This is a genomic window from Kitasatospora sp. NPDC057904 (genome assembly GCF_042887925.1).
GTDB lineage: Bacteria > Actinomycetota > Actinomycetes > Streptomycetales > Streptomycetaceae > Kitasatospora.
This window is the reverse complement of sequence record NZ_JBHVOL010000005.1, coordinates 279,338-335,924: the sequence shown is the minus strand read 5'-3', so window position 1 is coordinate 335,924 and position 56,587 is coordinate 279,338. Positions and strand designations below refer to the sequence as shown.

Genomic DNA, 56,587 nt, shown 5'->3' with positions numbered 1-56,587 from the left:
CTGACGTCCCGGCGGACGGCACCGCAACCGAAGCCCCGGCCCCTCCCTCCCTCTGATATGAAGGCAGCGACAGCAACGTGACGGGACGGGGAGCAAGTCGATGCAGGTCAGGGGGCCGATCCGGCGCTGGAAGGGCTACGGCAAGCCGCAGCGCGCCGAGCTGTACTTCCGCTGGTCGCTGTACCTGATGGCGTGGATGATGCTGCCGATCAACCTCGTGGTCAGCGCCTCCCCCGCGAACCTCCCGCACTACGGCACCGCCGTCCGGGTCGCCCTGGTCGTCTCGCTCGCCTCCACGCTGGTCACGCTCCGGGCGTACCGCACCGCGCTCGACCACTACCTGAAGCGGCCGGTCGAGTACCGGCGCTGGCTGGTCGTCAACGCCGTCCTGACGGTGGTCGGCTCCTGGACCGTCATCCTGCTCGGCCCGTCCACCGGCGGGCCGGTGAGCCCCCACGCGCCGCCGTTCACCGCGGTCGTCGCCACCGCCCTGATGGGCTCGGCGATCGGCCCGACGGCCGTCGCGGTCTCCCTGCCCCGGACCTTCCTGATCGCCATCGGCCAGGTCCTGGCGATCGCTCCCGCGATGGTGCTGGCCGGGTTCGACCCGGGCATCACGATCGGGCTGCTGGTCGGGGCGGTGATCGGCCTGTCCTTCCTGATCGGCAGCTGCCGCAGCTTCGCCTGGGTGACCGCGATCGTCTGGGAGCTGGACGCCGCCCGCGAGGCGCAGTCCCGGCTCGCCGTCGCCGAGGAGCGGCTGCGCTTCTCCCGCGACCTGCACGACGTCATGGGCCGCAACCTCACGACGATCGCGCTCAAGAGCGAGCTCGCCGTCCAACTCGCCCGCCGGGGGCGCGCGGAGGCCGCCGAACAGATGGCCGAGGTGCAGCGGATCGCCCAGGACTCGCAGCGCGAGGTCCGCGACGTCATCCGCGGCTACCGCACCGCCGACCTGCACGCCGAGGCGATCGGCGCCCGGGCGGTGCTGCGCTCCGCCGACGTCGCCTGCGAGATCGACCTCGGCGAGGACGCGGACCGGCTGCCGGCCCCGGTGCAGTCGGTGCTCGGCTGGGTGATCCGCGAGGCCACCACCAACGTGCTGCGGCACAGCGAGGCCGCGCACTGCCTGATCCGCCTGCACCGGGAGGACGGCCGGGCGGTGCTGGAACTGGAGAACGACGGCGTGCCGGAGGTCCCGCTGCCCTCCCAGGGCGGCGGCACCGGACTGCGCGGGCTCCGCGAGCGGCTGGCCGCCCACGACGGCGAGCTGACCGTCCCGACGGCCGCACCGGGCACGTTCCGGATGCTCGCGGCCGTACCGATCTGACCGACGTCACCCCGTCCGCCGGCGCCGAGGAGGCCCACCGATGACCGAGACCCCGCCCGTCCGCGTCCTGCTCGCCGACGACGAGCACCTGATCCGGGGCGCGCTGGCCGCGCTGCTGTCGCTGGAGGACGACATCGAGGTCGTCGCCCAGGCCGGCTCCGGCCCGGAGGCGCTCGCGATGGCCCAGGCGCACCGGCCCGACATCGCCGTCCTGGACCTGCAGATGCCCGGACGCGACGGCATCGAGGTCGCCACCGAACTGCGCCGGCTGCTGCCGGACTGCCGCTGCATGATCGTCACCGGCCACGGCCGGCCCGGCTACCTGAAGCGGGCGCTGGAGGTCGGGGTGCGCGGCTTCCTGCCCAAGACCGTGTCGGCGGCCGACCTCGCGGGGATCATCCGGACCGTCCGGGCCGGCGGCCGGTACGTCGACCCCGAGCTCGCCGCGGACGCGATCAGCGCCGGCGAGACGCCGCTGACGCCGCGCGAGACCGACGTCCTGGAGCTGGCCGCGGACGGCACCCCGATCGCCGAGATCGCCGCGCGGGCGGCGCTGTCCCAGGGCACCGTCCGCAACTACCTCTCCTCGGCGGCCACCAAGCTGGGCGCGGAGAACCGGCATGCGGCGGTGCGGATCGCCCGCGAGCACGGCTGGATCTGACGGCCGTACCCGCGGGCGGTCGGGGGATCAGACCCAGCTGGTGCCGGTCAGGCGCTCGTACACCTCGACGTACTTGGCCCGGGTCCGCTCGACCACCTCGGCCGGCAGCGCCGGCGGCGGCTCCTCGCTGTAGCGGTCCCAGCCGGAGGCCGGGGAGACCAGCCAGTCGCGGATGAGCTGCTTGTCGAAGGACGCCTGCGAGCGGCCGGGCTCGTAGTCGTCGGCCGGCCAGTAGCGGGAGGAGTCCGGGGTGAGCACCTCGTCGCCGATCACCAGCTCGCCGTCCAGCAGGCCGAACTCGAACTTGGTGTCGGCCAGGATGATGCCGCGGTCGCGGGCGATGTCCCGGGCGCGGGCGTAGACGTCCAGGGTGGTGCGGCGCACCTGGTTGGCCAGCTCGGCGCCGATCCGGCGGGCGGTCTCCTCGTAGGGGACGTTCTCGTCGTGCTCGCCGACCTCGGCCTTGAGCGCCGGGGTGTAGATCGGGGCGGGCAGCTCGGAGCTGTTGACCAGGCCCTCGGGCAGCGCGATGCCGCAGACCGTGCGGCTCTCCTCGTACTCGCTCAGGCCGGAGCCGGCCAGGTAGCCGCGGGCGACCGCCTCGACCGGGATCATGTCCAGGCTCTTGCAGATCAGCGTGCGGCCCTTCCAGTCGGCGGGCGCGCCGGCCGGGACCTCGGTGGAGATCACGTGGTTGGGCACGATGTCGGCGATCCGCTCGAACCACCACAGGGAGAGCTGGGTGAGGACGCGGCCCTTGTCGGGGATCTCGTTCGGCAGCACCCAGTCGTGGGCCGACATCCGGTCGCTGGCCACCATGACCAGCTCGCCCGACTCGGTGCGGTAGAGGTCGCGCACCTTGCCGGTGTGCAGGTGGACCAGGCCGGGCACCTGGACCGGCTCGGGCTTGGTGACAAATCCGCTCAAGGTGTTCAGTCCTCAGGGGTCGTTCACGGGCGTGGGCCATCAGTCCAGCGGCCGGGCCGTGCGAAAGGGGAGGTCACTGCCCCCGCAGTCTTTCACGAACGCTCCCGGCGGCCTTCCGGGCCTTCCGGGCCCTGCGCCGACGGGCTCAGGGCCCGTTCTTGCAGAGCCGGTCGAGCAGATTGGCGGTGGCGCGCTGGACGCGCTCGTCGGTGAGGCCGGGGCGGCCCAGCGCGGGCGACCAGGCGAAGGTGCCGGCCGCGAAGACGTACGCGCCGCTGGGCGCGCGGTAGAGCGAGGTCTCCTGGTAGCGGGTGCGGCCGGCGAGGTCCCGGTACGGGGAGTGGGCCAGCAGGACGCGCTCGGTGTGCTCGGGCAGCGCCACCTTCGGGTAGTAGCGGTCGGCCTCGCCGGCCACCAGGCCGGGCAGCTCGTCGCCCTCCTGGAGCCCGGTGCCGTCCCACAGCCAGTGCGCGGTGTGCCGGGCGAGCAGCGGGGCGGGCGCGGCGACCCGGCCCGAGTACTGCACGCCGAGCAGGTGCTGCTCGGGTTCGCCGGCGTCCCGCCACAGGGCGCTCGCGGCGCCCGGCGCCCCGGCCGCCGGGCTGCCCGGCCGGACCTTCTGGCGCTTGCGGCAGTTGAGCAGCCGGTTCGGCTCGCCGGAGGCGGCGGCGGTCAGCTCGACCCGCCAGTACATGGTGTTGGCGGACAGGAAGACCAGCGAGGTGCCGCCGTCGCGGGCCCGCTCGGCGGCGCGGCGCATCGGCTCGGACCAGTACTCGTCGTGGCCGGGGAAGACCAGCGCCCGGTGCCGCGCCGGATCGACCAGGCCGGCGTGCAGGTCGGTGGCGGTCGCGTAGGCGAGGTCGTAGCCGTAGCGCTCGGCCCAGCGGATGAAGTCGTAGGCGTGGCCGACGTGCAGCGGCAGCCCAGCGGTGGCGTGCGGGCGGTCGAAGGAGACGGTGACGGCCGCCTCCGACTCGCCGACCAGCCCGCCCCGGCCGTCCCACGCGTGGTAGAGGCTCGCGCCGCTGCGGCCGTCCTCGGGGAACAGGTTGTAGGCCTGCCAGGTCACGTCGGGGAGCACCAGGAGCAGTTCGGCGGCGTGCGCCCGGTCCTCGAAGTCCCGTACGGTGAACGGGATGTGGCTGCGGTGCAGCATGTCCGCGGTGGTCAGCACGGCGACGTACGCGCCGGGCCGCCAGTGGGCGGGGATCTGCAGCCGCCAGGAGTGCCACCAGTGGTGGCAGGACACCGTCCGGCCGACCACCAGCGGGGCGGGCTGGGCGAGGCCGGCGATGAGCGGGCTGGACGTCATGTGGTGCGCCCCGTCACCGCCGTAGTGGCCGATCCGGTAGACGTCCACGGTGAACTCGCGCGGCGGGTTGACGGTGACCCGGAAGTCCACCGAGCCGCCGGGGCGGACCACCCCGGCCGAGGCGAAGCCCTTGATCTGCTGGACGACGTCGTCGGCGCTGCGCGGGGTGCCGACCGGCGGCCGGGGCCGGGCAGCGGCGGCCAGCGGGCGCTGGCCGGGGGCGTCCACGGACACGTACCAGGGCACGGTGCCCTTGGCGTCGGCCAGGTACTCGTCGGGGCTGCGCAGCCAGGGCAGCGGGCCTTGGCCGAAGGGGTCGGAGGCGCTGTAGGCAAGCGTTCCGGACTCCCAGCGGCGGTTGAGTTCGGTACCCACGCGCCCCTCCCAGGTGCACTCCCCTCCGGCTGGCACGTGCCCCCCGGATGTGCGTGCGGTCTAATACACCACACAGTGCTGGCGCAGCGTCACCCTGCGGTAGCAATTGGTGGTGGCAATCTCGGGCCGGTCGGCGGCGGGCCCTCCGGCCTGCGCGGACGGCCGCCCGCGGGCCCGGCCGGGGGCGCGTGGGCGGCGTTCGAGCGCCGCTGTCGATCAGAGGCGGACGGGCTTCTCCAGGCGGACGTCGGCGGCGTCGAGCCAGGCGCGCAGGGGGCCGTCCTGGCCCTGTTCGACGGCTTGGGCGACGGGGGCGGCGAGGTCGGTGCGGCGCACGCCGCGGATCAGCAGGACCGGGCCGTCCAGCCAGTCCAGGCCGGGGGTGGCGCCCGCGGTGTCGACGGCGGCGCAGCAGACCATCGCGGTGACGTGGTCGACCAGCAGGTCGCGGCCGCTGCGGACGGGTTCGAGCAGCGGGGCCGGGGCGGTGGTGCGGGCCAGCTCGGCGGCGAGGGCGGCGGCCAGTTGTTCGCCGTCGCCCTCGGCGAGGCGGACCAGCAGCCGGGTGAGCGTCGGGGCGCCGGGGCGGGCCTGGGGCGCGAGGCGGTCCAGGGCGCTCTGCAGGGCCGCGGCGCGGGCCCGCCAGCCGGCGTCGACGGCCTCGGCCGGGTAGTCGGTCCACTCCAGCTCGTGCCAGGCGCCGGCGGCCGGCTCGCCGAAGAACAGCTCGGCGGCGAGCCGGGAGACCGCCCGGTCGACGGTGCCGGGCTCCTCCAGCAGGTCGCAGGCGGGGCGGTCGCCGAGCCGGGTGCCGTAGCCGTCGGCCAGCCGGTCGCGCCGGGACAGCTCGGTGAGGGCGGCGACCACGCCGGCGTTGAGGTGGGCCGGGTGGCGGCCGAGCCGCCAGGCGGGCAGTGCGACCCGGGTGAGCAGGCGGTCCCAGCCGGCGTAGGCGAGGCCGACCTGCTCCTGGGCGGCGATCCGCAGGCCGTAGTCGACCGTCCTGGCCTGCTCGGAGGCCCAGCTCGCGACGGACCGCTCCAGCTCGGCCGCGTGGCCGCGGCAGGCGCCGAGGAGGCGGCGGGTGATCCGGTCGGTCAGCAGGGCCGGGCCGCGGCGCGGCGCCCGGGGCGGGCCGGCCAGCACGGCGCCGCCGAGCCCGGCCGGGGACGGGCCGGTGTCCAGGCTGGCGTCGAGGCTGCGCAGGAAGCGGCGGGCGGCGGCGATGTCCGGGTCCGCGGAGGCGGCGGTGCCGGCCACCACGGGCGCGAGCAGGGCGCGCAGCTCGTCGGCCCGCATCCACCACAGGAACGGCGAGCCGATCACCAGGACGGGCGCGGGCGGCTCGGACCGGGGGTGGTGCGGGTGCGCGGGCTGGACGTCCTCCAGCCAGCTGTCGCAGTCCGGGGTGAGCGCGATGGCGGAGGGCGCGGGGACGTCCAGCCGGTCGGCGAGTTCGGCGATCAGCCGGTACAGCTCGGGCGCCTCCGCCCGCTCCAGCGGGACGGCCGGGGTGCGCGGTGGGACGGCCCTGCGGTAGGCGCGGGCGGCCAGGCCGGCCACCAGGAGGGCGAGCACGGCGACCGCGCCGACCGCCCAGCGGGCGGCGTCCCAGCCGGCCGCGTCGGAGGCGCCGGGCGCCCCGATGCGGCCGGTGAACCGTCCGGCCAGCAGGACCACCGCGACGGCGGCGGGCACGGCGGCGGTGGCCAGGGCGAGCCCGCGGATCCGCAGGACCGCCTGGGCGTGTGCGCGCGCGGTGTCGGCAGCGGCCATACGGTGCGGCACCCCCTTCGGAGCCCTCGGGCGCCCGCTGACGGGCCCCTGAGCCGACTCGAAACGATCAGTTCCGACCGGGAAGCGGTGGTGTCCGATCCCGGTAGTGCGTGCTGTGTGGCGCTTCTGCCATGTTCGACGCCCCGGTCCGCGTGGGTGTTCCGGAACGACCCGGTTTCCACTCGTCCCGGTGACGCCGTCCGAATATCCGGACGACGTACCGGACGCCCCGCGACCGGTCCGGTGCGAAGCACCCGGGCGACCGCCCGGCCGGACGCCGTCCAGCATCCCCCCGCGGGACCGCCGCTACCCGGCGGCGACCCCAGCGCGCGGCCACGGCGCGGTGCGATCCAGCGCACCATAAGGCCGGGCAGCCGGTTACGTCAGCCGGATGCGGGTGCTGTCACTCGATGGGCTGGAATCCGGCCGCCGAACGGTGCGCCGCCCACCACGGCCGCCCCCGCCCGGGAACGCCGCAGGGCGCTGCGTCCATGGGGGTGTTTCCCACGACGCGGCGCCCTGCGGGGTGCGGACGGCCCGGACGGCTAGGCGGTGGCCGCCGCCTTGAGGGCGATGTCGGTGCGGTGCTGGCCGCCCTTGAGCGAGATGCGGTCGACGGCGGCGTACGCCCGGCCGCGCGCCTCGGCGAGGTCGGCGCCGGTCGCGGTGACGGACAGGACCCGGCCGCCGGCGCTCAGCACCCGGCCGTCCCCGGCCGCCGCGGTGCCGGCGTGCAGGACGAACGCGGTGCCGTCCGCCTCGGCCTCGGCGAGGCCCACGATCGGGTCCCCGGTGCGCGGCGCGGCCGGGTAGCCCTCGGAGGCGACGACGACGGTCACGGCCGCGTCCTCGCTCCAGCGCAGCGGCTCCAGCTGGTCGAGCGTGCCGGTGGCGGAGGCCAGCAGGACGCCGGCCAGCGGGGTGCGCAGCCGGGCCAGCACGACCTGGGTCTCGGGGTCGCCGAAGCGGGCGTTGAACTCGATCACCCGGGTGCCGCGCGAGGTGAGCGCGAGGCCGGCGTAGAGCAGGCCGGAGAACTCGGTGCCGCGGCGGCGCAGCTCGTCCACGGTCGGCTGCAGGACGGTGTCCAGGACCTCCTGGACCAGCCCGTCGGGCGCCCACGGCAGCGGCGAGTAGGCGCCCATGCCGCCGGTGTTGGGGCCCTCGTCGCCGTCCAGCGCGCGCTTGAAGTCCTGGGCGGGCTGCAGGGGTAGGACGGTGGTGCCGTCGGTGATCGCGAACAGCGAGACCTCCGGGCCGTCCAGGTACTCCTCGATGACCACGCGCTCGCAGGCGGCGGCGTGGGCCAGCGCGGCGGCGCGGTCCGAGGTGACGACGACGCCCTTGCCCGCCGCCAGGCCGTCGTCCTTGACGACGTAGGGCGCGCCGAAGGCGTCGAGGGCCTCGGCGGCCTCCTCGGCGGTGGTGCACACGTAGGAGCGGGCGGTCGGGACGCCGGCGCCGGCCATCACGTCCTTGGCGAAGGCCTTCGAGCCTTCCAGCTGGGCGGCCGCGCCGGACGGGCCGAAGACGGGGATCCCGGCCGCGCGCACGGCGTCGGCGACGCCCGCGACCAGCGGGGCCTCCGGGCCGACGACGACGAGGTCGGCACCGAGCCGCCCGGCGAGGCCGGCGACCTGGGCGCCGTCCAGCTGGTCGACCGGGTGGACCGTCGCCACCTGCGCGATGCCGGCGTTGCCCGGGGCGCAGTGCAGCTCGGTGACGGCGGGATCTTGGGACAAGGAGCGGCACAGGGCGTGTTCGCGGGCGCCGCCGCCGATGACGAGGACCTTCACGGTTGGCAAGGGTAGTCGGTGGCCTGTTCCGGCCGCTCTCCGGTCCCGTCGGAACCTCCAAGCGGAGAGCTCCGTACGCTCACGATGTCGGAGGATCCTCCAAGGCCGGGCCCCGTCTTTCGGCGGCGGGTGGCCGGGTCAGGACGGCGGGTCACCGGGGCCTCGCTCGGACGGGTGAAATCTCGCCGACCCCCGCATCCCTCCGACCTCGTGTTCCGGTGGCCGAATCCGATAACGATCAAGGAGGAAGCGCCCCGCGGTCAGCCATTTGGCGGTAAGAAGTGCTGTTGGACAACCTCTGGCAGACGATCCGTCAGCCGGACGCGTCGCCAGACCCAGCCGCCCGCCCCGCCACAGGGAGCCCCACAGGTGAGCCAGCCGGAAATGCAGCCCGAGGAGAGTGCCTGGGGCAAGGAGATCGGCGAGGAGGACCAGCCCGTCGCGGCGGTCGCCCGCCGGGCGTCCACCCGCCGCCGGACCGATCTGAGCGCCCGCCAGTTCCCGCTCGGGGACTGGGGTGAGCCGGCCGAGCGGCTGGAGGAGCTCTACCGCTGGTCCGAGGAGCGGGCGGTCGAGGCGATCGAGTGGTACCGCAAGGACCGGGTCTGGAAGCGCCGCTGGGCCCGCCTGCTGCGGTTCGGCACGGTCGGCTTCGCGATCGGCGGGGTGTCCGCCCCGCTGGTGGACCTGACCGGCACCGTCGCGCACGGCACCAGCTGGGGCTACGTCGGCCTGGCCCTCGCGGCGGCCTGCCACGGCACCGACCGGGCGTTCGGCCTCACCTCCGGCTGGATGCGGGACGTGAGCACCGCGCAGGCGCTGCAACGCCGCCTGGAGGCCTTCCAGTTCGACTGGGCGTCGGAGTGCGTGCGGGAGGTGCTCGGCCCGACCGAGGGCACCGCGGGCGAGGCGGCCGAGCGCTGCCTGGGCGTGCTGCGCCGGTTCTGCGAGGACGTGTCGGACATGGTCCGCACCGAGACCTCGGAGTGGATGCTGGAGTTCCGCGCGTCGATGACGCAGCTGCCCACCCAGGCCCCCGGGACGTGGGGCGGGCGCACCGAGACCGGCGTGGGCGCCCAGGTGCGGGTGCTGCCCCCGCCGGGCACCCGGCCCACCATGCCGCGCCAGCGGCCGCCGGAGGGCCCGCTGCGGTAGGCGGGCGGCCGTACGGGGGCGGACGTGCGGGGGCCGAGGACCGGACAGCCGAGGCTGCCGCCCGGCTCAGGCGAAGACGATCATCGAGCCCTGGGAGACGCTCCGGGTCGCCGCCGCGTACAGGCCCGCCCAGGCGTGCCGCTCGCGGGCGAAGGGGTGCAGGTCGTCCAGCGGCGGGCCGAACGGCTGCTCCAGGCCGGTCGGCCCGAGCGGCTTGGTCGGGGCCGGCGGGTTGTACGGGTCCAGGCCCAGGGACGGTGCCACGGCCTGGAGTTCGCGCAGCAGCCCGTGGCTGGAGCCGAGCGGGCCGCCGACCGCGAGCAGCGCGTCGTCCACCAGCGGCACCGCGAACTCGATCGGCACGTAGGCGCCCGCGTGGTCGAAGTGCCAGACCAGGTGGGACTGTTCGGCGCTGTTCTCGAACATCTCCAGGAGCTGCTCGTAGTCGCCGCCGAGCGAGTCGACCGGCGTGATGTCGAGGCCGGTGAGGCCCAACAGGTAGGCGCGGCGCAGGAAGTGCAGGGAGTCGTAGTCGAAGGCGGCTATCGGCTCGACCGCCCCGCTGATCCCCGGGACGTACTGGTAGACCGGCACTTCGGGCAGTCCGCGCGAGGTCAGCACGGCGTTGTACAGCGCGAGGTCGTCCCGGAAGGGGTTGTCGGGGCTGTGGCTCAGCACGTCCACGAGCGGGACGAGCCAGAGGTCGCAGGCCATGGCCGGCTCTTCCTCTCCGGGCGGGGAGTCGTCCGCGCGGACGGGGACGACTACGGGCGGCGGTGTCCGCACCGGGACGGGTCCCGACGGGGACGTCCGGTACGACGACCGCCCACCCTACCGGCCCGGCGCGCGATGCGGATCGGGCCGTCCCTGCGGGTGCTCGGGGGGCTCGGGCAGCCGCCGGCCGAACCGGCCGTGCGGGATCGATCGCGGCTGCGGCACCAGGCCGAGCCCCAGTCCGAGCTCCCGGCCCAGCTCGCGGCCGACGTCCTCGCCGCGCCGCGCGCGGGCCGTCCCCGGCACCGCGGGGCCCGGCTCGTCCGGCGGCGGCCCGGCCGGCCCGGGGGCCGGGGCGGGCTCCTCGTCCACGGACTCGGTGAGCAGCCCCAGCACGGCCACCGACTCCAGCGGCTGCCCGGCCAGCTCGGCCAGCAGCCGGACGGTGAACAGGTTGTACTCGCAGATGATCCGGTGCGCCCCGGCGAGGTCCCGGGCCTCGATCGCGTCCACCAGGTCGACGTGCCGGTCCCAGCACACCCCGCCCAGCGCGGACAGCTCCCGCAGGTAGGACGCCGCGAACATCCAGGACTGCACGCGCAGCCAGTCCAGGTAGGCGCCGATCCGGCGGTTGCCGAGCAGCCCGGCGACCTCCTGCCAGAACCGGCGGTCGCAGCCCACCATGACGTCCAGGTTCCCGGCCCTGGCCGCCCGCACGGCCGCGTCCGCCCGGCGGCGCAGCGAGGGCAGCCGGGTGAGGTCGGGCAGGGCGCGGCGGGAGCGGTACTGGCGGTAGTAGCTGTCGGTGAGCAGCACCCGGGACTCGAAGATCTCCACGAAGTCGTCCCAGCCCAGCTCGGGCACGGTGAAGCCGCGGTGGTGCTCGGCCCGCAGCAGGCCCTGGGCACCGAGGTCGACCAGCGCCTCGCGGGCCGGGGTCGCGGAGACGCCGTACAGCTCGGCGATCTCCTTGACGGTGAAATTGCGGCCCGCCTCAAGGCGGCCGGCCATCATCTCCTCGCGCAGCGCGCCCGCGATCTGCTCGCGGAGGCTGTTGCGGCGGATGACGGGACGGGTGTCGCCTGCGCCGTTGCCGGCCATGCGCGCGACCTCCTCGGGCGGGCCGACCGGCCGCCCCTCGGCGGACCGGCCGAAGAACGACTGGGAACACGACGAGTGCTCATCTTCTCAAACCCGTCCGGAGCAGGTACAAACCAACCCCGGGAACGGCCGGATCCCGCCCGTTCCGTCCCCTCCGGCGTCAGCGCTGGACCGGCGCCGGGATCCCCAGCAGGCGGTCCCGCAGCACCGGGAACTCCGCCCGCGCCTTGGCCACCTCGGCCGGGTCGAACTCGACGGTCAGCACCTGCTCCCCCGCCCCGGCCTCGGCCAGCACCCGGCCCCACGGGTCCACCACGATGCTGTGCCCGGCCTGCTCGACCCCGCCGTGCGTCCCGGCGGTGTTGCACGCGAGGACGTACGCCTGCTCCTCCACCGCGCGCGCCCGGGCCAGCAGCGTCCAGTGCTCGCGGCGCCGCGCCGGCCAGGCCGCCGGGACGACCAGCAGCTGCGCGCCCGCGTCGAGCAGGGCCCGGAACAGCTCGGGGAAGCGCAGGTCGTAGCAGGTGGCCAGGCCGAGCGTGCCGAAGTCGGTCGCGGCCGTGACGATCTCCTGCCCGGCGCCCATCACCACCGCCTCGCCGCTGTCGAAGCCGAAGCGGTGGATCTTGCGGTAGGTGTGCACGAGCTCGCCGTCGGGGGCGAACAGCAGCGAGGTGTTGTAGATCGGCCCGTCCGGGTCGCGTTCGACGATCGAACCGGCGTGCAACCAGACCCCGGCGGCCCGGGCGGCGGCCGCCATGGCGTCCGAGGTGGGCCCGTCGAGCGTCTCCGCGCCCTCCGACCAGAGGTCGTAGGCGAAGCCCCCGAGCGGCCACAGCTCGGGCAGGACCACCAGGTCACAGCCGTGCTGGGCCCGTACCAGGGAGGCCGCCCTGGCCCGTCGCTCGGCCGGCGGCTCGGCGTCGGAGACCGCGAGTTGGATCAATGAAGCGCGCACAGTACCACCGTCCACGGCAAGAGTCCTACGATCGTCACCCGAAAGCGCTGCCCGGCTGTCACCCGGCAGCGTAACGTGCGGTTAGCGTGTGCGCCCGAAGGCCGGACCGACCCGGCCGGCCGACGGGGCAGGGTGCGCGCGGCAAGGCAGCTGACGGAGGGCCGGAGATTCCCGTGACGGACAACCAGACCGTGCAGGCGCACACCGAGGCGTGGACGCAGAGCATCGAGTCCATATCCGAACTGGTGACCCCCCTGCCGGAGGGCGCCTGGAACCGCGCCACCGAGTGCCCCGGCTGGTCCGTGCGGGACGTCGTCTCGCACATCATCGCCGTCGAGTCCGAGCTGCTCGGCGACCCCCGCCCGATCCACGCGCTGCCGCGCGACCTGCGCCACGTCACGAGCGAGTTCGCCCGCTACGTCGAGCTGCCGGTGGACAAGCGCCGCTGCCACACCGCGCTGGAGATGACCGGCGAGCTGGAGTACACGATCATCCGCCGCTCGCGGGCCCTGCGCAACGCGCGGCAGACGCCCGAGGAGCCGGTGCGCTGGCCGGCCGGCCCGTTCGCCCGGGACGTGCCGTACCACGAGCTGCTGCGGCTGCGGGCCTTCGACGTCTGGGTGCACGAGCAGGACCTGCGCCGGGCCCTGGCCGCACCCGGCAACCTGGCCTCCCCGGCCGCCCTGGTCGCCCGGGACGTCCTGCTGGAGAGGCTGCCCAAGGCCGTCGCCCACACCGCGGGCGCCCCGGCCGGGACGACCCTCGTGCTGGACGTCACCGGCCCGGTCGAGTTCCTGCGCACCGTGCGGGTCGACGCGGCCGGCCGCGGCACCGTGGACGAGTCGGTCAGCCTGGCCCCCGACGTCCAGCTGACCATGGACTGGGAGACGTACGTCCGCCTCGCCTGCGGCCGCGGCCGCCCGGGCCCGGTGGGCGTCGAGGGCGACAAGGAGCTGGCCGAGCGGGTGCTGGCCACGTTCTCGGTCACCATCTGAGAGGGCAGTCGCGCACCACCCGGCGTACACGCACAACCGTGCGCCGGGGCGGTACGCCTCGTGCATCCGTGCGTCAACGTGGGACCAGTACGCCACTCGTTCGACCTCGTTGTTCCGAGCAGTCCTGCCATCACTCGGAAGAAGGAGGGGCGTCCCCATGGACGACGAACAGGAACAGCAGGAACAGATGGTGCTGGTGCGGTCGAGCTTCCCGGTCACGGGCCAGCCGATCAGGGTGGTGATGATCGACGGGCAGCCGTGGTTCGTCACGGCGGACGTGTGCCGAGTGCTCGGCCGCAGCAATCCGAGCGAGGCACACAAGATCGTGAAGCCGATGAACGCACGGATGGTCGACCTGCGCCTGGTAACCATCAGAAATTCTGATGGTTACCAGGTTCCCGCAGGTCAGAAACCATACAGGCGTGGAAATCCCATGCTTGGGGTCATCAGCGAGACGGGTCTGTACACCCTGATCATGAGGTCGACCAAGCCGAACGCGCAGCCCTTCCAGGAATGGGTCACCCGCGACCTCCTCCCGTCCATCCGCCGCGGGGACACCGACATCCCCACCCAGCAGCGGCGGATGGCGGAGACCCTCACCGAGGCGATCGGCCAGCAGGTGCAGATCATCGCCGAGATCGACCACGAGGACTGGCCGGGAGTCGTCATCCACTCGGACGGGACGGTGCACTGTCGGCACGGGGAGATGGTCTTCCACATGCCGACGCGGGAGGAGGACAGCGGGCCGCCCTTCGGCGCCTACTACGCCTGCCCATCCGTGGAGCGGGTCGGGATCCGGGGCAGCAGGGTCGTCCCCGGCTGCCCGAAGCTGAAGCTGGTGGACCTGGTCCGCCTGCGGCGTGAAGCGCAGCACGAGTCGGCTCCACCTGACCACGGGCTCATGCACGCAGAGCTCCATGGCGCCCGGATCTACGGGACGCCACCGCAGATGGCCGCGATGATGCGGGAGTACGGTCGCTGACGTATGCCCCCGGTATGAGTGAGTTCAACTCACTCATACCGGGGGCATTAACCTTCCCCAAAGGATGGCTAATCGCGTTTTCGCAGGTCAGAAACCCTACGCACCCACTGCCACTAGCCTCCGCCGCAGCCGCAGGATCATCGCCGTCCCCACCGCCAGCGGCACGTACTGCCAGCAGAACGCCCACCGGAAGGCGTCCGCCGAGTACGTCTCCGCGCCGGCCGGGGCCAGGGCGTCGAGCAGGACGCCGATGCCGAACAGGGTGATCATCGTGCCGATGAAGCCGCCCATGTTGACGATGCCGGAGGCCGTCCCGAGCCGCTCCACCGGGTTGCGGGCGCGGGCGTAGTCCAGGCCGACCAGCGAGGCCGGGCCGTTGCTGCCCATCACCAGGATGATCCCGACGAGCAGCCACACCGGCGGGTGCGCGCCGGGCCAGGCCAGCACCAGCGCCCAGCCCAGCGCGGTGGCCCCGATCACCGTGAACACGATCGGCATCCGGGCGCGCGGCGAGAAGGACAGCACCCGGCCGAACACGAAGCCGCAGGTCATGTTGGAGAGCACCAGGAGGGTCAGCAGCCCGCCGGCCCCGGCGCGCGTCATGCCCTGCGCCTCGACCAGGTAGGGCAGGCCCCAGAGCAGGCCGAAGGCGTTGCCGGGGAACTGCGTCGTGAAGTGCACCCAGAGTCCGAGCCTCGTGCCGGGCTCCTGCCAGCACTCCCGGACCTGCCGCCCGATCCCGGTCCGCGGCCGGTGCTGATCGACCGGCTCGGCCACGGCGGGCGCGTCCTTCAGGAACAGCGCGACCAGCGCGAACACCGCCACGCCCAGCAGCGCGATCGCCGCGAAGGTCGGCGTCCAGCCCTCGCTGTGCAGCACCTGCGCGAGCACCACCGTCGTGAACAGGTTGCCGCCCATCCCGACGAGGCCGGTCAGCTGCGCCACGAACGGGTTCTTCGCCGCCGGGAACCAGCGCGCGGCGATCCGCAGCACGCTGATGAAGGTCATCGCGTCCCCGCAGCCCAGCACCGCGCGGGAGGCCAGCGCGGGGGCGAACGAGGAGCTGAACGCGAAGGCCAGCTGCCCGGTGCTCAGCAGCAGGACGCCGAGCAGCAGCACCCGCCGCGGCCCGAACCGGTCCACCAGCAGCCCGACGGGCACCTGCATGGCCGCGTAGACCAGCACCTGGAGGATCGAGAAGGTGGAGAGCGCCGAGGCGCCGATCCCGAAGCGCTCGGCGGCGTCCAGCCCGGCCACGCCGAGGCTGGTGCGGTGGATCACCGCGAGGACGTAGACGCTGACGCCGACCGACCACGCGAGCCACGCGGCGCGCCCGCCGGGCGGGGACGCGAAGGCGGCCGGGGACTCGTCGGAGGAGCGGGGAGCGGGGGCGGACAGGGGACGGACTGAACGGTCTGGCTCCACGGGCATAGTGCGTCCAGGGTAGTCATCCCATGATTGGACGCCCAGAGTGGGGTACGACCGATCTCCCCGGGACCTGCGCTCAGCCGGTGACCGTCCAGGACACCGAGCGGGTCATGTACTTGTCCCGGAAGCCCTCGTCGCGCACCCAGTCCGTGGTGTCCCGGACGGTCGCCGTGACGGTGGCGGCGCGGCCGGCCGGGATGTTCAGCTGCGCCGAGTCCAGCCGCCCGCCGTTCACCGTCCGCGGATCCGCCGGGACGCCGTCCACCGTCCAGTCCACCCGCAGCTGGCGCGGCCCGGACAGCGGCAGCGGCCGGGCGTCCAGCTGCGGGCGGCCGTCGACCTCGCCGGGCGGCGGCACCGGGGGGTCGGTCGGGCGGATCCGGCGGTACAGCTCCTCGATGATCGCCTCGCGCGAGGGCAGGTTGTAGGCACTGCCCAGGGTGCGCATCACCGAGTCCTGCGTCGGCCGGTAGAGGCCGTTGGCGCTGCGGTACGCCCCGACCGTCCCGGCGCCGTCCGGGGACGCGGCGCCCAGCCAGCGCCACCACTTGGTCTGCTTCTTGCGCATGTCGTCGGCGTTGAGGGTCGAGAGGTTCGGGTAGTCGGCGTCGTCCGGCGCGGAGTCGTACTCGTCCCCGAGGTCCCCCACGGTGTGGCCGATCTCGTGCTGGATGATCCGCCCCGCGTCCGGGCTGCCGCCCGCCAGGGTGGTCACCCCGGTGCCCCCGGCGCCGCCGTACTCGGTCGAGTTCGCCAGCGCTATCAGGTACTGCGGCCCGGCGCTGTCCCCCGCCAGCCGGGCGGTGGCCGCCTCGTCAGCGCAGAGCAGCCGGGCGGTGCCCTCGCACCAGAAGTGCATGCCGAGCGGGGTCGAGGGGTTGCGGCCGCGGCTCTCGGTCTCGGCTATCCCGGAGACCGGCGAGAGCACCTCGACCCGCCGTATGTTGAAGAACGCCTGGTAGCTGCGGAACGGCTCGATGTCCATCAGCGAGTGCCAGGCCCGGTCCGCCTGCTGCTGGAAGAGGTCCTGCTCGGCCGCCGTGTAGCCGTCGCCGAGCAGCACCAGGGTGATCCGGTTGGCCGGGTCGCCGGTGCGGCGTATGTCGACGGTCGGGGCGGGCGCGGCGCCGCGCAGGTCGGCGCGCTGCGCCGTGTGCGGCGGCACCGCCCGGTCGACGGGGGCGCCGGCCCCGATCACGCCGAACGGCGAGGGGCCGACCAGTTCCAGGGCGGCCGGGAGTACGGCGGTGGACACCAGCACGAGCGCGGCCAGACTCCGAACGAGACGGCCAGGGTTGCCAGGCGGCATACGGGTGCGTCCTCGGGGCTCCGGTCACCCGGTGTCGCCCGGGTGGTGGAGCGGAGACGTACCCGACCCGGCGTGTCGCCCCCACCGGCGGACGAAAAAGTCACCGACCTGGCCGAACGATCCACATCGGACCAGTCATACCAATGAATCTGTCAGGGCTTCCGCGCCAGGCCGAGCACCAGGTGCGTCCCCAGCCCGAACAGCAGCCCCCAGAACGCCGAACCGATCCCGAACAGGCCCATCCCCGACGCACTCGCCAGGAACGTCACCACCGCCGCGTCCCGCCCCCGCTCCTCCGCGACCGCCGCCGCCAGGCTGCCCTGCAGCGACGCCAGCAGCGCGACCCCCGCGATCACCGCGATCAGCTCCTTCGGCAGCCCGGTGAACAGGCTCACCAGCACCCCGCCGAAGCTCCCCACCACGACGTACAGCGCCCCCGAGGACATCCCCGCGACGTAGCGCCGCCGCGGGTCCGGGTGGGCCTCCGGGCCCGAGCAGATCGCCGCCGTGATCGCCGCGAGGTTGACCCCGGGCGAGCCGAACGGCGCCATCAGCAGCGACATCGCGCCGGTCGACCCGATCAGCAGCCGGTCGTCCGCCCGGTACCCGAAGGCCCGCATCACCCCGAGGCCCGGCGCGTTCTGCGAGGCCAGGACGACGATCGTGAGCGGCAGCGCCAGCCCCACCACGGCCGACCAGGAGAACGCGGGCACCGTCAGGACCGGCACGGTCGGCCCGCCCGACCCCACCCGCAGCGGCAGGCCGACCGTGACCGCCGCCAGCACCCCGCCCACCAGCAGCGCCACCGGCACGGCGTAGCGCGGCGCGAACCGCTTGGCCAGCAGGAACGCCGCGAAGCTCCCCACCACCAGCACGGGTGCGCCGTGCACCGCCCCGAAGATCCCGGCGCCGAACGAGAACAGGATGCCCGCGAGCATCGCGTTGACGATCCCCACCGGCACCGCCGCGATCAGCCGCCCGAACCAGCCCGTCACCCCGAACAGCGTCACCACGACCGCACACACGACGTACGCCCCGACCGCCTCCCGGTACGGGTACGCCCCGAGGCTCGTCACCAGCAGCGCCGCCCCCGGCGTCGACCAGGCCGTGATCACCGGCGTGCGGGTCCACCAGCTCAGCAGGAACCCGCTCACCCCGCTGCCGACGCCCACCGCCCAGATCCAGGACGCCGTGTGCGCCGCGTCCAGCCGCCCCGCCGAGGCCGCCGCGAGGACCACCACCAGCGGCCCCGAGAACGACACCGCGATGCACACCAGCCCCGCCAGCAACGCCGTCCCCGACGCGTCCCGCCGCAGCGACCGCCGCTCCCCGTCCCCGCCCGGCACCGTCCCCGGACGGACAGTCAGCTCATCCGTCATTCCGGCAGTATCCCGAAACACGGCTCCGGAAGGCTTCCGAAAAAACTTCTGAACCCACCTGCAACCACCGGCGGGGATGCGCGTCTATACGGATGAAGGCACGGAGAGCGAGACCGGCAGAGCCGGGGGGCGCTTCCGCTCAGGAGGAGCGGAGCCGGTCGTCTTCACCCACCACACCGTCAGACCCATGACCCTGGGGAGTCACGTCATGCGCACGTCCGTTATCACCCACTTTGCGAAGAACACCCGCTCGCTCTCCACCCGCCGCACCCTCGCCACGCTCGCCACCACCGCCGTCCTCGCCGGCGGCATCCAGATCCTCACCACCGACACCGCCTGGGCCTGCTCCGGCCCCTACCAGGGCCCCGGCACCACCATCTCGGCCGACGCTCGGGCGCGGCACCACGCGAACCCCCTGGACGCCGACATCATCGAGCCGAACCCGACCTCGCTGACCGCCGGTTCGAGCATCGAGTTCGGCGTGAAGCTGCTCAACCTCAGCGGAGCCGACTACGACAACGCCGCGTTCGGCCTCACCCTGAAGGACGACAGCGGCGCGAACCGCCTCCGCACCGGGGACGCGACCATCGAGGCGATGATCAACGGCACCTGGACGAAGCTCGGCATCGACGACGGATGCGGCGGCGAGGCCGTCCGGGTCGACACCGGGTCGTTGGGCCAGCACCTGGCCGACGGCCGGACGGCTCGGGTGATGTTCCGGTTGCACCTGGCCGCCAGTGCCCCGAAGGACCTCACCATGCTCTCGGTCACCGCCTCGCCCTGGGCGGAGGCCGGACCCGCCAGCAAGCCCGTGGGCGTGGGCATCAGGGTCCTCCACGCCAACGGCGAGGCCAAGCCCGCCGGCAAGCCCACGGTCACGGCGAAGCCGAGCGCCCCGGCCAAGCCCGCGCCCGGCAAGCCCGCCGCGGACGAGACCAAGACCGCCGCTCCGGCCGCGCCCGCCGCCGAGGCACCCAAGTCCCCTGTCGTGGCGCCGACTTCCGCCCCGGCCACCACCGCCCCGGACGGCGCCACCGAGCTCGCACACACCGGTTCCTCCTCCACCAACGGCTTCCTCGCCCTGTCCGCCGCCGCGCTGCTCGCACTCGGCGCGGGCGTCCTGATCGCCGTCCGTCGCCTCCGTCCCCAGCGGTAACCGACGAACGGACACCACGAAGGGGCCTTCCTCCACACGGCGGTGTGGAGGAAGGCCCCTTCTTCTCGCGCTAGCAGCAGACGTCCGAAAAACTTTTTGAACTCACCTGCAACCACCAGCGCAGATGCGCGTCTATACGGATGAAGGCACGGAGAGCGAGACCGGCAGAGCCGGGGGGCGCTTCCGCTCAGGAGGAGCGGAGCCGGTCGTCTTCACCCACCACACCGTCAGACCCATGACCCTGGGGAGTCACGTCATGCGCACGTCCGTTATCACCCGCTTTGCGAAGAACACCCGCTCGCTCTCCACCCGCCGCACCCTCGCCGCCCTCGCCACCACCGCCGTCCTCGCCGGCGGCATCCAGATCCTCACCACCGACACCGCCTGGGCCTGTGCCGGTCCGTACGAGGTGACGACTCCGGCCACCCCGGCCCCGGCCGCCACCCACAACGGCGACCTCACCGCTTCCTTCCACCAGACCCGGGACGGCCAGACCCTCATCGCGGGCGGCCCGAAGGTGGAGGTGGGCGTCGGCATCACCAACTTCACCGGTGCGCCCTACGAGAACGTCGCGGCGTCCATCTGGCTGTTCAACCCGGTGCCCGGCACCGGCCTCCGGACCGAGGACTTCACGGTCGAGGTGGCGTCCGGCGGGACCTGGAAGCCGGTCGCCCTCAGCCCCGGTTGCGACCCGTCGCTCCACACCAACGCCTCGCCTGCCACCGTCGTCAAGCACCTCGAGAACGGCCGGGCGGAGCACTTCACCTTCCGCATCGGCCTCTCCGCGAAGGCCCCCAAGAACCTGGGCAAGGTCAAGATCGGGGTCCTCGGGCAGGCTCCCGGTTCCCAGGCCGTGGTCGGCGACTCGAACTTCACTTTCCCGGTGGAGCACCCGGCCGCCGCCCAGCCCGTCCCGACCGCCACCGCCAAGCCGAGCGCCCCGGCCAAGGCCAAGACCACTCCCGTCGCCCCGGCCAAGCCCGCCGCGGACGAGACCAAGACCGCCGCTCCGGCCGCCGAGGCGCCCAAGTCCCCCGCCGCGAACTCGACTTCCGCGCCGGCCGGCACCCCCGAGCTCGCCCAGACCGGCTCCTCCTCCAACGGCTTCCTCGCCGGCTCCGCCGCCGCCCTCCTCGCACTCGGCGCGGGCGTCCTGATCGCCGTCCGTCGCCTCCGTCCCCAGCGGTAACCGACGGACGGACACCACGAAGGGGCCTTCCTCCACACCGATGTGCGGAGGAAGGCCCCTTCCGTGGTCCTACCGGCCGGTCAGCCCCAGGTGATCAGGCGCTTCGGCTGCTCCAGGAGGGCGGCCACGTCGGCCAGCACCCTGGAGCCCAGTTCCCCGTCCACCAGGCGGTGGTCGAAGGAGAGGGCCAGCGTGGTCACCTGACGCGGGACCACCTTGCCCTTGTGCACCCACGGCAGCTCCCGGACCGCGCCGAAGGCGAGGATCGCGGCCTCGCCCGGGTTGAGGATCGGGGTGCCGGTGTCGACGCCGAAGACGCCGACGTTGGTGATGGTGACCGTGCCGCCCTGCATGTCGGCCGGCGAGGTCTTGCCCTGGCGGGCGGTCTCGACCAGTTCGCCGAGCGACGTGGCCAGCCCGGTCAGGGTCTTGGCGCCGGCGTCCTTGATGTTGGGCACGATCAGGCCGCGCGGGGTGGCCGCGGCGATGCCGAGGTTCACCTGGCCCTTGATGACGATCTCCTGGGCCGCCTCGTCCCACTGCGCGTTGATCTCGGGGTGCCGCTTGATCGCGGTGAGCAGCGCCTTGGCGACGATCAGCAGCGGGCTGACCCGGACGTCCCGGCCCAGCTCGCCGCTCTCCTTGAGCCGGCGGACGAACTTCATCGTGCGGGTCACGTCGACCTGGACGAACTCGGTGACGTGCGGCGCGGTGAACGCCGAGGCCACCATGGCCTGCGCGGTGGCCTTGCGGACGCCCTTGATCGGCACCCGGACGTCGCCCGCGGCGGACCCGGACACGACGACCGGAGCCTCGGCCGGCTCGGCCGCGACGGGCTCGGCGGCAACGACGGCGGCAGCGACCGCGGCCGGAGCCGAGGCCGCGGCGGCCAGGGCCGACGCGTGCGCGTGCACGTCCTCGCGGGTGACGACGCCGTCACGGCCGGTGGGGGTGACCGCGCGCAGGTCGATGCCGAGGTCCTTGGCCAGCTTGCGCACCGGCGGCTTGGCCAACGGCCGTTCGCCGGCGTGCTGTTCGGCCACGACAGGAGCCACGACGGGAGCCACGACAGGAGCCGGAGCCGCGGGGGCGGCCGGCGCGGCCACGACCGTGGTCGTGGTGGTCCGACGGGCCCGGCGCTGGGCGGTGCCGGTCCGCGGACCGTAGCCGACCAGCACCTCGCGCCGCTCGGGCTCGGCCGGCGCGGCCGGCGCCTCGGCCGCCGGAGCGGCGGGGGCGGCCTGCACGGCGGGGGCGGCCGGAGCCGGGGCCCCGCCCTCCCCGGCGACCGCGACCGAGATGATCACGGTGCCGACGTCGACCGTCGCGCCCTCGGGGAAGAAGAGCTGCTCGACGACCCCGTTGAACGGGATCGGCAGCTCCACCGCGGCCTTGGCGGTCTCCACCTCGCAGACGACCTGGCCGTCCGTCACCGTGTCACCCGGCTTGACGTACCAGCTGAGGATCTCGGCCTCGGTGAGGCCCTCGCCCACATCGGGCATCTTGAACTCGCGGAGCGAGCGAACTTCGGTGGTCATCTTCGCTCCCCGGTATCAGAACGCGAGCGCGCGGTCGACGGCGTCGAGCACGCGGTCCAGGTCGGGCAGGAATGCCTCCTCGACCCGGGACGGCGGGTACGGCGCGTAGTAGCCGCCGACCCGCAGGACCGGCGCCTCCAGGTGGTAGAAGCACCGCTCGGTGAGGCGGGCGGCCAGCTCGGCGCCCATGCCCAGGAACACCGGCGCCTCGTGCACCACGACGGCCCGGCCGGTGCGCTTGACCGACTCCTCCAGGGTGGCGAAGTCCACCGGGGAGAGCGAGCGCACGTCGACGACCTCCAGGCGGCGGCCGTCCTCCTCGGCGGCCGCGGCGGCCTCCAGGCAGACCTTGACCATCGGGCCGTACGCGATCAGCGTCGCGTCGGTGCCGGGCCGGACGATCCGGGCGTCGTACAGGCCCAGGTCGGCGGCGTCGCCGACCTCGCCCTTGTCCCAGTAGCGGCGCTTGGGCTCCAGGAAGATCACCGGGTCGTCGGAGGCGATGGCCTGCCGCAGCATCCAGTGCGCGTCGTGCGCGCTGGACGGGGTGACCACGCGCAGGCCGGCGGTGTGCGCGAAGTACGCCTCGTGCGACTCGCTGTGGTGCTCGACCGCGCCGATGCCGCCCGCGTAGGGGATCCGGATGGTGACCGGCATCTTGACGTGCCCGAGCGCGCGGGCGTGCATCTTGGCCAGCTGGGAGACGATCTGGTCGAAGGCCGGGTAGACGAAGCCGTCGAACTGGATCTCCACGACCGGGCGGTAGCCGCGCAGCGCGAGGCCGATCGCGGTGCCGACGATGCCCGACTCGGCGAGCGGGCTGTCGATGACCCGGCCCTCGCCGAAGTCCTTCTGCAGGCCGTCGGTGATCCGGAAGACGCCGCCGAGCTTGCCGATGTCCTCGCCCATCAGGAGGGTCTTCGGGTCGTCCTCCAGCGACTTGCGCAGGGCGCTGTTGAGCGCCTTCGCGATGCTGAGCTGACCGGCCATCAGAGGTTCTCCCCCGCCTCGAAGGAGGCCGCGTACTGGACGTACTCGGCCCGTTCCTCATCGACCAGCCCGTGCGGCTCGCTGTACACGTGGTCGAAGATCAGCGTCGGGTCCGGGTCCGGCATGCTGCGCACGCCCTCGCGCACCCGCAGCCCCAGCTGCTCGCTCTCGGCGTCGATCGCGGCGAAGAACTCCTCGTCCGCGAGGCCCTCCTTCTCCAGGAGGGTGCGCAGCCGCAGGATCGGGTCCTTGGCCTTCCAGGCCTCGGTCTCCTCGGTGAGCCGGTAGCGGGTCGGGTCGTCGGAGGTGGTGTGGGCGCCCATCCGGTAGGTGAACGCCTCGATCAGCACCGGGCCGTTGCCGTTGCGGGCGTGGTCGAGCGCCCAGCGGGTCACGGCCAGGCAGGCCAGCACGTCGTTGCCGTCGACCCGGACGCCCGGGAAGCCGAAGCCGGAGGCGCGGCGGTACAGCGGGATCTTGGTCTGCGTGGTGGTGGGCTCGGAGATCGCCCACTGGTTGTTCTGGCAGAAGAACACCACGGGGGCGTTGTAGACCGAGGCGAAGGTGAAGGCCTCGTTGACGTCGCCCTGGCTGGAGGCGCCGTCGCCGAAGTACGCGATGACCGCGTCGTCCGCGCCGTCCTTGGTGATGCCCATCGCGTAGCCGGTCGCGTGCAGGGCCTGCGCGCCGATCACGATGGTGTACAGGTGGAAGTTCTTCTCGTTCGGGTCCCAGCCGCCGTGGTTCACGCCGCGGAACATGCCGAGCAGGTTCAGCGGGTCGACGTCGCGGCACCAGGCCACGCCGTGCTCGCGGTAGGTGGGGAAGGCGTAGTCGCCGGTGCGCATGGCACGACCGGAGCCGACCTGGGCGGCCTCCTGGCCGAGCAGCGAGGCCCACAGGCCCAGCTCGCCCTGGCGCTGGAGCGCGGTGGCCTCGCCGTCGAACCGGCGCACCAGCACCAGGTCGCGGTAGAGGGCGCGCAGCTCCTCCGGAGTGGTGGTGAGCGGGTAGTCCGGGTGCTCGACCCGCTCGCCTTCCGGCGTGAGCAGTTGGACGAGCTCCGGCTGGGCGTCCGTACCCGTGGCGCGCAGGGTGTCAGGGACGGAGGGGGCCGCCTTCTTGCGGGCCCTCGCCGTGCTTTTGACGGTCACGTTCACTCCTCGGTCTGTCCGGCCGCCCGGGGTCGCCGGTGACCGGTCCGGTCACCGCCTCGCGGGGCGCGTGGGTATGCGCACCTGTTGCGGGGCAGGTGGTGATCCTGTTCCGACGGCGTCCCTCACGAGAACGTTACCCAGCGTCCGCCCTTGGCGCGCCTGCGCTAGGACGTCCTACTTGTTCAGGGCCTACAACCCCGTGGGTGCCGCGCTCGGCTCGCCGTCGGTTGGGTGGGGGTGACGGACCGCGTGACGCAGCTCTCAATTCGGGCGCCTTCAGGACACCAGCGCACGTTATCCGGGCGACGGCCCGTACGTAAGGGGGTTCTCGGTATCGGTTTCGGACCGGTCTGGCCGGAACACGCCCCTGGGGCAGTACGTACGAGAGGCCACTTGTAGGGTCATATGGGAGGTTTTGGGTGTGAGTGATAACGGACAAATCAGAGTTTTCCTGCTCGACGACCACGAGGTGGTCCGACGGGGCGTGCACGACCTGCTCTCGGTCGAGGACGACATCGAGGTGGTCGGGGAGGCCGGCACCGCCGCCGAGGCGATCACCCGGATCCCCGCCGTCCACCCGGACGTGGCGGTGCTCGACGTGCGCCTGCCGGACGGCAACGGGGTCGAGGTCTGCCGGGAGGTCCGCTCGCGGCTGCCCGAGCTGAAGTGCCTGATGCTGACCTCCTTCTCGGACGACGAGGCGCTGTTCGACTCGATCATGGCCGGGGCCTCCGGCTACGTCCTGAAGGCCATCCGCGGCACCGACCTGATCACCGCGGTGCGGGACGTCGCGGCCGGCAAGTCGCTGCTCGACCCGGTCGCCACCAGCCGGGTGCTCGCCCGGCTGCGCGACGGCGGCGAGAAGGAGGACGAACGGCTCGCCCAGCTCACCAAGCAGGAGCGCCGGATCCTCGATCTGATCGGCGAGGGGATGACGAATCGTCAGATCGGCAACGAGTTGCACCTGGCCGAGAAGACGGTGAAGAACTACGTCTCCAGTCTGCTCGCCAAGATGGGCATGGAGCGGCGCACCCAGGCGGCGGCCTTCGTGGCCCGGCACCAGGCCGACCAGCAGCACTGAGCCCGGGCAGCATCACAGTTCTGACGACTTGTCAAGGGCCCCCGCCAGGGGGCCATAACCTCTGGCTGTGACTTTCAGCCAGACCCTCGCCTGCGCCCCGGCCCGCCCCGACCTCGCCGCCCCGCCGATAGGGACCCTCAGCCCGCCCGTCCCGCGCGCCGCCCTGGCCGAGGTGCTGTGCCGCTACCCGATCGGACGGATACTGACCGCCGAACCGGTCGCCGAGGGCCTGCTCAACCGCGGCTACCGGGTCGTGACCGAGGCCGGTCCCCATTTCTTGAAGTGCTACGTCGACGCCGCCACCGCCAACCGTCCGAAGATCGTCGCCCACCACCGCGCCATGGCCGCGCTGCACGCCCTCGGCCTGCCCGTCGCACCCCCGCTGACCCGCACCGACGGCGCCGGGACGGTGGCCTCCTCCGGCGGCCGGCTGTTCGCCGTGTTCCCGTGGGTGGATGGCCGACACCGGCACGGTACGGAGCTCCCCCTGCCGCAGTGCGACGCTCTCGGCGCGCTGCTCGGCCACCTGCACGGCGCGCTCGACGACGTCTGCGCCCCGCTCGACCAGCCCGACGGCTACCGCAGCGCCGACCCGCTCGACAGCGCCGACCTCGCCCGCGACCTGCTCGGACACGCCCGCGCCCACCGCCCCCACGGCGACCTCGACGCCCTGGTCGAACGCCGGCTCGCCGAACGGCTGGAACTGCTCGCCGACCACGCCCACCGCCGCCCCGCCCCGCAGGCCGCCCCGCCCACCGGCTGGACCCACGGCGACTTCCACGGCCTCAACCTGCTCCACCCGGCGGCGCTCGACGCCCCCGGCGCGCCCGGGGCGGACGGCGTCGTGGCCGTCCTGGACTGGGACAAGCTCGGCCCGCAGCCGCGCGCCGAGGAGGCCGTCCGCGCCGCCACCCTGCTCTTCAACGACCGGACGACGGGCACGCTCGACCTCGTCCGGGTCCGGCACTACTCGCAGGCCTACCGGGCCACCGGCGCCGCCACCCCCGAACACCTCGCCGCCGCCGCCCACCGGGTCTGGTGGGAGCGGCTGAACGACTTCTGGATGCTGCAGTGGCGCTACCAGCGGGGCGACCACCGGGCCGACTCGCTGTACCCCGCCTCCGCGGGCCAGTTGGCGTGGTGGTGCCAGGAGTACGAACAGGTCCTGGACGCCTTCGCCAACTGACCCCGGCCGGAAGCCGGTTCAGCCCCCGATCAGCCGAGCGTCGGCGGCGGCGTGATCGGGGGCTTGCCCGTCGGCGGCGCCGGCTGGCTGGTCCCCGGGTTCGCGCCGGTCGGCGTGCTGCCGCCGCCGCTCGGCGTCGACGGCGCCGTCGTCGGGGTGCTGGACGCCGACGAGGAGGCGGTCGGGGAGTGCGTCCCGGTCGGCGTCGGCGTCTGGCTCTGCGTGTGCTTGTTCGTCGGCTGCGGCGACATGTTGGTGCCGCCGTTGCCGCCGCCGTAGTTGCCGTTGTCGGTCGGCTGCGAGGGCTTCCGGCTGTTCGTGTTGGAGGCCGGCGGGCTCTGGCTGCCGCTCGCGGGCGGCGTGGTGGCGTCGGTGCTGCTCACCGCCGGGGCGGGCGTGCTGGGACCGAGGTTGGTGCCGCCGCCACCGCCGCCACCGCCTCCGCCGCTGAGCGCGAGCGCGATGCCGACGCCGGCCGCGACCAGGACGGCCGCGATGCCGGCCACCCAGCCCCACGGCCCGCGCCGCCGCCCGTACCCGTCGTCGTCCCCGCCGTCGTGGCCGTCGTCGTAGGGGCCGCCGGGGCCCTGGTAGGGCGAGGACGGGGTGTGCGGGCCCGCGGGCGGCCGGCCGCCGTGGTACGGCAGCACCGAGGTCGCGTCGCCCGCGCCGATCGCGCCGAAGGCCGCGGTGGCCGCCGTCTGGTCCGGCCGGATCACCTGCGTGGCGCCGGTGTCGCCGGGCGCCGCGGGCAGCCCGGCCGTGGCGCCGGCCCAGCCGGCCCCGGCCGCGCCGTGCATCTCGCGCAGCGCGTGCTGGACGTGCGCGCGGAACTCGTCGGCGTCCTGGAAGCGGTCGTCCGGGTTCTTCGCGAGCGAGCGCAGCACGATCCCGTCGAGGCCGACCGGCACCCGGCTGTTGGCCTGCGAGGGCGGCACCGGCGGGTCCTGGACGTGCTGGTAGACCACCGAGAGCGGGGTGTCGCCGGTGAACGGCGGGCGCAGCGTCAGCAGCTCGTAGAGCATGCAGCCGGCCGCGTAGAGGTCGGAGCGGTGGTCGACCGGCTTGCCGAGGGCCTGCTCGGGCGACAGGTACTGCGGGGTGCCCATCACCATGCCGGTCTGGGTCATGGTGGTGGCCCCGCCGGTCAGCGCGCGGGCGATGCCGAAGTCCATCACCTTGACCGCGCCGGTGGTCGTGATGATCACGTTGGCGGGCTTGATGTCGCGGTGCACGATGCCGTGCCGGTGGCTGTAGGCGAGCGCCTCCAGCACCCCGGCGATGATGATCAGCGCCTGGTCGACCGGCGGCGCGGCCTCGTCCACCAGCAGTTCGCGGACGGTCCGGCCCTCGACCAGCTCCATCACGATGTACGGGGTGGACTCGTCGCCGAAGTACTCCTCGCCCGTGTCGTAGACCGAGACGATCGAGTGGTGGTTGAGGGCCGCGACGGCGTGCGCCTCGCGGGTGAACCGCGCCCGGGCGATGTCGTCCTGGGCGAGCTCGCCGCGCAGCAGCTTGACCGCGACGGTCCGGCCGAGCCGGATGTCCTCGGCGGCGAAGACCTCGGCCATGCCGCCGCGGCCGAGCCGGTGGGTCATCCGGTAGCGGCCGTCACCGACCGTGCCCAGGGGGGCGGCGGTGCCGCGCCCGGGGGTCTGCGGGCCGCCGGGCGGCACCGGCGGGAACGCGCTGGTCGCGGCGTCGCTCCCGGGCGCGCTCGGCTGCGGGGCCCCGCCGGTCCGGCCGGCCGCCCGGGCGCCCTCGTCGTCGTCCGGATGCTGCGTCTGTGCCATCGCTCCTCGCCCCGGGCGTTCGCTCGGATCGCGGTGCCCTGTCGCTTTCGTATCCCCGAACGCTACCGCCTCCGGCGCGCGCCGTGACACGCCCGATCCGGCCGCGACCGGTCAGAGCAGGCCGGAGCGCTCCGGGGCGTCCAGCACCAGCACCACGGCGGACGGCGCGGCACTGCCGTACGTGGTGCTGTGGGTGTTGTTCTTCGCCTTGTTGATCACGATCGCGATGATGATGCCCGCCAGGACGAGCACACCGATGATGATCATGATGACCACGGCCGCCGTCGAGCAGCCGCCCCCGCCGGCCGCCGGGGCCGGGTTCGGCCGGTACGGCGGCACGGGCTGCGGCGGCGGGGTGTGCGCGGGCCGCTGGAACGGCTGCGGCGTCTGGTACGCCGGCGGCGGGGTCTGGTACTGCGGCTGCTGCTGCGGGAAGGGGTGCGGCGTCTGCGGGGCCTGCGGACGCGGGGTCTGGTAGGCCGGCGGCGGCGTCTGGTACTGCGGCTGCTGCGGCGCACCGCCCTGCTGGAGGTACTGCGGGTGCGGCGTGGCCGGGTTCTGCGGCGCGGCGTGCACCGAGCGCGGGCCCTCGTTGATCACCAGCGGCGTGCTCGCCTGCAGCGAGTGCCCGCCGCCGCCCTTGAGCTCGGCGATCAGCCGCTCCGCCTCGTCCCGCATGGCCTCGGCGCTCGCGAAGCGGTGCGCCGGGTCCTTGCGCAGCGCCTGGGCCACGAACGCGTCCACCGCCGGCGGGAGCGACGGGTTCATCGTGGACGGCGCCGGCGGCTCCTCCTGCACGTGCTTGTAGGCGATCGAGAACGCCGAGTCGCCGTCGAAGACCAGCTGGCCGGTGAGCATCTCGAAGAGCATCACGCCGACCGAGTACAGGTCGGAGCGGGCGTCGACCGGCTTGCCGAGGGCCTGCTCGGGCGACAGGTACTGCGGGGTGCCGACCACCATGCCGGTCTGGGTCATCGACGTGACGCCGGATTCCAGCGCCCGGGCGATGCCGAAGTCCATGACCTTGACGTTGCCCTTGCGGTCGAACATGACGTTGCCGGGCTTGATGTCGCGGTGCACGAGACCCATGTCGTGCGAGGCCTCCAGCGCGTTCAGCACGCCGATGGTGACCCGCAGGGCCTCCTCGGTCGGCATCGCGCCGTACTGCGCGACCGCCTCGTTGATCGTCTCGCGCAGGCCCTTGCCGTCGATCAGCTGCATGACGATGTACGGCGTGCTGGAGCCGTCGGGGGCGACGTCCTCGCCGCTGTCGTACACCGTGACGATGTTCGGGTGCTCCAGGCGGGCCACCGCCTGCGCCTCGCGGCGGAACCGCTCCTTGAACGAGTCGTCCCGGCCCAGCTCGCTGTGCATGCTCTTCAGCGCGACCTGGCGGCCCAGCACGCTGTCGAACGCGAGGTGCACGGATGCCATGCCGCCCTCGCCCAGCAGCCGCTGCAACACGTAGCGGCCGTTGCCCAGGGAGTAGCCCTCGACCGCCGCGTTGCCGTGCTCGCTCATCTGCTGCTCCCCCTCGGCGCGGGCGTCACCGCCGCGACCGTGACGTTCGGTCTCGTCCGTACGTGCTGCGGTCCGGGCCCGTCGGCCGGCCCGGCCCCCTGCCGCGGCGGCTGCACCGGCCTGCGACAGGGGGCCAGGGTATCGGCTCCCGCCGACGGTGATCGGTCCAGGGCCGCTCCGCGGGGATCGGCCCGGTGGCTACCCGCCGGTAGCCCGCCCGGCGGCGGGCCGTCCCGGTACGACCGGCGGGTGCGCCGTGCGGGCGCGGCCCGCGGGTGTGGCCGCGGGCCGCGGGTGGGCCTAAAGGTACGGACCGGAGCGGATCCCGCGGCCCTGGCCGGGCTCGTCCTCGTCCGGCTCGCCGCCGTGCAGACCGGGCGGCAGCGCCCGGCGCATCTGCTCCAGCTGCGCCCGCGCGGCCATCTGCTGCGCGAACAGCGCGGTCTGGATCCCGTGGAACAGCCCCTCCAGCCAGCCGACCAGCTGGGCCTGCGCGATCCGCAGCTCCGCCTCGGTCGGGATGGAGTCCTCGGTGAACGGCAGCGACAGCCGCTCCAGCTCCGCGACCAGCTCGGGAGCCAGGCCCAGTTCCAGCTCCTTGATGGAGCTCGCGTGGATGTCCTTCAGCCGCGCCCGGCTGGCCTCGTCGAGGGGCGCCGCCCGGACCTCCTCCAGCAGCTGCTTGATCATGCTGCCGATCCGCATGACCTTGGCGGGCTGCTCGACCATCTCGGTCACCGGGAGCTCGCGCGGCCCCTCGCCCTCGTCGTCCCCCGCCGGGCCCGCGAACCCCTGGCCCACCGGCATCCCGTCCGGTCCGAGGATCAGCACCTTCTGGCCGTCCTGCGACGAGCTCTCGTTCATCGGATTCGTCATGAACAACATTCTCTCTCACTGGGGTTGGTCGGGCGGAAGCCCCCGGCCCGCACGGCCGGTCCCGACGGTACGCCCCGGCCGGCCCCTCGGGAATCCGTACGGATACTCAGTTCTCGCGCGCCGCACCGCCGCACCACCCCCCGATCCACCGCAACCCCGCACACAACCTCCCCCACACCCACCCGCGCCGCACCGACCCTCCTCCGCCGGATCCGAGCCCCCGCGCACACGGCCGCCCCGCCCCGCCGCCCGTCTCCCGTCGGGCGGTTACCAGCCCCTGCGCAGACGCAGGCCGACCAGGCCGAGGCCGCAGCCGATGAGGCCCAGGCCGGCGCCGAGGGGGAGCTGCAGGGTGGAGGCGTCGCCCCAGCGGGCCGGGATCACGGTGGGGGCGGCGATGGCCTGCGTGGCGGCCGTCGCGGCGGTGTCCGGGGCTGCGTCGTCGGCCGGGGTGTCCGGGGCGTCGGCGTCGGCGGTCCCGGGAGCCTGTTCGGCGGACTGGTCCGGGGCCTGCTCGACGGCCCCGTCGGACGCCTGGTCGGGCGCCTGGTCCGGCGCCTGCTGCGGCGATGTGTCCGGCGCCTGCTCCGGCGCGGCGGGCCGGTGGCGGTGGGCGCGCGGGTCCCAGTCGTCCGGGCGGGAGTGGGTGGCCGCACGCTCCGGCGGCGCGGCGGACGGGACGGCGCCCCCGAACCAGCCGGACCCGTCCGGCCCGTCCGACCGGTCCGCGCCGTCGGCCCGGTCCGCGGCCTCCGCCGAGCTCGCCGCCCCCGGTCCGGGGGCGGCGACGGCCACCGTCGCGGCGGCCAGCGGCAGGACCAGCCCGAGCACGGCCGCCGCGGCCAGCCGGCGGGCCCGGGCGGGGCGGCGGGAGGGAGCGGCGGGCAGCGGCCCGAGGTGCGCGTGCGTTGGTGCGGCCACGGTCGGAGGTCCTTCCGACGGCCGACCGCGCGGGGCGGGGTCGGCGGCGGGACAGCTCCGGACCAGCCTCACACACTCCGGCAATCAGGGCATTTCGGACGCCCCTCGGGTGCTGGTACCGCCGCACCCGCAAGGCCTCAGGCCCGCAGCACGACCTTGCCCACCTGCTCCCCCCGCTCCAGCACCCCGTGCGCCACCCCGGCCTCCGTCAGCGGCAGCACCCGGTCGACGACCGGCTTGACCACGCCCGACTCGACCAGCGGCCACACGTGCTCCCGCACCGCCGCCACGATCGCCGCCTTCTCGGCCAGCGGCCGCCCGCGCAGGTTGGTGGCGACGACCGCGCCGCGCTTGCGCAGCAGCGTGTTGAGGTCCAGCTCGCCCTTCACCCCGCCCTGCAGCCCGATGATCACCAGCCGTCCGTTGACGGCGAGCGCGTCGACGTTCCGCTGCAGGTACTTGGCGCCCATGATGTCGAGGATCACGTCCGCCCCGGCCCCGTCGGTGGCCTCCCGGAGCGCCTCGACGAAGTCCTGCTCCCGGTAGTCGATCACGATGTCCGCCCCGAGCTCGGCGCACCGCGCGAGCTTCCCGGCGCTGCCGGCCGTGACCGCCACCCGGGCGCCGACGGCCTTGGCCAGCTGGATCGCCATCGTCCCGATGCCGCTGGCGCCGCCGTGCACCAGCACGGTCTCGCCGGGCCGCAGGTGCGCGGTGAGGAAGACGTTGGACCACACCGTGCAGGCCACCTCGGGCAGCGCCGCGGCCTCCTCGAAGCCGAGCCCCTTCGGCAGCGGCAGCAGCTGCCCGGTCGGCACCGCGACGCGCTGCGCGTAGCCGCCGCCGGCCAGCAGCGCGCACACCTCGTCGCCGACGGCCCAGCCGGACACGCCCGGCCCGAGGGCGGCGATCCGCCCGGCGCATTCGAGCCCCGGGTACACCGGGGAGCCGGGCGGCGGGTTGTAGAAGCCCTGCCGCTGGAGCAGGTCGGCCCGGTTGACGGCGGTGGCCACCACGTCGACCAGCACCTCGCCCTCACCGGGCACCGGGTCCGGCACCTCCGCCCAGACGAGCGCCTCGGGACCACCGGGTACGGGAATCGTCATCGCATGCATGCCCCGAACCTACTGCGCACCGCCCCCGGCCCGGGGCAACGGCTTGGGGCCTGTCTTCGAACTCCCGCCTGCCGTGCGGGCGGACGACGGGAGTTCGAAGACGGGCCCCGACTCACCCCGCCGACTTGATGACGATCACCCGGTCGGTGAGCTGGAGCACGGCGGCCTCCGGCTCGGTGTAGTTGATCACCCGCCGGCCGCGGACCACCGCCACCACGAGGTCCTCGCACGCACGCGGGCTGTGCCCGGCCTCGGCCCGGGTGACCGGCCGCTCGACGACGTCCAGGCCGTTGCCGTAGGTGAGCAGGTCCTCCATGACCGCCCCGGCGTGCGGGCTGAGCATGGACAGCCCGAGCAGCCGGCCGGCCGAACTGGAGCTGGTGACGACGACGTCCGCGCCGCTCTGGCGCAGCAGCGGCGCGTTCTCGTCCTCACGGACGGCCGCGACCACGGTGGCGGCCTTGTTGAGCTGGCGCGCCGTCAGCGTGACCAGGACGGCGGTGTCGTCCCGCTCGGGCGCGACGACGACCCGGGCGGCCGTCGGCAGCGCCGCGCGCAGCAGGGTGTCGGTGCGGGTGGCGTCGCCGACGACGCCGACGAGCCCGTGCTGGGAGGCGTGTTCGATCACCTTGCGCTGCGGGTCGACGACGACGATCTCGTCCTTCTTGACGCCCTGCCCGAGCAGCGTGTCGACGGCGCTGCGGCCCTTCGTGCCGTACCCGATCACGACGGTGTGCTCGCGCACGGTGGACCTCCAGCGGTTCAACCGCCACTGCTGGCGGGTGCGTTCGGTGAGCACCTCTAGCGTGGTGCCGACCAGGATGATCAGGAACAGCACGCGCAGCGGGGTGATCACCAGGATGTTGGTGAGCCGGGCGCCCGAGCTGTACGGCGTGATGTCGCCGTACCCGGTGGTCGAGAGCGTCACGGTCGCGTAGTACGCGGAGTCGAGGAAGTCGAGCCCGCCGCCGGCGTTGTCGTTGTAGCCGTCCCGGTCGAGGTAGACGATCACCGTGGTGGCGACCAGGACGGCGAGCGCGAGCAGCAGCCGCGAGCCGACCTGCCGGACGGCGGGCGCGCTGCGCCGGGCGGGCAGCACGATCCCGGCGTCCGCCCACGGTTCGGTGCCCGGCGCGGGCCCGCGCAGGAGCTTGCTCATGCGCGGGCCTCCTCGGTTGGCCCGCTCACGGAGCCTCCAGCAGCTCGACGAGGTCGCCGGCCTGCGCACCGCCCGGCGGGACGACGGCGAGCGCCTCGGCCCGGGCCAGGCCGCGCAGCATGGCGGGCCCGTCGAAGGCGAGCGGGACGACGCCGTCGGCGGTGCGCCGGACGGGCAGCAGCCGGGTGTCCGTCGGGTGCCCGGCCAGCGGGACGGCGGCGGGCGCGGGGGCCGGGCCGCCGGCGGGCCGGCCGCTGCGGGCGTGCAGCAGCGGCAGCGCGAGCGTGACGGTGCCGGCGACGGCGGCCAGCGGGTTGCCCGGCAGGCCCACCAGGTGGCGACCGCCGGGGAGTTCGCCCGGGAGCCCGCCCGGTGGCAGTTCGGCGAGCAGCATCGGGTGGCCGGGGCGGACGGCGACGCCGTCGACCAGCAGCCGGGCGCCGACCTCGTCGAGCGCGCGGTGCAGGAAGTCGACCGGGCCGGCCGCGGTGCCGCCGGTGGTGACGACGACGTCGGCGGTGGAGTGCCGGAGCGCGTCCCGCAGCAGACCGAAGTCGTCCCGGACGGAGCGGACTTCGGCCACCTCTGCACCGCACGCCCGCAGCCACGGCGCCAGCATCGGTCCGAGCGCGTCCCGGACGAGACCGGGCCCCGGCACCCCGGACGCGACCAACTCGTCACCGAGGACGAGGAGTTCGACGACCGGGCGGCGGCGGACCGGGAGCCGGTCGTGGCCGCAGGCGGCGGCGAGGCCGAGCACCGCCGCGTCGACGGGGGTGCCGCCGGGCAGCAACGCCTCGCCCCGGCGGCACTCCTGGCCGCGCGGACGGACGTCCTGGCCGGTGGTCGTCGGCCGGGGACCGCAGTCCCGCAGCAGCGCGCCGTCCGTCGAGCCGTGTTCGCGGCGCAGCACGGCGGTGGCACCGGGCGGCAGTTGGGCGCCGGTGGCGATCTCGACGGCGGTGCCGTCGGCCAGCGGCGCGACGGCGGCCCGCCCGGCCAGCAGCCGCCCGGCGACCCGCCAGGGGCCGGGGCCGGCGACCGCCCAGCCGTCCATGGCGGAGGTGTCGAAGGCGGGCAGGTCGGTGAGGGCGGCCAGCGGCTCGGCGAGCGTGTGGCCGAGGGCGGCGGCGAGCGGCAGCACGACCGGCGGCAGCGGGCGCAGCCCGGCCCGGCGGGCGGTCTCGCGGGCCAGTGGCCAGGCCATGGTGCCGGGCCCGGCCGGGGGCGCGGTCACGGCGGTCTCCTCGACGGCCGTCACGGCCGGCCCGGCCTGTCCGGCGCGTCCGGCGCGTCCGGCGCGCTCCAGCGCTCGGCGAGCACGGCGGTGCGGCGGGCCGCCTCGGCGACGGCCTCGGGGCCGCCGCCCTGCTGGGCGGCCGCGTACCCGATCAGAAAGGCGGTCAGCGGTGCGGCCGGCCTGGCCACCCCGTGCGCGACCACCCGGGTGAGGTCCAACAGGCCACGGACATCGACGTCCAGGTCGATCCCGAGTTCGGCGCGGACCTCCGCGATCCAGTCATCCAGCGTGCGCTCCATGCGCCCCATGCTGCCTGATCGGCGGTTTCCCCGGGATGTTCCCCCGGTGTGCGGGGCGCGTCGTTTCCCTCACGACCCCGCCCGCCGCCTGGTGAGCACCCGTCCGCAGCACCTGCCGCACGGTCTTCTGCTCCCCCTACCTCCCGTCCCGGTCCCACTCGCGGGCCCGTTCCAGGTCCTCCCACGTGTCGCAGTCGTACGCCACGTTGTCCGTGTCCGCGACCAGCAGCCGTCCCAGGCCGCCGGTGAGGCGGCGCAGCGGGAGGCCGGACGGGTCGCCGAGGGCGGCCAGGGCACTGCGCAGGGCGGCGGTGCGGTAGGCGGCGGCGAGGGGCTGGTCGCGGCCGCCGGCGTCCACCAGGACGGCCGCCTCGACCGTCGGTTGCGCGTCGTCGAGGGCGGTGACGAGCCGCTCGACCGTGCGCCGGTCGAGGAACGGCAGGTCGGCGGCGAGCAGCAGCACCGTCGCGGCGTCGACCAGGTCGAGCCCGGCCGCGACGGCGGCGACCGGCCCGCCGCCGGGGGGCTGCTCGCGGGTCCAGAGGACGCCGGTGCGGGTGGTGGGGCGGTCCGGGCCGACCACGACGGTGGTGCGGGCTCCGGTGCAGGCGGCGAGCACCCGGTCGAGCAGGGTAGTCTCGCCGACGGTCAGCCCGGGTTTGTCGGCCCCGCCGAGGCGCCGGGCGGCCCCGCCCGCCGGAACGATCACGTCGTACGGCGTCATGCCGCCAGTATCCGCCCTACCCTGCCGCGTCCTCCTCGCCCTCCACCGCATCGTCGTCCTCGTCCGGCGACTCCTCGGCCGCCCGCGCGACGTTCGCCGCCGCGCCCAGCTCCAGGACGACCGGCAGCGTCAGCTCCCCGTACCGTTCGTTCACCGCCGTGACCAGCGCCTCCGCGTCGTCCGGGTGCTCGGCCAGCAGCCGGTCGAAGTCCTGCAGGTACTCGCCGGTGAAGGCGAGCACCCGGGTCGCGTCGTGGCCCTGGTCGGGCGCCCGGTGCCCGGCGATCACCCGGTCGACGTCGAGGTCGGCGATGCGTCCGAGGTTGTGTCCCCAGGTGACGCGCTGCGCGGGGGTGGTGTCGGCGGTCCACACGTGGGTGCCGTTGTAGACGAAGTCCCCGGCGATCACGGTGCGGATGCTGGGCACGTGGACGACGGTGGAGTCGCCGCAGTCGCCCTGCCCGAGCATGAGCACGGGGATCACCTGGCGGTCGAGCATCAGCGGCTGCGGCAGCAGCGGGGCCGGGATCAGCGGGTGGTCGGGGATGTCGTCGCCGTACACGGGCTTCCACTGGGCGACCTTGGCGGCGACGGTGCGGTGGATGCCGTCGACGACCGCCGGTGCGGCGAGCAGCTGGGCCTCGGGGAAGAGCTTCAGCACCTCCTCGGCGCCGAAGTAGTGGTCCGGGTGGTGGTGGGTGACGACGATGGCGAGCAGGCGCCGCCCCTTGCCGGCCACCCACTCGGCGAGTTCGCGTCCGGCGCTGCGGGTGAGCTGGGCGTCGACCAGGATCGCGGTCCGCTCGCCGAGGATCAGGGTGGAGGTGGCGAAGAAGGCCGACTCGGGGCCGGTGAAGACGTCGATCTCCAGCGGCCGGACGGGCTGTTCCCCGGTCTCCGCGCGGTCCGCGTCGGCGCTCTCCTCGGGCGGGGACGACGTCACGGGTTGCTCCCTCTGGTCGGCGGCCGGGCTCTCTGCGCCCCACCGGTCTGCGCCCTACAGCATGGGAGAACGGGCGCCCGAATACGCGGAAGGCGCGCCCGTGCGGGCGCGCCTTCCGGCGAGGGTCACGTCGGCGGCCGGGCCAGGCCTCAGGCGGCGAGCTCCTTGGCCCTGCGGGCGGCGTCCTCCAGCGCGCGGGCCTTGGAGTCGGCGGCGTTCTGGACGAAGTCGGCCATCGCCGGCACCTTCGGCGCCAGGGTGAACTCGGGGACGATGAAGTCGACCTCCAGCCCGAGCATCCCGGTCAGCACCTTCTCCAGGTAGGTGGTGACGAACTCGTACGGCTCCCGCGGCGCGCCGGGCGCGTAGGAGCCGCCGCGGGCGGCGACCACGGTGACCGGGGTGCCCTTGGCGGAGGGCGTCTCTCCGGCGGTGCGGCCCATCAGGATGACCTGGTCGAGCCAGGCCTTGAGGGTGGACGGGATCGTGAAGTTGTACATCGGGCTGCCGATGACGATCGCGTCGGCCTGCTCCAGCTCGGTCATCAGCTCCTCGCGCAGGGCGAGCGCGGCGTCCTGCTCGGCGGTGCGGCCCCCGGCGGGGACGAAGGTCGCCGAGATCCCGTGCACGTCGAGGTGCGGGACCGGATCGGCGGCGAGGTCGCGGTAGACCACCGTGCCCTCGGGGTGCTGGGCCTGCCAGGCGGCCCGGAACGCCGCCGAGACCTCGCGGGAGACGGAGCCGTCGGCGACGGCGGACGAGTCGATGTGGAGCAGGGTGGGCATGACGGTACCTCCATCGGATAAGTAGCTGCCTTTTCCCCCGCAGCTGCAACTACCGTAGCAGCTTACTTTTCTGCAGTCACTAGGGATCGGTCAGGTACGCTGGAGTCATGTCCGAGCACGAGGTAGTGACCGACCGCCAACCGGCCGCCTCCGACGCGTGCGCCGAACAGCGCACCTGCTTCAACGTCGAGCTGGCCCTCACCCGGGTGTTCACGCTGCTCGGCAAGCGCTGGACGGGCCTGCTCGTGGGCGTGCTCAACCACGGCGGCCCCGCCTACTTCTCCGAGCTGCGCCGCGCCGTCCCCGGCATCAGCGAGCGCATGCTCTCCGACCGCCTCACCGAGCTGACCGAGGCCGGCCTGGTCCTGCGCGAGGTCGACGCGGGCCCGCCGCTGCGCGTGAGCTACCGCCTCACCGACGCGGGCACGGCCCTGCGCCCCGCGCTCGACGAGCTGGCCGTCTGGGCCGACCAGTACCTCCCGGAGAGCGCCCTCAAGGGCGGCTGCTGAGAGTCGGCCCGACCCGCGCACGACCGCGGACACGACGAAGGGCCCGCCCGCTGTTCACACAGCCGGCGGGCCCTTCGCCCGGAACGTCAGGGGTTCAGCGCCGCTTCGCGCCCCGCAGCCGGGCCACCCGGTCCGCGATGCCCCACGAGGTCACCCGCCAGAGCGCCTCGATCACGATGCTGCGGCTCATCTTGGACGCGCCCAGCTCGCGCTCGACGAAGGTGATCGGCACCTCGGCGACCTTGAAGCCGGCCTTCACCGTGCGCCAGGCCAGGTCGACCTGGAAGCAGTAGCCGGCCGAGGCCACCTCGTCCATGCCCAGACCGAGCAGCGTCTCCTTGCGGAAGGCGCGGTAGCCGCCGGTGACATCGCGGATCGGCACGCCCAGCATCAGGCGCGAGTAGGTGGAGCCGCCGCGGGAGAGCAGCAGGCGCGACTTCGGCCAGTTCACCACCCGGCCGCCGGGCACCCAGCGGGAGCCGAGCACCAGGTCGGCGCCGCGCAGCGCGGCGAGCAGCCGGTCGAGCTCCTCGGGCTGGTGCGAGCCGTCCGCGTCCATCTCGACCAGGACGTCGTAGCCGTTGTCGATGCCCCAGCGGAAGCCCGCGAGGTAGGCCGCGCCCAGGCCCTCCTTGCCCTTGCGGTGCAGGACGTGCACGTGCTGGTCCTCGGCGGCCAGCTTGTCGGCGAGCTCACCGGTGCCGTCGGGGCTGTTGTCGTCGGCCACCAGGACGTGCGCCTCGGGCACCGAGGTGCGGACCCGTCCGACGATCCGCTCGACGTTCTCCGCCTCGTTGAACGTCGGAATGATCACCAGCACCTTGCCGAGATCAGCAAAACGCGGCTGGTTCACGGTCACGTACAAACCTCTCGGCCAATGGCGGGAGTGCCGGTCACCGTCGCGCCCGCACTCCGGAACGCCGCTCCCGTCGGCGGCCCGCCGAGGGGTTCCGCGGCGGAAACTGCTGCGCACGGTGGAAACAACTGGGTCCTGGCATCCTACTACCGCACCTGCCGGACCCCGGCCCGATCGCCGCCGCGACCACGGCACTCGCACCGGACGCCCGCCGTTTCCCCTCACGTGACGCGCGTCGGCTAGGGTCGATGCCTCGCCCCGGCCCGGACCGCCCGCCCGGCCCGCCGAGGACGATCCGCTGGCCGCCGATCCGGCACACCCCGCCACCGCAGCGAAGGAGTAGGACCGCGCGCATGGACAGGCTCGTCAACACCATCCGCCCGTACGCCTGGGGATCGGCCACCGCCCTCCCCGAACTCCTCGGGCAGGACCCCACCGGCGAGCCGCAGGCCGAACTGTGGATGGGCGCCCACCCCGGCGACCCCTCCCGCACGGACCGGGGCGCGGGGCCTCGCCCGCTGGACGAGCTGATCGCCGCGGACCCCGAGGGCGAGCTCGGCACCGCGACCGTCGCGCGCTTCGGGCCCACCCTGCCGTTCCTGCTCAAGATCCTCGCGGCCGGCATCCCGATCTCCATCCAGGCCCACCCCACGCTCGACCAGGCCCGGGCCGGCTTCGCCGCCGAGAACGCCCTCGGCATCCCGCTGGACGCCCCCCGGCGGAACTACCGCGACGCCAACCACAAGCCCGAACTCATCTGCGCGCTCGATGAGTTCGAGGGCCTGTGCGGCTTCCGCCCGGCCGCCGAGGCGGCCGCGCTGCTGGCCGGCCTGGCGGTGCCCGCGCTCGCCCCGGTCATCGAGCTGCTGAGCGCCGGGGACGAGCCCGAGGCGCTGCGCCGCGCGCTGGCCGCGATCCTCACCATGGACGACGCGACCGCCGCCGACGCCGTCCGGCAGGCCGCCGCGCAGGTGGACCTCGCCGCCAAGGAGGACCCGCAGGGCCCCTACGCGGCGTACGCCCGGATCACCCGCGAATTCCCCGGCGACCGCGGCCTGATCGCCGGCCTGCTGCTCAACCACTTCCGGCTGCACCCGGGCGAGGCCCTCTACCTGGGCGCCGGCGTGCCGCACGCCTACCTGCACGGCGTCTGCGTCGAGCTCCAGGCCAACTCCGACAACGTGCTGCGCGCGGGCCTCACGCCCAAGCACATCGACGTGCCCGAGCTCATGAAGGTGGTCGTCTTCGAGGCCGGCGCCCCCGACGTCCTCCACCCCACCCCGGTGGACGGCACCCCGGGCGAGGAGCTCTACCCCGTCCCGATCGACGAGTTCCGCCTCTCCCGCTTCCGGCTGGACGGCACCGACCGCGAGATCGACGGCCGCACCCCGCAGATCCTGCTCTGCACCGCCGGCACGGCCCGCCTCACCGGCCCCGACGGCACCGTCCTCGACCTCTCCCGCGGCGAGTCCGCCTTCCTCCCCGCCACCGGCACCCCCACCCGCCTCTCCGGCACGGCCACCACCCTCTTCCGGGCCACCGTGACGATCTGAGGACGGCGACCGCCGAACGCGAAGGGCCGGGGGCGGCTCACGGGTGCGCACCCGTGAGCCGCCCCCGGCCCTCATGTCCCTCGGATCAGCCGGAGCGTTCCGCCCCGCCCGACGAACCCGCGCCCACCAGCTCCGACTCCTGGCGCGGCACCGGTACGGCGGCCGACGGCGCTCCCGGTGCGGCCGGCTCCAGCGACTGCGGCGGCCAGCGCCGGTTCACCGCCTTGGTCAGCTTGCGGCCCAGGTTCTGGAACGGCATCTCCACCAGCCGGTACACCACCCAGCAGACCACCAGCAGCACGGCGACGTACCCGGCCACCCACGACCACCGCTCGGCGAACGGCATCGCGGCCAGCTTGACGTAGTAGTGGTTGCTGTCCCAGCCGAGCCGCCACAGCAGGAACTTCTTCACCGGCCAGTGCAGCAGGTAGACCGAGAAGCTCACCGCGCCCAGCCAGGTCAGCACGCGCGGCAGCCGCCGGTTGCGCAGCAGGAAGAAGAGCCCGAACGACGCCCAGGCCGCCAGGTAGGCGTTGGTCCACGCCGGCCAGGTGAAGGTCGAGGTCGCGCGCGCCATCGCGTCCCGGTTGTACATCCACCCGACCATGGCGCCCGCCACCACCACGAAACCGACGGACAGCCAGGCCTCGATGCGCTCGATCTGCCCGTGCTGCGCCCGGTAGATCACCGTGCCGGCGAACATCGTCGCGAGGATGGTGAAGCTCTCGTACGCGGGGTCCCGGCCGTTGGTGAACACCAGCAGCAGGCCGAGCCCGCCCAGCAGCAGACCGCCGACCCGGGCCAGCGGCGCGTTGCCGCTGAGCATGCAGAGCACGCCCATGACCACGACGACCACGGTGGCGGCGACGAGGTTGTTGGTCTCCGTGAGGGTGTGGTTCAGGCTGTACGACGGGATCCAGACGCCCAGGACGAGCGCGATCGCCCCCGCCGCGACCGCGATCGGCGTGCTGCGCCGGTGCCAGCCCACCGTGAAGAGGCTGCTGACGAAGAAGTAGAAGAGCATCTCGTACGCGAGCGTCCACGAGATGCCGAGCGCGTTCACGACGCCCAGCATGTCCGACAGCAGCAGGCCGTTGGCCGCCAGCCAGAGCTTGTGGTACGGGACGCCGTCGTAGCTGACGACCTGGTAGCTGAGCGGCAGGACGAACTCGGCGAAGAGCACGGTCACGATCAGCGCCGGGTAGATCCGGAAGACCCGGCCGATCCAGAAGGCCCGGACGTCACCGCGGCGTTCCAGTGAGGCCGGGATGATGTACCCGCTGACGATGAAGAACGCGATGACCCCGTAGAAGCCCAGGTCGAAGTGGGCGGCGATGACATCGCCCTTCGGGATCAGCCTGAAGATCTCGAAGTGGTGGGCCGCCACGGCCAGCGCCGCGATGCCCCGCAGGGCGTCCAGCCAGCCGAGTCTGCTCGCCGGCGCGGCCGCACGGTCGGCACGGCGCTCCTTGTGTGCCCCCCACCGAGGCAGCGATCTGATAATCGTCACGCGCTGGAGGGTAGCCCATTCGAACACAACCCTTTCACGATTCCTTGATCACCCCACGTCGGAGGCCGTGCCAGGGGGGTGCCGGGCCCGGAGCGGGCCGGATCCGGTCGACCGGCGAGGCCTTCGGGACGACGCGCCCCGGCCGCAGCGCGAGGGCGACCAGCAGGCCGCGCAACGCGCCGGGGTCAGTCCCGGGTCATGTCCACGAAGCGCGAGTAGTGGCCCTGGAAGGCGACGGTGATCGTGGCCGTCGGGCCGTTACGGTGCTTGGCGACGATCAGGTCGGCCTCGCCCGCGCGCGGGGACTCCTTCTCGTAGGCGTCCTCGCGGTGCAGCAGGATGACCATGTCGGCGTCCTGCTCGATCGAGCCGGACTCTCGCAGGTCGGAGACCATCGGCCGCTTGTCGGTGCGCTGTTCGGGACCACGGTTCAGCTGGGACAGCGCGATCACCGGCACCTCCAGCTCCTTGGCCAGCAGCTTCAGGTTTCGCGACATGTCCGAGACCTCCTGCTGGCGGTTCTCGGCCCGGCGGGAGCCGCCGGACTGCATCAGCTGGAGGTAGTCGATGACGATCAGCTTGATGTCGTTGCGCTGCTTGAGCCGGCGGCACTTGGCCCGGATCTCCATCATCGACAGGTTCGGCGAGTCGTCGATGAACAGCGGCGCCTCGCTGACGTCCGGCATGCGGCGGGCGACCCGCGTCCAGTCGTCGTCCGTCATGTTCCCGGAGCGCATGTGGTGCAGCGCCACCCGGGCCTCGGCGGAGAGCAGGCGCATCGCGATCTCGTTGCGCCCCATTTCGAGCGAGAAGATGACGCTCGGCAGCTTGTTGTGGATCGAGCAGGCCCGGGCGAAGTCCAGGGCGAGCGTGGACTTACCCATGGCGGGACGGGCCGCGATGACGATCATCTGGCCCGGGTGCAGGCCGTTGGTGAGCTGGTCGAAGTCGGCGAAGCCGGTCGGTACGCCGGACATCTGGCCGTTGCGCGAGCCGATGGCCTCGATCTCGTCGAGCGCGCCCTCCATGATGTCGGCGAGCGGGGCGTAGTCCTCGTTGGTGCGCTGCTCGGTGACGGCGTAGATCTCCGCCTGTGCCGCGTTGACGATCTCGTCGACGTCGCCCTCGGCCGCGTAGCCCATGCCCGCGATCCGGGTGCCGGCCTCGACCAGCCGGCGCAGCACCCCGCGCTCGGCGACGATCTGGGCGTAGTACTCGGCGTTCGCCGCGGTCGGGACGGAGTTGACCAGGGTGTGCAGGTAGGAGGCGCCGCCGACGCGCTGGAGCTCGCCGCGCTTGGTGAGCTCGCCGGCCACGGTGATCGGGTCGGCCGGCTCGCCGCGGGCGTAGAGGTCGAGGATCGCGCCGTGGATCATCTCGTGCGCGGGCCGGTAGTAGTCGGCCGGCTTGAGCACCTCGACGACGTCGGCGATCGCGTCCTTGGACAGCAGCATGCCGCCGAGGACGGACTGCTCGGCCGCTAGGTCCTGCGGGGGGACGCGCTCGAAGCCTTCGGCGCCGCCCTGGCCCCCGTCGTCCCGGCGGTCGCCCTTGCCGTTCTGGAAGCCCTTCTGGAAACCGCCGCCCCCACCCTTCTGGGAGCCCTTCTGGAAACCCCCGCCCCCGCCCTTCTGGAAGCCGTCGCCCTGGCCCCCGCCGCGACCCCGCGAGACCGGGAGCCGGTCGCCGGGCCCTTCCGGGAACGGCGCGTCGTCGAACGCACCGGCCGGGAAGGGGTCCTCGGCGTTCTGCCAGTCGTCCTCCGGCGGCGGGGCGTCGTGGTCGTCGTACTGGGGGCCGGTCACGCGTGTTCCCCGATCAGCGAGTGGTGCGAGTTGGAGCGGAGCCGCTCCTCTTTGTACGCCACGGGGCCGACAAAACGGACGCCGGGGCGGGTGGGAGTGTCGGGCGGAGAGCCCACGCTAAGGGGCCGGACGCCCTTCAGCCAACACGGTTATCCACAGGGGGTGTGGACGAGCGGCCCTGGGCTGTGGAGAACTGCCGCAAAGCTGTGGACGCCCCTGTGGAAGGTCCTGTGGATAACCGGACCATCGGCCCCACGTCAACTCTCTGACCTGGAGTTACCTCTTCCGGGGTCTGTGCATGAGAAATTCTTCACACACCACCGGACGGCTGTGGGCGCGGAGCCCGCCGGGCTCGCCACTCACCAGTTCGAGTAATGGACAACAGGCACTAGCAGTCATTACCTGTGGATGAGTAACCTGGAGCGCATGACCGCCGCCACCACCGGACCCTCCAGACGCCGGCACGACCGCGAGATCCTCGCCCTCGCCGTCCCCGCCTTCGGCGCGCTCGTCGCCGAGCCGCTCTTCCTGATGGCCGACTCGGCGATCGTCGGCCACCTCGGCACCCCCCAGCTGGCCGGCGTCGGCGTCGCCGCGGCCGCACTCTCCACCGCCACCGGCGTCTTCGTCTTCCTCGCCTACGCCACGACCGCCGCCGTGGCGCGCCGGATCGGCGCCGGGGACCGCCGGGCCGCCGTCCAGCAGGGCGTCGACGGCATCTGGCTCGCCCTGGGCCTGTCCGTCGCGGTGGTCGCGCTCACCCTCCTGCTGGCCCCCTGGGCCGCGGACGTCCTCGGCGCCTCCGACACGGCCGCGCCCTACGCCGTGACCTACCTGCGGATCAGCTCCCTCGGCATCCCCGCGATGCTCATGGTGATGGCCGCCACCGGCGTGCTGCGCGGCCTCCAGGACACCCGCACGCCGCTCGTGGTCGCCGTCGCGGGCTTCACCGCCAACATCGGCCTGAACGCCGGCCTGGTCTACGGAGCCGGGCTCGGCGTGGCCGGCTCGGCCTGGGGCACGGTGCTGGCGCAGACCGGGATGGCCGCCGTGTACGTGGTCGTGGTGGTCCGCGGCGCCCGCCGGGAGCGGGCCTCGCTGCGGCCGGACCTCACGGGCATCCGGGCGAGCGCCAGGGCCGGCGGTCCGCTGCTGGTGCGGACGGTGAGCCTGCGGGCCGTGCTGATGATCGCCACCGCGGTGGCCGCCCGGCTCGGCGACACCCAGGTCGCCGCGCACCAGATCGCCATGACGCTGTTCAGCTTCCTGGCCTTCGCGCTGGACGCGATCGCGATCGCCGGCCAGGCGATCATCGGCCGCTACCTGGGCGCGGCGGACGTCCCGGGGGCGAAGGCGGCCACCCGGCGGATGGTCGAGTGGGGCATCGGGTCCGGCGTCGTGCTGGGCCTGCTGGTCGTCGTGGCCCGCCCGCTGTACGTCCCGCTGTTCACGCCCGATCCGGCCGTGCGGGCGCAGCTGGGCACCGCGCTGCTGCTGCTCGCGCTCACCCAGCCGCTGAGCGGCCTGGTGTTCGTGCTGGACGGGGTCCTGATGGGCGCCGGGGACGGCCCGTACCTGGCGTGGGCGATGCTCGCGACCCTGGCCGTGTTCGCGCCGGCGGCCCTCGCGGTCCCGGCGACGGGCACCGGGTTGGCCGGGCTGTGGTGGGCGATGAACCTGTTCATGCTGGTCCGCGCCGGGTTCATGGTCCGGCGCGCCCGCGGCGGCAGGTGGCTGGTCACCGGAGCGGTCCGGGGCTGAGCCCCGGACCGGAAAGCGCCGAGGGCCGGACTCCGCGGAGGAGTCCGGCCCTCGGGCCACTGCTATGCGGTTCAGGCAGCCACGACGGCGACGTCGAGGTTGGCCACGACGTCCGAGTGCAGCTTGACCGAGACCTTGTGGGTGCCCACGGTCTTGATCGGCGAGGCGATCGCGACGGCGCGCTTGTCCACGGCCGGGCCGCCGGCGGCCTTGATGGCCTCGACGACGTCGGACTGGGTCACCGAGCCGAACAGACGGCCGGCGTCGCCCGAGCGGACGGCCAGCTTGACCTGGACGCCCTCGAGCTTGCCCTTGACCTCGTTGGCGGCCTCGAGCGTCTGGATGGCGTGGATCTTGCGGGCGCGACGGATCGCGTCGACGTCCTTCTGGCCACCCTTGGTCCAGCGGATGGCGAAGCCGCGCGGGACCAGGAAGTTGCGGGCGTAGCCGTCCTTGACCTCGACGACCTCGCCGGCGGAGCCGAGACCCGGCACCTCGTGCGTGAGGATGATCTTCATTACTTGGTCACCCTCTCTTAGCGCGCGGTGCTGGTGTAGGGCAGCAGCGCCATCTCACGGCTGTTCTTCACGGCCGTGGCGACGTCACGCTGGTGCTGGGTGCAGTTGCCGGTGACCCGGCGGGCACGGATCTTGCCGCGGTCGGAGATGAACTTCCGCAGCAGGTTCGTGTCCTTGTAGTCAACGTAGTTGACCTTGTCCTTGCAGAAGACGCAAACCTTCTTCTTCGGCTTGCGAGCAGGCGGCTTCGCCATTGTGTGCTCCATTTGGGGTTCACGACCCGGCGGGCGTCCGGGGACGCCGGCGGCCGGGCCGCACGAAATCTGTCAGCTCTTTAGAACGGGGGCTCTTCCGAGAAGCCGCCACCGGACGGGGCACCCCAGCCGCCGCCGCCCTGCTGGCCGCCGGACGGGGCGCTGGAAGCCCACGGGTCGTCGGAGGGGCCGGACTGGCCGCCGGAGTTTCCACCCCAGCCGCCGCCCTGCTGGCCGCCACCGCCGCCCCAGTTGCCACCGCCGCCGCCCTGGCCGCCCTGCTGGCCGCCGAAGCCGCCACCGGGGCCGCCGGGGCCACCGGAACGGTTGGCCCGGGTGACCTTGGCAGTCGCCGAGCGCAGGCTCGGGCCGACCTCGTCGACCTCGACCTCGAAGACCGTCCGCTTCTCGCCTTCCTTGGTCTCGTAAGACCGCTGGCGCAGTCGGCCCTGCACGATGACGCGCATGCCGCGCTGCAGCGACTCGGCCACGTTCTCCGCCGGCTGCCGCCAGACGTTGCACGTGAGGAAGAGGCTCTCGCCGTCCTTCCACTCGTTCGTCTGACGGTCGAAGGTGCGGGGGGTGGACGCGATGCGGAACTTCGCGACCGCCGCACCCGACGGGGTGAAGCGCAGCTCGGGGTCGTCGACGAGATTGCCGACGAGGGTGATGACGGTCTCGCCTGCCATGGTGGTGATGACCTCTCGGGAAGATGTCCGTTCACCGCTGTTTCACGTGAAACAGCGGTCGCGAGCTACCCGAGACCCGAAGGCCTCAGAGGTGGCTCAGTGGGTGTCCGGGCGCAGGACCTTGGTCCGCAGAACCGACTCGCTCAGGCCCATCTGGCGGTCGAGCTCCTTGACGACCTCAGGCGTGGCCTTCAGGTCGATGACCGAGTAGATGCCCTCGGACTGCTTGTTGATCTCGTAAGCCAGACGGCGACGACCCCAGGTGTCGACCTTCTCCACCTTGCCGCCGGCGTTGCGGACGACGGTGAGGAAGTTCTCGATCAGGGGGGAGACAGCGCGCTCCTCGACCGAGGGGTCGAGGATGACCATCACCTCGTAGTGACGCATGGGTAACCCACCTCCTTTGGACTCAACGGCCACGGTCTCTCCGTGGCAGGAGGGTTGTGCAGCGTCGGCACCGGAGCGTGTGACGACACCGGCCCACCGTAGCGGCCGGGTCCGACAGTCGGGCCCCGCTCACCCGATCGGGCGGCCGCCCGCAAGAGGGCGCAAGGGGGCACAACTACACCAGTGCAGACGGCACAGCCTACCCGCACCCGTACGGCCGAACAAAACGCATAGGGGTTGTGAGACCAGTCCAACCGCCGCAATCTGGACGGAACGGGATTCCTGCCCGTTCGTCTCCACGCCAGGAGGTGGGACACATGGCACAGTCCGTCCACCGCATGCCCGCCCTCACCCTCAACACCGACGGCCACCCGCACCCCCGGGAGAACGCCCTGGTGGCGCTGACCGCGCTGCTGGGCGTCGTCTCCTTCACCACGTCGTTCTTCTACAACCTGCACCTGCTGACCTCGTGGACGGGCCTGTTCGGCATCGTCGCGGGGCTCTGGGGCATGTTCGTCTCGGTCACCACCGCCGAGCGCTTCGTCCTGATGATCACGCTCGGCGCCTCCGCCGTCGGCTTCTACCTCGGCATCGCCCGGGGCGGCCTCTGGGGCTGATCCCGGGCCTCCGGGACCGCTTCCGGCCCCCTCGACAGGAACCCTCGGCGCCCCCGTCGCGTATCTGCAGGAGACAGGTACGCACGGGGGCGCCGTCACGCCCGCGCCCACGGGCGCCGGTGCCACCGGACGATAGGGTCACCCCGAGAACCCGGGGCCACCACAGCCCGACCGACGAGGAGCACCGAGCATGAGCCTGCGCCTGAGGACGATCACCCGCGAGGAGCACCTCGCCTTCATCAGGAGCCGTGCCTCGGCCAGCCACATGCAGGTCCCGTCCTGGGGCGACGTGAAGGCCGAGTGGCGCTCGGAGTCGATCGGCTGGTTCGACGAGGGCAACCAGCTCGTCGGCGCCGGCCTGGTGCTCTACCGGCAGCTGCCCAAGGTCAAGCGCTACCTGGCCTACCTGCCCGAGGGCCCGGTCATCGACTGGTTCGACCGCGACCTCGACCGCTGGCTCTCCCCGATGCTCGCCCACCTCAAGGCGCAGGGCGCGTTCTCGGTGAAGATGGGCCCGCCGATCGTCATCCGCCGCTGGAACGCCCCCACCATCAAGGAGGCCATCGCCGGCAAGCAGGCCAAGCGCCTGCGCGACGTCGAGGCCGACTGGTACGAGGCGCGCGCCTTCGAGGTGGCCGACCGGCTGCGCAAGGCCGGCTGGCTGCAGGGCGAGGACGGCGGCGCCGGCTTCGGCGACGTCCAGCCGCGCTACGTCTTCCAGGTGCCGCTGGCCAACCGCTCGCTGGACGACATCCACAAGAACTTCAACCAGCTCTGGCGCCGCAACATCAAGAAGGCCGAGAAGAGCGGCGTCGAGGTGTACCAGGGCGGCTACGACGAGCTGCCGATCTTCCACCAGCTCTACCTGGTGACGGCCGAGCGCGACAAGTTCACCCCGCGCCCGCTCTCCTACTTCCAGCGCATGTGGAAGGCCCTCACCGCCGAGGACCAGAACCGGATGCGCCTCTACATCGCCTACCACGAGGGCGAACCGCTGGCCGCGACCACGATGCTCGTGGTCGGCGAGCACGTCTGGTACTCCTACGGCGCCTCGGCCAACCACAAGCGCGAGGTCAAGCCGTCCAACGCCATCCAGTGGCGGATGATGCGCGACTCCTACGCGCTGGGCGGCGGCGTGTACGACCTGCGCGGCATCAGCGACACCCTGGACGAGAACGACCACCTGTTCGGCCTGATCCAGTTCAAGGTCGGCACCGGCGGGCAGGCGGCCGAGTACCTCGGCGAGTGGGACTTCCCGCTCAACAAGCTGCTGCACAAGGCCCTCGACCTCTACATGTCCCGCCGCTGAGGAGGCTGACCCGATGACGCTGTCGCTCTACCTCGAAACCGAACGCTGGCGCACCCACCAGCGCTCCGTCCTCGCCGAGTTCCCCGGCCTGGTGCCGGTCGCCAAGGGGAACGGCTACGGCCTGGGCAACCACCGGCTGGCCGAGGAGGCGACGCTGCTCGGCACCGGGGTGCTGGCCGTCGGCACCGCCTACGAGGCGGCCGACGCCGCCGAGTGGTACGGCGGCGAGTTGCTGGTGCTCACCCCCTACCGGATCGGCGAGGAGGTGCTCCCGCTGCCGCACGCCCGGGTGATCCGGACGGTGGCGAGCGTGGACGCGCTGCGCGCGCTGCACGGCGCCCGGGTGGTCGTGGAGTGCATGACCACCATGCGCCGGCACGGCGTGAGCGCGGCCGACCTGCCGGCGGTCGCCGCCGAGCTGGAGGGCGTCTCCTTCGAGGGCCTCGCGCTGCACCTGCCGATGGACCGGCCGGACGGCTCCAGCCCGGTCGAGGAGGTCGCGTACTGGGTGGACACCGCCCGGGCGGCCGGGATCCCGGTGGACACCGTGTTCGTGAGCCACCTCGGCTCGGCCGGCATGGACCAGCTGGCCCAGCGCTACCCGGGCACCGTCTTCCGCGCCCGGATCGGCACCCGGCTCTGGCTGGGCGACCACGGCGCGCTGGAGGTCCGGGCGACGGTCCTGGACGTCACCCCGGTGAAGAAGGGCGACCGCTACGGCTACCGCCAGCACCCGGCGCCCTCCGACGGCCACATCGTCGTGGTCGCCGGCGGCACCGCGCACGGCATCGGCCTGGAGGCCCCCAAGTACGTGGCGAGCATGGGCGCGCGGGCCAAGGGCATCGCGCGGGCCGGCCTGGCGACCGTCAACAAGACCAAGTCGCCGTTCCACTGGGCCGGCAAGCAGCTCTGGTTCGCCGAGCCGCCGCACATGCAGGTCTCGCTGCTGTTCCTGGACGGCGAGACCAAGGCGCCGGTGATCGGCGACGAGCTCGGCCTGCAGGTCCGGCACACCACGACGCACTTCGACCGCGTCGTGGACCGCTGAGGCCCTCCCGCCGGGGCCTCCCGCGGAGGCCCCGCTCCCGCTAGCCCTTCTCGGCCGGCTCCGGCAGTTCCGGCTCGTCCAGCCACTGCCCGGGGCCGGCCGGCGCGTACTCCGCGTAGCTCTCGTCCTCGCGCAGGCGGCGGGCGGCCCCGATCACGACCGCGTCGGGGGCCCGGTCGAGCACCCCTCCGGACGGGTCGTCACTGCCGTCCCAGCGCACCGGATCGCGGTCCGGCAGCAGGACGTCGCGGACCACCAGGGCGACCAGGTAGAGCGTGCCCAGCAGGTGCAGCACGATCGCGAAGTGGTACCAGGCCTCGCCGATGCCGTGCTGCTTGGTCCCGGTGACGAAGCCCAGGTGGGACCAGATGCCCAGGGTGTACAGCACCTCGCAGGCCTGCCAGACCAGGAAGTCCCGCCAGCGCGGCCGGGCCAGCACCGCGAGCGGCAGCAGCCAGAGCGAGTACTGCGGCGAGTAGACCTTGTTGACCACGATGAACAGGGCGACGACCAGGAACGCCAGCTGCGCGAAGCGCGGGCGGCGGGGCGCCGAGAGGCCCAGCCATGCTATGGCCGCGCAGCCCAGCACCATGAGCGCCGCGATGTAGGAGTTGAGGTACTCCAGCCCGGTCCCGCGGTTCTGCATGACGATCAGCCAGAACGAGCCGTAGTCCTCGGCGCGGTGGTTGCTGAAGACGTAGAAGGTCGACCAGCCCTGCCAGTTGGCGATCATGATCGGCAGGTTGACCAGCAGCCAGGCGCCGAGCGCGCCGCCCAGCGCCGCGCGGAACTCGCGCCACTTGCCGGCCCGCCAGCACAGCACCAGCAGCGGGCCGAGGAGCAGCAGCGGGTAGAGCTTGGCGGCGGTGGCGAGGCCGATGAACACGCCGGCCCAGAGCGGCCGGGAGCCCGCCCACCAGGCCATCGCGACGGCGGCCAGCGCGACCGCGAGCAGGTCCCAGTTGACGGTGCCGTTGAGCAGCAGGACGGGCGCGAGCGCGAACAGCAGCGCGTCCCACGGACGGCGCCGGTGGGTGCGCGAGAGCGCCACCGCGGCGACCACCGCGCAGGCCATCAGCAGGCCGGCGTTGATCGCCCAGAACCACTGCTCCTGGTCCTGCTGGGTGCCGCCGCCCGGCGTCAGCCAGGCCGCGATCTGCATGAACAGGCCGGTCAGCACCGGGTACTCCAGGTACTGGAGGTCCCCCGAGGAGCCCGGAATGCGGTCGACATACGGGTGCAGCCCGGCGGCGAAGCCGCGTCCGGCGAACAGGTGCGGGATGTCGCTGTAGCAGGCGTGGATGTACTGCGGCGAGCCCGCCTGGAACCACGCGTGGCTGTAGCAGGGCGCCTTCTGCACCATGCCGAGCACCGAGATGACGATGACGGCGAGCGCCAGGACGCGCACCGGGACCCACCACGAGACGCCCAGCAGCGCCCGGCGGCCGGGCGGGCCGCCGAAGAACTCGCTGCCGGCCGCGGCCACCGGGTCCTCGTCGGCCGGGACCACCACCGTGTTGGCCGGCGGCCCGGCGGCGGCGACGGGCGCCGGGGCAGGCCCGACGGCGTCGCTGGGCCCGGTCAGGCCGGCGGATTCGTCAGGTGCGCTCGACGTCATGCCGGACATCCTGCCGCACCGGCCCCGCCGGGACGAGGAGGCCCCCGCGGAGGGGCCGTCCGGGCCGTGGCGAATCATGACGAAACGGCGGTGGCGGCCCTCCGTGGAGGACCGCCACCGCCGTTTCACCGCTGTCCGGCCGACGCCGGCTAACCGCCCTGGGTGCCGCCCGCGGACGAGCCCGACGGGGTGGGCTTGCCCGGCTTGGTCGGCGGCGGGGTGCTGTCCGTCGGCGTCGACGAGGGCTGCTGCGTCGGGCACAGGCCCAGCAGACAGGTGCTCGAAGGACCGGGGTGGGTCTTGGGCGGCTGGCTCGGCTGCGGGCCGGGGCAGTCGACGCCCGGGACGCAGCCGCCGCCCTGGGTGGGCTGCGGGGGCTGCGGCTGGCCGCCGTTCGACGGGGGCTGGTTGCCGGTCGGCGGCTGGGTGGCCGGCGCCGACGGGGTGTCGGTCATGGTCGGCGTGGGCGTGGCGGTCGGCGAGACCGGGGCGCCCGAGGAGTCGACCTCGCTGCCGATCGCGGTCGGCGCCGGGAAGTCCAGCTTCTTCTCGTTCGCCAGCGCGACCTTCATGTACCGGGTGAAGATGTCGGTCGGGATGTCACCACCGTGGATCGACTCCTTGCCGCCGGTGCCGTTGAGCGAGAGCCGCACGTGGTTGTTCGGGTCCTCGCGCCACATCGCGACGCTGGTGACCAGCTGCGGGGTGTAGCCGACCCACCAGGCCGACTTGTTCTGGTCGGTGGTACCGGTCTTGCCCGCGACCGGGCGGCCCAGGTCCTTGCTCTTCGTACCGGTACCGTTCTTCGCCACGTTGACCAGCACGTCGGTGACGTTGTCGGCGACGGGCGCCTCCAGCGCCTGCTTGAGCTGGGGCTTGGTGAAGCCGGTCCGCTCCACGCCGTTCACCTCGACCTTGGTGACCGAGTAGGGCTCGGCCTCCTTGCCGCTGGCGGCGAGCGTCCCGTAGGCGGTGGCCATCCGGATCGGGCTGATGGTCGAGGTGCCGAGCGGGAAGGTCGGGGTCTTCGGGTCGGCCAGGCTCTCCTTCTTGATGCCCATCTGCACGGCCATGTCGGCCACGTTCTGGCCGCCGACGTCCTGGTTCAGCTGGACGAACGGTACGTTGTACGAGAACTGCATGGCCTGCCGCAGCGAGACGTAGCCGTGCTTGCTGGAGTCCTCGTTCTTCTGCCGGTAGGGCTTGCCGTCGTCGCCGATCACCAGCGAGCCGTCCGGCTTGCGGATCTCGGACAGGTCGTCGGCGAGGTAGCGGCTGTCGGCGTTGATCCGCTTCGGCTTGCCGCTGTCGTCCTTCGCGGTCTGGACGCCGACCTGCATCGCGGTGGACAGCACGAAGGGCTTGAAGGTCGAGCCGACCTGGACGCCGGTGGCCTCGGCGTTGTTGTCGAAGTGGCCGTTCTCCACGCCGTCGCCGCCGTAGAGCGCGGCGATCGCGCCGTCACCGGGCCGGATGCTGGCGGAGCCGAACTGGATGAACTTGTCGTTGTCGGGACGCTTCTGCGGGTCGAGCGTCGCGGCCTTGACGTCGTCGACGGCCTTCTTCAGGGCGTCGACCTTGTCCTTCTCGAAGGTCGTGTAGATCTTCAGGCCGCCCTTGTCGATCACCTGCTGGGTGATCGAGGGGTCCTTGCTGGTGACGTACCGGTTGGCGGTGTCGACCAGGTAGCTGATCTCGCCGTTCATGTTCGAGGAGGTCTTGCGCGGGAGCGGGTCCGGGAAGGCCGTGCACTTGGCACGTTCCTCCGGGGTGACGGCCTTGATCTTCACCATGTTGTCGAGGATCCACGACCACCGCCCCTCGGCCCGTTCCTTGTTGGCCGGGACGGTGGGGTCGTAGTACGCCGCGCCCTTGAGCAGGCCCGCCAGCATGGCGCTCTGGCAGAGGTTGAGGTCCTTGGCGTCCACTCCGTAGTACGCCTGGGCGGCGGCCTGGGCACCGTTCGCGCCGCGGCCGAACCAGCTGGTGTTCAGGTAGCCGGTGAGGATCTCGTCCTTCCCGATCTGCTGGTTGAGCTTCAGCGTGATGAAGAACTCCTTCAGCTTGCGGCTGAGGGTCTGCTCCTGGCTCAGGTAGGCGTTCTTCACGTACTGCTGGGTGATCGTCGAGGCGCCCTGGGTCTCGCCGCCCTTCGCCATGTTGTAGACGGCGCGGAGCATGCCCTTCGGGTCGATGCCGCTGTCGTTGCGGAAGTCCTGGTTCTCCGCGGCGATGACGGCGTTCTGCAGGGTGGGACTGATGTCCTTGAGCTCGACGATCTGACGGTTCGTCTCGCCCTTGCGCACCATCTCCGAGCCGTCGGCCCAGTAGTAGATGGTGTTCTGGTCCTTCACCAGGTCGTTGAGCTTCGGGACCTCGGTGGTCTGGTACAGGTAGAACACCAGGCCCACGAAGCAGCCGAAGACGAGCAGGAAGCCGCTCAGCCACTGCTTCCAGGACGGCAGCCAGCGCCGGACGCCGGTCTTGCCGAACCGCGGGTAGTCGATGAACCGCTTCTTGCCGGGTCCGGCCGCCGCGGCGGAGGCCGCGGCAGCGGCGCCCCGGCCGCCCTTGCCCTTCTTCTGGGCGGCCTTGCGCATCTCCGCCCTGGTCATCCGAGGCTGCTGAGCGGTGTCCCGGACGCCCGGGGGGCGGCGCCGGCCCAGCCCCTGCGAGCTCAGTTCGTCCGGCCCTGGCCCGCCCCGGCGGGCTCCGTCACCCGGGGGCCGTTGGCCCTCGTCACCCGGGCCCGGCGTCCTCCGCCGTCGTTCGCTCATGTTCCAGCCACTCCTCGCCAGGCGGTTCCAGCCTGAAGGCAGGGTTCACGTTCGATGCCCGCCAACCGCCCTAACCCCGGAGGTGGTCCTCGTGCACACGCGACAGCGTACGCAGACCTGAAATGCACCTAATCGGGCATCAGTCGCCAAATACCGCAAAAGGGCAACAGATCATTACACGGCCGTTGCCAACCATCCCCGCGCGTCGGCTTGTGATCACATTCACGCGTGCCCCCCTTGCCCGTTCGGAGGGCCAGGTTTACTGTTCTCGATATATCGAGCCGATACATCGAAGCGGCATACCGCCGGAGACGGCGGCCGGACACCGGTCGAGGGGAAGGAGGACGACGGCATGGGCAGGCGCTCAGGAGTGCTGGAGTTCGCCGTCCTCGGCCTGCTCCACGACGCCCCGATGCACGGCTACGAGCTGCGCAAGCGGCTCAACATCCTGCTCGGAACCTTCCGGGCCCTCTCCTACGGAACGCTCTACCCCTGCCTGAAGAGCCTGGTCGCCCAGGGTTTCCTGGTCGAGGACAACCCGGACGTCGAGTACGTCCCGGCCACGGCGCTCAACGGCAAGCGGTCCAAGACCGTCTACCGGCTCTCCCCCGAGGGCAAGCAGCGCTTCGAGGAGCTGCTCGCCGACTCCGGCCCCGACGCCTGGGAGGACGAGCACTTCGGCGTCCACTTCGCGTTCTTCGGCCAGACCGACCGGGCCGTGCGGATGCGCGTCCTGGAGGGCCGCCGCAGCCGGCTGGAGGAGCGCCTGGAGCGGATGCGCAACTCGCTGGCCCGGGCCCGCGAGCGGTTCGACGACTACACCATCGAGCTGCAGCGGCACGGACTGGAGTCGGTGGAGCGCGAGGTCCGGTGGCTCAACGAGCTGATCGAGACCGAGCGGGCCAACCGCACCGGCCGGACCGGGCCCGCCACCGGCGGCAGCCCCGCCGCCGGACACCCCAAGACTTCGGACGGCCGTGGCCAGGAGACCGGGTCCCCCGACCCGTCCGGGCCACCGTACGACCGCCCGGGGCGCTCCGCCCAGGAGCGCTGAGCCCGCGTCAGCCGCGCGGCAGGAGTGGGCGCCTCGCGCCCGTACAAGCAGTCATTCGAAGAAGCAGGACGAGTGCCGCCGACCCCGGCGGCCCTCATGAGATCACAGGGAGCAACCGGAATGGGTTCGGTTCGCGTAGCCATCGTGGGCGTGGGCAACTGCGCCGCGTCGCTGGTGCAGGGTGTCGAGTACTACAAGGACGCCGACCCGGCCGGCAAGGTCCCCGGGCTGATGCACGTCCAGTTCGGCGACTACCACGTCCGTGACGTGGAGTTCGTCGCCGCGTTCGACGTCGACGCCAAGAAGGTCGGCTTCGACCTGGCCGACGCCATCGGCAGCAGCGAGAACAACACCATCAAGATCTGCGACGTGCCGCCGACCGGCGTCACCGTGCAGCGCGGCCACACCCTCGACGGCCTGGGCAAGTACTACCGGGAGACCATCG

50 protein-coding genes and 1 pseudogene (2 of these 51 cut by a window edge) are annotated in these 56,587 nt (G+C 73.1%); 18 read left to right on the top strand and 33 right to left on the bottom strand.

Translation table 11 applies throughout. The annotated features are described in order from the left end of the window. From ACFVSN_RS15935 to ACFVSN_RS15925, 3 genes are all read left to right on the top strand, one after another. Positions 1-4: the final stretch of an ABC transporter permease gene (locus ACFVSN_RS15935; RefSeq protein ID WP_380445547.1), read on the top strand. It extends 851 nt beyond the left edge of the window; 4 of the gene's 855 nt are visible here — the last part of the coding sequence; the start codon falls outside the window, past its left edge; the stop codon is at positions 2-4. Between the two features lie 96 nt (positions 5-100). Next, entirely contained in the window at positions 101-1,330 is a 1,230-nt protein-coding gene (locus ACFVSN_RS15930; protein ID WP_380445548.1) for a sensor histidine kinase, read from the top strand. Positions 1,331-1,370: 40 nt separating this feature from the next. Continuing rightward, positions 1,371-1,991, top strand: a complete 621-nt coding sequence (locus ACFVSN_RS15925; RefSeq protein WP_359970474.1) for a response regulator transcription factor — start codon at positions 1,371-1,373, stop codon at positions 1,989-1,991. Positions 1,992-2,018: 27 nt separating this feature from the next. Here the strand turns inward: ACFVSN_RS15925 and ACFVSN_RS15920 are convergent, their stop codons facing one another. The 4 genes from ACFVSN_RS15920 to purD form a co-directional block, all read right to left on the bottom strand. Continuing rightward, positions 2,019-2,918, bottom strand: coding sequence for a phosphoribosylaminoimidazolesuccinocarboxamide synthase (locus ACFVSN_RS15920; RefSeq protein WP_380445549.1), 900 nt, complete (start codon positions 2,916-2,918; stop codon positions 2,019-2,021). Between the two features lie 145 nt (positions 2,919-3,063). Continuing rightward, complete coding sequence (locus ACFVSN_RS15915; protein ID WP_387955479.1) at positions 3,064-4,608, bottom strand: N,N-dimethylformamidase beta subunit family domain-containing protein; 1,545 nt, start codon at positions 4,606-4,608, stop codon at positions 3,064-3,066. Positions 4,609-4,824: 216 nt separating this feature from the next. Beyond that, the gene (locus tag ACFVSN_RS15910; protein ID WP_380506979.1) at positions 4,825-6,384 is read right to left on the bottom strand and encodes a hypothetical protein; all 1,560 of its coding nucleotides are present in this window, start codon (positions 6,382-6,384) and stop codon (positions 4,825-4,827) included. Between the two features lie 545 nt (positions 6,385-6,929). Next, positions 6,930-8,180: a phosphoribosylamine--glycine ligase gene (gene purD, locus ACFVSN_RS15905; RefSeq protein WP_387955477.1), complete on the bottom strand. Its 1,251-nt coding sequence runs from the start codon at positions 8,178-8,180 to the stop codon at positions 6,930-6,932. 369 nt (positions 8,181-8,549) lie between these two features. On the opposite strand from purD, the gene ACFVSN_RS15900 reads away from it, so the two are divergent. Then, the gene (locus ACFVSN_RS15900; protein ID WP_380445553.1) at positions 8,550-9,335 is read left to right on the top strand and encodes an SLATT domain-containing protein; all 786 of its coding nucleotides are present in this window, start codon (positions 8,550-8,552) and stop codon (positions 9,333-9,335) included. A gap of 66 nt (positions 9,336-9,401) precedes the next feature. On the opposite strand, the gene ACFVSN_RS15895 is transcribed toward ACFVSN_RS15900, so the two are convergent. The 3 genes from ACFVSN_RS15895 to ACFVSN_RS15885 all read right to left on the bottom strand — a co-directional run bounded on the left by ACFVSN_RS15895 (position 9,402) and on the right by ACFVSN_RS15885 (position 12,108). Then, complete coding sequence (locus ACFVSN_RS15895) at positions 9,402-10,049, bottom strand: hypothetical protein (RefSeq protein WP_380445554.1); 648 nt, start codon at positions 10,047-10,049, stop codon at positions 9,402-9,404. A gap of 117 nt (positions 10,050-10,166) precedes the next feature. Further along, positions 10,167-11,150, bottom strand: coding sequence for a GntR family transcriptional regulator (locus ACFVSN_RS15890; RefSeq protein ID WP_387599776.1), 984 nt, complete (start codon positions 11,148-11,150; stop codon positions 10,167-10,169). Between the two features lie 160 nt (positions 11,151-11,310). Continuing rightward, on the bottom strand, positions 11,311-12,108 hold the full coding sequence (locus ACFVSN_RS15885; RefSeq protein ID WP_380445556.1) for a carbon-nitrogen family hydrolase: 798 nt from the start codon (positions 12,106-12,108) through the stop codon (positions 11,311-11,313). 173 nt (positions 12,109-12,281) lie between these two features. Here ACFVSN_RS15885 and ACFVSN_RS15880 point away from each other — a divergent pair, with 173 nt between their 5' ends. Both ACFVSN_RS15880 and ACFVSN_RS15875 read left to right on the top strand, forming a co-directional pair. Next, positions 12,282-13,103: a maleylpyruvate isomerase family mycothiol-dependent enzyme gene (locus ACFVSN_RS15880; RefSeq protein ID WP_380498511.1), complete on the top strand. Its 822-nt coding sequence runs from the start codon at positions 12,282-12,284 to the stop codon at positions 13,101-13,103. Positions 13,104-13,260: 157 nt separating this feature from the next. Next, the gene (locus ACFVSN_RS15875; protein ID WP_387955475.1) at positions 13,261-14,085 is read left to right on the top strand and encodes a Bro-N domain-containing protein; all 825 of its coding nucleotides are present in this window, start codon (positions 13,261-13,263) and stop codon (positions 14,083-14,085) included. 96 nt (positions 14,086-14,181) lie between these two features. Here ACFVSN_RS15875 and ACFVSN_RS15870 read toward each other — a convergent pair whose 3' ends face one another. From ACFVSN_RS15870 to ACFVSN_RS15860, 3 genes are all read right to left on the bottom strand, one after another. Continuing rightward, on the bottom strand, positions 14,182-15,516 hold the full coding sequence (locus tag ACFVSN_RS15870) for a nitrate/nitrite transporter (protein WP_387955473.1): 1,335 nt from the start codon (positions 15,514-15,516) through the stop codon (positions 14,182-14,184). A gap of 73 nt (positions 15,517-15,589) precedes the next feature. Then, the gene (locus ACFVSN_RS15865) at positions 15,590-16,768 is read right to left on the bottom strand and encodes a M64 family metallopeptidase (RefSeq protein WP_380498513.1); all 1,179 of its coding nucleotides are present in this window, start codon (positions 16,766-16,768) and stop codon (positions 15,590-15,592) included. Positions 16,769-16,974: 206 nt separating this feature from the next. Beyond that, complete coding sequence (locus tag ACFVSN_RS15860; RefSeq protein ID WP_387955471.1) at positions 16,975-18,201, bottom strand: benzoate/H(+) symporter BenE family transporter; 1,227 nt, start codon at positions 18,199-18,201, stop codon at positions 16,975-16,977. Positions 18,202-18,409: 208 nt separating this feature from the next. Between ACFVSN_RS15860 and ACFVSN_RS15855 the strand changes: the two genes are divergently transcribed. Together ACFVSN_RS15855 and ACFVSN_RS15850 are read left to right on the top strand one after the other, a co-directional pair. Continuing rightward, positions 18,410-19,357 carry an LPXTG cell wall anchor domain-containing protein gene (locus ACFVSN_RS15855; RefSeq protein ID WP_387955469.1) on the top strand — a complete coding sequence of 316 codons (948 nt, stop codon included), beginning with the start codon at positions 18,410-18,412 and terminating at the stop codon, positions 19,355-19,357. A 256-nt stretch (positions 19,358-19,613) separates the two neighbouring features. Then, positions 19,614-20,546 carry an LPXTG cell wall anchor domain-containing protein gene (locus ACFVSN_RS15850; protein ID WP_387955467.1) on the top strand — a complete coding sequence of 311 codons (933 nt, stop codon included), beginning with the start codon at positions 19,614-19,616 and terminating at the stop codon, positions 20,544-20,546. An 80-nt stretch (positions 20,547-20,626) separates the two neighbouring features. On the opposite strand, the gene ACFVSN_RS15845 is transcribed toward ACFVSN_RS15850, so the two are convergent. Genes ACFVSN_RS15845 through pdhA form a run of 3 tightly spaced genes read right to left on the bottom strand, consistent with a single transcriptional unit; the run spans position 20,627 to position 24,228 of the window. Next, on the bottom strand, positions 20,627-22,084 hold the full coding sequence (locus ACFVSN_RS15845) for a dihydrolipoamide acetyltransferase family protein (RefSeq protein ID WP_387955465.1): 1,458 nt from the start codon (positions 22,082-22,084) through the stop codon (positions 20,627-20,629). Positions 22,085-22,099: 15 nt separating this feature from the next. After that, positions 22,100-23,074 carry an alpha-ketoacid dehydrogenase subunit beta gene (locus tag ACFVSN_RS15840; protein WP_380441665.1) on the bottom strand — a complete coding sequence of 325 codons (975 nt, stop codon included), beginning with the start codon at positions 23,072-23,074 and terminating at the stop codon, positions 22,100-22,102. Further along, positions 23,074-24,228: a pyruvate dehydrogenase (acetyl-transferring) E1 component subunit alpha gene (gene pdhA / locus ACFVSN_RS15835; RefSeq protein ID WP_380441667.1), complete on the bottom strand. Its 1,155-nt coding sequence runs from the start codon at positions 24,226-24,228 to the stop codon at positions 23,074-23,076. The genes ACFVSN_RS15840 and pdhA overlap by 1 nt, the downstream gene beginning before the upstream one ends. A gap of 424 nt (positions 24,229-24,652) precedes the next feature. Between pdhA and ACFVSN_RS15830 the strand changes: the two genes are divergently transcribed. Together ACFVSN_RS15830 and ACFVSN_RS15825 are read left to right on the top strand one after the other, a co-directional pair. Then, positions 24,653-25,312 (top strand): response regulator, encoded by a 660-nt coding sequence (locus tag ACFVSN_RS15830; protein ID WP_380441668.1) that lies wholly within the window; start codon positions 24,653-24,655, stop codon positions 25,310-25,312. 67 nt (positions 25,313-25,379) lie between these two features. Next, on the top strand, positions 25,380-26,498 hold the full coding sequence (locus tag ACFVSN_RS15825) for a phosphotransferase (protein ID WP_387955463.1): 1,119 nt from the start codon (positions 25,380-25,382) through the stop codon (positions 26,496-26,498). 29 nt (positions 26,499-26,527) lie between these two features. On the opposite strand, the gene ACFVSN_RS15820 is transcribed toward ACFVSN_RS15825, so the two are convergent. The 11 genes and pseudogenes from ACFVSN_RS15820 to ACFVSN_RS15770 form a co-directional block, all read right to left on the bottom strand. Further along, a complete protein-coding gene (locus tag ACFVSN_RS15820) occupies positions 26,528-28,294 on the bottom strand; it encodes a protein kinase (RefSeq protein WP_380498518.1) in 1,767 nt (588 codons plus the stop codon). Positions 28,295-28,405: 111 nt separating this feature from the next. After that, on the bottom strand, positions 28,406-29,815 hold the full coding sequence (locus ACFVSN_RS15815) for a protein kinase (RefSeq protein ID WP_380498519.1): 1,410 nt from the start codon (positions 29,813-29,815) through the stop codon (positions 28,406-28,408). 300 nt (positions 29,816-30,115) lie between these two features. Then, positions 30,116-30,691 (bottom strand): bacterial proteasome activator family protein, encoded by a 576-nt coding sequence (locus ACFVSN_RS15810; RefSeq protein ID WP_359970521.1) that lies wholly within the window; start codon positions 30,689-30,691, stop codon positions 30,116-30,118. A gap of 267 nt (positions 30,692-30,958) precedes the next feature. Then, entirely contained in the window at positions 30,959-31,612 is a 654-nt protein-coding gene (locus tag ACFVSN_RS15805) for a hypothetical protein (RefSeq protein WP_387955460.1), read from the bottom strand. A gap of 137 nt (positions 31,613-31,749) precedes the next feature. Next, the gene (locus tag ACFVSN_RS15800) at positions 31,750-32,727 is read right to left on the bottom strand and encodes an NAD(P)H-quinone oxidoreductase (RefSeq protein ID WP_380507168.1); all 978 of its coding nucleotides are present in this window, start codon (positions 32,725-32,727) and stop codon (positions 31,750-31,752) included. A 112-nt stretch (positions 32,728-32,839) separates the two neighbouring features. Beyond that, entirely contained in the window at positions 32,840-33,886 is a 1,047-nt protein-coding gene (locus tag ACFVSN_RS15795) for a potassium channel family protein (protein ID WP_380441680.1), read from the bottom strand. Between the two features lie 25 nt (positions 33,887-33,911). Then, positions 33,912-35,093 (bottom strand): molybdopterin molybdotransferase MoeA, encoded by a 1,182-nt coding sequence (locus tag ACFVSN_RS15790; protein WP_387955603.1) that lies wholly within the window; start codon positions 35,091-35,093, stop codon positions 33,912-33,914. A gap of 50 nt (positions 35,094-35,143) precedes the next feature. Then, positions 35,144-35,450: pseudogene (locus tag ACFVSN_RS15785) on the bottom strand (DUF6457 domain-containing protein); the annotation flags it as partial. Positions 35,451-35,561: 111 nt separating this feature from the next. After that, the gene (locus ACFVSN_RS15780; RefSeq protein ID WP_387955458.1) at positions 35,562-36,149 is read right to left on the bottom strand and encodes a molybdenum cofactor guanylyltransferase; all 588 of its coding nucleotides are present in this window, start codon (positions 36,147-36,149) and stop codon (positions 35,562-35,564) included. A 16-nt stretch (positions 36,150-36,165) separates the two neighbouring features. Next, positions 36,166-37,092, bottom strand: a complete 927-nt coding sequence (locus ACFVSN_RS15775; RefSeq protein WP_387955456.1) for an MBL fold metallo-hydrolase — start codon at positions 37,090-37,092, stop codon at positions 36,166-36,168. Between the two features lie 149 nt (positions 37,093-37,241). Continuing rightward, the gene (locus ACFVSN_RS15770; RefSeq protein ID WP_380498523.1) at positions 37,242-37,877 is read right to left on the bottom strand and encodes an FMN-dependent NADH-azoreductase; all 636 of its coding nucleotides are present in this window, start codon (positions 37,875-37,877) and stop codon (positions 37,242-37,244) included. A gap of 107 nt (positions 37,878-37,984) precedes the next feature. Between ACFVSN_RS15770 and ACFVSN_RS15765 the strand changes: the two genes are divergently transcribed. Then, positions 37,985-38,386: a winged helix-turn-helix transcriptional regulator gene (locus ACFVSN_RS15765; RefSeq protein WP_380441688.1), complete on the top strand. Its 402-nt coding sequence runs from the start codon at positions 37,985-37,987 to the stop codon at positions 38,384-38,386. A 94-nt stretch (positions 38,387-38,480) separates the two neighbouring features. Here the strand turns inward: ACFVSN_RS15765 and ACFVSN_RS15760 are convergent, their stop codons facing one another. Continuing rightward, positions 38,481-39,245, bottom strand: a complete 765-nt coding sequence (locus tag ACFVSN_RS15760) for a polyprenol monophosphomannose synthase (RefSeq protein WP_380441690.1) — start codon at positions 39,243-39,245, stop codon at positions 38,481-38,483. A 350-nt stretch (positions 39,246-39,595) separates the two neighbouring features. Here ACFVSN_RS15760 and manA point away from each other — a divergent pair, with 350 nt between their 5' ends. Next, a complete protein-coding gene (manA, locus tag ACFVSN_RS15755; RefSeq protein WP_387955454.1) occupies positions 39,596-40,795 on the top strand; it encodes a mannose-6-phosphate isomerase, class I in 1,200 nt (399 codons plus the stop codon). Between the two features lie 85 nt (positions 40,796-40,880). Here manA and ACFVSN_RS15750 read toward each other — a convergent pair whose 3' ends face one another. Next, positions 40,881-42,305: an acyltransferase family protein gene (locus ACFVSN_RS15750; protein ID WP_380499645.1), complete on the bottom strand. Its 1,425-nt coding sequence runs from the start codon at positions 42,303-42,305 to the stop codon at positions 40,881-40,883. A gap of 185 nt (positions 42,306-42,490) precedes the next feature. Next, positions 42,491-44,110 carry a replicative DNA helicase gene (gene dnaB, locus ACFVSN_RS15745; RefSeq protein WP_380499644.1) on the bottom strand — a complete coding sequence of 540 codons (1,620 nt, stop codon included), beginning with the start codon at positions 44,108-44,110 and terminating at the stop codon, positions 42,491-42,493. A gap of 426 nt (positions 44,111-44,536) precedes the next feature. Here dnaB and ACFVSN_RS15740 point away from each other — a divergent pair, with 426 nt between their 5' ends. Then, positions 44,537-45,871, top strand: a complete 1,335-nt coding sequence (locus ACFVSN_RS15740; RefSeq protein WP_380499643.1) for an MATE family efflux transporter — start codon at positions 44,537-44,539, stop codon at positions 45,869-45,871. Positions 45,872-45,942: 71 nt separating this feature from the next. Here ACFVSN_RS15740 and rplI read toward each other — a convergent pair whose 3' ends face one another. From rplI to rpsF, 4 genes are all read right to left on the bottom strand, one after another. Further along, positions 45,943-46,389 (bottom strand): 50S ribosomal protein L9, encoded by a 447-nt coding sequence (rplI, locus tag ACFVSN_RS15735; RefSeq protein ID WP_363647663.1) that lies wholly within the window; start codon positions 46,387-46,389, stop codon positions 45,943-45,945. A 17-nt stretch (positions 46,390-46,406) separates the two neighbouring features. Next, complete coding sequence (rpsR, locus tag ACFVSN_RS15730) at positions 46,407-46,643, bottom strand: 30S ribosomal protein S18 (protein ID WP_030304537.1); 237 nt, start codon at positions 46,641-46,643, stop codon at positions 46,407-46,409. A gap of 80 nt (positions 46,644-46,723) precedes the next feature. Next, complete coding sequence (locus tag ACFVSN_RS15725) at positions 46,724-47,332, bottom strand: single-stranded DNA-binding protein (protein ID WP_387955452.1); 609 nt, start codon at positions 47,330-47,332, stop codon at positions 46,724-46,726. A gap of 96 nt (positions 47,333-47,428) precedes the next feature. Further along, positions 47,429-47,719, bottom strand: a complete 291-nt coding sequence (gene rpsF / locus ACFVSN_RS15720) for a 30S ribosomal protein S6 (RefSeq protein ID WP_063348486.1) — start codon at positions 47,717-47,719, stop codon at positions 47,429-47,431. Positions 47,720-48,036: 317 nt separating this feature from the next. On the opposite strand from rpsF, the gene ACFVSN_RS15715 reads away from it, so the two are divergent. The 3 genes from ACFVSN_RS15715 to ACFVSN_RS15705 all read left to right on the top strand — a co-directional run bounded on the left by ACFVSN_RS15715 (position 48,037) and on the right by ACFVSN_RS15705 (position 50,693). Continuing rightward, entirely contained in the window at positions 48,037-48,336 is a 300-nt protein-coding gene (locus ACFVSN_RS15715; protein WP_380441703.1) for a hypothetical protein, read from the top strand. 190 nt (positions 48,337-48,526) lie between these two features. Further along, on the top strand, positions 48,527-49,645 hold the full coding sequence (locus tag ACFVSN_RS15710; protein WP_380441705.1) for a lipid II:glycine glycyltransferase FemX: 1,119 nt from the start codon (positions 48,527-48,529) through the stop codon (positions 49,643-49,645). A 13-nt stretch (positions 49,646-49,658) separates the two neighbouring features. Further along, the gene (locus ACFVSN_RS15705; RefSeq protein WP_380441707.1) at positions 49,659-50,693 is read left to right on the top strand and encodes an alanine racemase; all 1,035 of its coding nucleotides are present in this window, start codon (positions 49,659-49,661) and stop codon (positions 50,691-50,693) included. 40 nt (positions 50,694-50,733) lie between these two features. Here ACFVSN_RS15705 and ACFVSN_RS15700 read toward each other — a convergent pair whose 3' ends face one another. Together ACFVSN_RS15700 and ACFVSN_RS15695 are read right to left on the bottom strand one after the other, a co-directional pair. Continuing rightward, positions 50,734-52,311, bottom strand: coding sequence for a glycosyltransferase family 87 protein (locus ACFVSN_RS15700; RefSeq protein ID WP_380441709.1), 1,578 nt, complete (start codon positions 52,309-52,311; stop codon positions 50,734-50,736). Positions 52,312-52,460: 149 nt separating this feature from the next. Then, positions 52,461-54,926: a transglycosylase domain-containing protein gene (locus tag ACFVSN_RS15695; RefSeq protein WP_387601694.1), complete on the bottom strand. Its 2,466-nt coding sequence runs from the start codon at positions 54,924-54,926 to the stop codon at positions 52,461-52,463. A 514-nt stretch (positions 54,927-55,440) separates the two neighbouring features. Between ACFVSN_RS15695 and ACFVSN_RS15690 the strand changes: the two genes are divergently transcribed. Both ACFVSN_RS15690 and ACFVSN_RS15685 read left to right on the top strand, forming a co-directional pair. Beyond that, positions 55,441-56,142, top strand: coding sequence for a PadR family transcriptional regulator (locus ACFVSN_RS15690; RefSeq protein ID WP_380441713.1), 702 nt, complete (start codon positions 55,441-55,443; stop codon positions 56,140-56,142). Positions 56,143-56,262: 120 nt separating this feature from the next. Continuing rightward, positions 56,263-56,587 carry the 5' portion of an inositol-3-phosphate synthase gene (locus tag ACFVSN_RS15685; protein ID WP_360227589.1) on the top strand. It continues 758 nt past the right edge of the window, so only the first 325 of its 1,083 coding nucleotides appear in the window; its start codon is at positions 56,263-56,265; its stop codon lies beyond the right edge, outside the window.

Coding starts and splice junctions, on each gene's coding strand:
- ACFVSN_RS15850 (WP_387955467.1), top strand. CDS start 19,614: ATGCGCACGTCCGTTATCACCCGCTTTGCGAAGAACACCCGCTCGCTC.
- ACFVSN_RS15890 (WP_387599776.1), bottom strand. CDS start 11,150: ATGGCCGGCAACGGCGCAGGCGACACCCGTCCCGTCATCCGCCGCAAC.
- ACFVSN_RS15895 (WP_380445554.1), bottom strand. CDS start 10,049: ATGGCCTGCGACCTCTGGCTCGTCCCGCTCGTGGACGTGCTGAGCCAC.
- ACFVSN_RS15875 (WP_387955475.1), top strand. CDS start 13,261: ATGGACGACGAACAGGAACAGCAGGAACAGATGGTGCTGGTGCGGTCG.
- ACFVSN_RS15710 (WP_380441705.1), top strand. CDS start 48,527: ATGAGCCTGCGCCTGAGGACGATCACCCGCGAGGAGCACCTCGCCTTC.
- ACFVSN_RS15725 (WP_387955452.1), bottom strand. CDS start 47,332: ATGGCAGGCGAGACCGTCATCACCCTCGTCGGCAATCTCGTCGACGAC.
- ACFVSN_RS15930 (WP_380445548.1), top strand. CDS start 101: ATGCAGGTCAGGGGGCCGATCCGGCGCTGGAAGGGCTACGGCAAGCCG.
- ACFVSN_RS15705 (WP_380441707.1), top strand. CDS start 49,659: ATGACGCTGTCGCTCTACCTCGAAACCGAACGCTGGCGCACCCACCAG.
- ACFVSN_RS15870 (WP_387955473.1), bottom strand. CDS start 15,516: ATGCCCGTGGAGCCAGACCGTTCAGTCCGTCCCCTGTCCGCCCCCGCT.
- manA (WP_387955454.1), top strand. CDS start 39,596: ATGGACAGGCTCGTCAACACCATCCGCCCGTACGCCTGGGGATCGGCC.
- ACFVSN_RS15840 (WP_380441665.1), bottom strand. CDS start 23,074: ATGGCCGGTCAGCTCAGCATCGCGAAGGCGCTCAACAGCGCCCTGCGC.
- ACFVSN_RS15690 (WP_380441713.1), top strand. CDS start 55,441: ATGGGCAGGCGCTCAGGAGTGCTGGAGTTCGCCGTCCTCGGCCTGCTC.
- ACFVSN_RS15800 (WP_380507168.1), bottom strand. CDS start 32,727: ATGCATGCGATGACGATTCCCGTACCCGGTGGTCCCGAGGCGCTCGTC.
- ACFVSN_RS15780 (WP_387955458.1), bottom strand. CDS start 36,149: ATGACGCCGTACGACGTGATCGTTCCGGCGGGCGGGGCCGCCCGGCGC.
- ACFVSN_RS15820 (WP_380498518.1), bottom strand. CDS start 28,294: ATGGCACAGACGCAGCATCCGGACGACGACGAGGGCGCCCGGGCGGCC.
- ACFVSN_RS15765 (WP_380441688.1), top strand. CDS start 37,985: ATGTCCGAGCACGAGGTAGTGACCGACCGCCAACCGGCCGCCTCCGAC.
- ACFVSN_RS15795 (WP_380441680.1), bottom strand. CDS start 33,886: ATGAGCAAGCTCCTGCGCGGGCCCGCGCCGGGCACCGAACCGTGGGCG.
- rpsF (WP_063348486.1), bottom strand. CDS start 47,719: ATGCGTCACTACGAGGTGATGGTCATCCTCGACCCCTCGGTCGAGGAG.
- ACFVSN_RS15770 (WP_380498523.1), bottom strand. CDS start 37,877: ATGCCCACCCTGCTCCACATCGACTCGTCCGCCGTCGCCGACGGCTCC.
- ACFVSN_RS15860 (WP_387955471.1), bottom strand. CDS start 18,201: ATGACGGATGAGCTGACTGTCCGTCCGGGGACGGTGCCGGGCGGGGAC.
- ACFVSN_RS15810 (WP_359970521.1), bottom strand. CDS start 30,691: ATGACGAATCCGATGAACGAGAGCTCGTCGCAGGACGGCCAGAAGGTG.
- ACFVSN_RS15910 (WP_380506979.1), bottom strand. CDS start 6,384: ATGGCCGCTGCCGACACCGCGCGCGCACACGCCCAGGCGGTCCTGCGG.
- ACFVSN_RS15815 (WP_380498519.1), bottom strand. CDS start 29,815: ATGAGCGAGCACGGCAACGCGGCGGTCGAGGGCTACTCCCTGGGCAAC.
- ACFVSN_RS15700 (WP_380441709.1), bottom strand. CDS start 52,311: ATGACGTCGAGCGCACCTGACGAATCCGCCGGCCTGACCGGGCCCAGC.
- ACFVSN_RS15790 (WP_387955603.1), bottom strand. CDS start 35,093: ATGGCCTGGCCACTGGCCCGCGAGACCGCCCGCCGGGCCGGGCTGCGC.
- ACFVSN_RS15855 (WP_387955469.1), top strand. CDS start 18,410: ATGCGCACGTCCGTTATCACCCACTTTGCGAAGAACACCCGCTCGCTC.
- ACFVSN_RS15925 (WP_359970474.1), top strand. CDS start 1,371: ATGACCGAGACCCCGCCCGTCCGCGTCCTGCTCGCCGACGACGAGCAC.
- rplI (WP_363647663.1), bottom strand. CDS start 46,389: ATGAAGATCATCCTCACGCACGAGGTGCCGGGTCTCGGCTCCGCCGGC.
- ACFVSN_RS15845 (WP_387955465.1), bottom strand. CDS start 22,084: ATGACCACCGAAGTTCGCTCGCTCCGCGAGTTCAAGATGCCCGATGTG.
- ACFVSN_RS15715 (WP_380441703.1), top strand. CDS start 48,037: ATGGCACAGTCCGTCCACCGCATGCCCGCCCTCACCCTCAACACCGAC.
- ACFVSN_RS15695 (WP_387601694.1), bottom strand. CDS start 54,926: ATGACCAGGGCGGAGATGCGCAAGGCCGCCCAGAAGAAGGGCAAGGGC.
- ACFVSN_RS15740 (WP_380499643.1), top strand. CDS start 44,537: ATGACCGCCGCCACCACCGGACCCTCCAGACGCCGGCACGACCGCGAG.
- rpsR (WP_030304537.1), bottom strand. CDS start 46,643: ATGGCGAAGCCGCCTGCTCGCAAGCCGAAGAAGAAGGTTTGCGTCTTC.